Here is a 57,671-nt window from a genome sequence, read left to right as displayed (position 1 = left end):
AAAAGGGTTTCTCGCTGGTGGTCTTCAAGGCCGGTTTCATCGCCCAGCGGATGATGAACAAGGGCCACCAGCGTCAGTCGGTGCGCATGCACTTCCAGCACCTCGGGCATGGCATTGGCGGCCAAGCCGTCGACCACGACCAGACTGCGATCGGTACAGCCGCCCAGTGCACGCTGCAGCGACTCGCGAGCGATGTCATCCGGCCAGGGAAAGCGCCCGTCCAGCCCGATGACCTCGACGGCCATGCCGAGCTCGCGCAGTGCCTCGACGATACGCCTGTCGTAGATATAGCCGCCGGTCAGCTGATCCGGGCGGCCGGCCACAATCAGGGTCAGGCGGCGAAGGGGGCTCTCAACGGTCATAGCGTCCCTTCGTAGCTGGCCCAGGCGATATGGGATTCGTGCAGGGTGACATTCAGCGCCGTCAGCCCCTTGCCGGTCTCGCCGAGCTGGTCGGCTTCAATCGAGGCCGCCATGCGGTCAAAGATGACTCTGGCCATGAATTCGGTGGTGGTATTGCGCCCCTTGAACTCTTCGATCTCATCGAGATTTTGCATGTTGATATCGCTCAGCACGTCCGAGAGCGTCTGGCTTGCCAGGCCGATATCGACGATCAGGTCATCCTGATCCAGATCCGGACGCTTGAAGGTGACATCCACAATGTAGGTGGCGCCGTGAAGCTTCTGGGCCGGGCCAAAGATCTGGCCGTTAAAGCTGTGGGCGATCATGACGTGATCGCGAACGGTAAGGCTGTACATGGCAATACTCCGGAAAGGGGATGCGACTTTAAAAACTGTAGCGAATGCGGTGACACAGGGCGCCGGGCCGAGTGGTGATGCGTGCCATGGTGTCGGGCAGGTCTTCAAAGGCGCTTTCTGCATCGATAAGGACGTCGAGCCGGTCATCGTCAAGCAATGACAGCGCCTGCATCATGCGCTCGCCATGGGTACGCCGTGCTGAACGTGCAGGAGAAACGGTGCCGACCTGGCTTGCGCGCAGCGTCAGCCGTCGGGAGTGAAAGGCCTCGCCCAGCGGCAGACTGACCGCCTGCGCACCAAACCAGCTCATTTCCACAATGGTCGCTTCCTGACCGGCCAGAGACAGGGCCTGCTGCAGCCCACTCTGACTGCCACTGGCATGAATGACGAGATCGCATTCCCCCTGTGCCCGTTCAGGTGTCGAAAAATCGATATCCAGTGCCCGGGCCAGCGTCTCACGCGAATCGTCGATATCGATCAGCTCGACCCGGGTGCCGGGGATATTACGACACAGCCAGGCCACCAGAGTGCCCACCACGCCGGCACCGATGACGGCGATGCGATCACCGATGCGGGGTGCTGCGTCCCAGAGGCCATTGAGCGCCGTCTCCATGTTGGCAGCCAGCACGGCACGCTCGGGCGGCAGGGCATCCGGCAGAGGCATGGCCATGGAGACCGGAACAACGTAGTGATCCTGATGGGGGTGCAGGCAAAATACGTAGCGGCCCTTGAGATCATTCGGGCCTTCTTCAACCATGCCCACGCTTGAATAGCCATATTGAACCGGCGCCGGAAAGTCCCCCTGCTGGAAAGGGGCGCGCATGCGCGCATATTCGCTTTCGGGCACCCTGCCATGAAAGACCAGTGTTTCGGTGCCTCGGCTGATGGCACTGTAACAGGCTCGAATTCTGACCTCATCCGGTCCGGGCGTTGCCAGCGACTGTGTTCGAATGGCGCCCTGACCGGGTGCTTCGACCCAGAAGGCGCGGGCTGTGTTTTCCGAGCTCATTCATGACCTTGTGCGTTGTGAAAAAGACACCGCGTCGCCAAAAGCGCGTCGGGTAGTATAGACCCTGTCCGTCAATTCGCCGTGTCCTGCAAAGCTTAAGCCGCACCGTTCTTGTCGCCCCTGATCCGTTACAACCAAAGATCAGGCGCTATTGTGATAACACGGTTTATCATAACGGTACGTTGTTTTCCTGCTGTATGATGACTTCCTGATGAAGTTTTAATGCTTTTTTGGGATCGTATGAGACGTGATTCACCAGAGATGCCGGCGCACGGGGAGGGCTCTGACATGAGTGAGCAACGGATTGTCATGCGCCAGCCTGAATGGCCTGCCTCCAGCGTGCTCAGGGAGCTTCTGATCGCAGGTGCTGGTCTGATGCTGCTGGTGGGCGTGCTGCATCTGACATATATGGCCCCCGCGTTACTGTATCCCGTTGCCGGTGGCGTGTATCTGGTCCTGGCGACAATCATGATGTGGGGCTGGCCTGCAGGTCAGCAGGGGCTGGGCTGGGCCAATCGCGTCACGTTGATGAGAGCGCTTCCCATCGTGTTGCTCACGGCCATGCTGCCGCTGCCGGGGTTTATCAATGAACACCATCTGCTGGTGTTCGGCATGGCGCTGACAGCACTGGCGCTTGACGGCGTGGATGGCTGGGTCGCACGGCACGCACACTGTGAAAGCCGTTTCGGTGCGCGTCTGGATATGGAACTTGATGCCTTTTTTATCCTGATGCTGTGTTTGATGATGGTCATCCAGGACAAGGCGGGCTTCTGGATCATGGCCATTGGTGCCATGCGCTATCTGTTTGTGGCCGCCGCCTGGGGGTGGCCCTGGCTTGGGGAGGAGCTCCCGGTCAGCTATCGGCGCAAGACGATCTGCGTCTGGCAGGTCAGTACCCTGATGACGTGTCTAACGCCCTGGGTGACGCCCCCCTGGTCGAATCTGGCGCTGGCACTGGCGCTGCTGCTTTTGGTGATCTCCTTTGCCATGGATATCGCTTACCTTTACAGGGGCGCGATTGCTCGCCAGAACTGTACTTCTAATCGTGGCCGCCGATAACGACCTGGCTTGCCATGACTTTTCTGAAACGCTTTCATGAGTATTCGTATGGCCCGTGATGCCTTTGTACTGGCGGGAGAGAAGGTGCTTCCCGGCCAGCGCCGCCAGATTGATGTACCGGTTGCTCGCCTTTATACCCATACGCCGCTCAACATCCCGGTCGAGGTGGTTCACGGCCGACGTGAGGGCCCGGTCATGCTGGTATGCGGCGCCATTCATGGTGACGAGATCAACGGCGTTGAGATCGTTCGGCGGGTGCTCAAGACGCGTTCGCTGTCGCGTCTGCGCGGCACGTTGATTGCCGTACCGATCGTGAATGTCTTCGGCTTTGTGCAGCACAGTCGTTATCTGCCGGATCGCCGGGACCTGAATCGCTGCTTTCCCGGCAGTGAATCCGGGTCTCTGGGCTCGCGTATCGCGGCGCTCTTTCGCGAACAGGTCGTGGATCTGGCCACACACATTCTGGATCTGCATACCGGTGCCATTCATCGCACCAACCTGCCGCAGATTCGCGCTCAGCTGGAGCGCAATGAACAGACCCGCGACATGGCCGATGCCTTCGGTGCGCCGGTGATTCTCAATGCCGAGCTGCGTGGCGGCAGTCTGCGTGAATACGCCGAGCGTCGCGGGATTCCGGTGCTGACCTATGAGGCCGGGGAGGCGCTGCGCTTTGATGACTGGGCCATCAGTGCCGGGGTGCGCGGCGTACTGCGCGTCATGCGGTTGCTGGACATGCTGCCGGCCGGTCGTGGCAGCAAGGTGCCGGCCTCTGAAGTGGCCCGCAGTTCAAGCTGGGCCCGCGCACCTATTGATGGCGTGCTGCGTCCACGTGTTCGACTTGGCGCGCGCGTGGTCAAGGGCGAGCGGCTGGGGATCGTGGCCGGGCCATTTGGTAACGAAGAGGGGGATGTGCTGGCATCAAGTGACGGCATTGTCATCGGCATGAGCAACCTGCCCCTGGTCAATGAAGGCGAGGCGGTCTTTCATATTGCCCGTTTTCACGAAATCGAGGACGCAGAGCAGGCCGTTGAAGCCTGGCAGGCGCGCGTCGAGTAATCGCAACAATCCTGACGCCGAAGCGTCAGGACAGGCTGTCAATACGGTCTCAGGCCGCGCCGGGAATGGGCGCATCCATTGACACCAGCCCTTCATTCCAGAGGGTTTGCCACAGGGCATTGGGGATGGCAGTGGTCATCAGCGCCTGATTTTCGGCAATGCGTTCGGGTCGGGTGGTGCCTGGAATCACGGCAGCCACGGCACGCGGCGCCGCACTGAACTGCAGCGCCACGGCGCGAATATCGACCCCGAAGCGGTCGCAGATGTCGCGAAGACGCCGGGTGCGCTCACGTATGTCGCTGGAGGCCGGCTTGTAGTCATAGTGATCTCCGCCGGCAAGAATGCCCGAATTATAGGCTCCACCGATGACCAGACGCGCGCCGCGACGGTCGCATTCCGGCAACAGGGTATCCAGTGCGCCTTCATGGTCGAGCAGCGAATAGCGCCCGGCGAGCAAAAAGCCGTCGGGGTCGGCCTTTTCAAGGGCGCGCGTACAGGCCTCCACTCGGTTGACCCCCAGTCCCCAGGCACGAATCACGCCTTCCTCACGCAGTCGCGTCAATGCACGCGCGGCACCGTTCATGGCCTGATCATGCACGTCTTCCCAGTGCTCACCGTGGGCATCAGCCGCGCAGTCATGGATCCAGGCAATATCGATGCGATCCATGTTCAGGCGTTCAAGGCTTTCTTCGATGGAGCGCAGGGTCCCGGATTCTGAATAGTCATACGCCACCCTGTTGGTGCGCCCGTGAGCAAAGATGCCCTGTTTGGGCTCCTGCTCATCAAGAATCAGTCGCCCCACCTTGGTAGACACCACATACGTGCCACGGGGTTCGTCGGCCAGAGCTTCCCCCAGACGCATCTCCGAAAGTCCGGCGCCGTACTGTGGCGCGGTATCGAAATAGCGAATACCGGCGTCCCATGCCGTGCGCAGCGTCTCGATGGCACGTGTATCCGGCACTTCCTCAAACATGTTACCCAGAGGTGCTGTGCCCAGCCCCATCTTGCCTGGCAGTTCAAAACGCATAGCGCCTCCTTGACGATCATGATGTGCCCGGGACTGCCCCGGGCGGTGGGTCAAGTATGGCCAGGGTGACTGAAAGGACAAATCGGAAAGGCAGGAAGGCGCTCGCTGCCGGGCCGAAAAGAGGCAGGGCCGCGTGCTTGAGACGCTGTATGTCAATCCGGCATATGTGCCGGCAGTTCGCGTTCGGCGTCAATATCGTCCACCAGAGCGAGTGCCTGATCGAAAACGTCGATGCCGGCATCCGGACGGTGAGCGGTTTCTGACAAATAGCGCCGAAAGCGGCGACCGCCGCGGCAGCCGGTAAAGAGACCTAGCAGATGGCGCGTGATGTGATTGAGTCTTACGCCCGATTCAAGACGCGAGATCAGGTAAGGACGAAAGGCCTGCATGGCGTCGTGTCTGGTCGGTGGCGTAGTGTCTTCACCGAAGATGTCGCGGTCGACATGGGCCAGTAAAAACGGATTCTGATAGGCCTCGCGACCGACCATGACACTGTCGACATGCTCAAGCTCACGCTGACAGTCGCTGATGGTCTTGAGTCCACCGTTGATCCCGATATGCAGTTCGGGATGAGTCGTCTTGAGACGATGCACGCGTGGATAGTTCAACGGCGGCACGTCACGGTTCTGTTTGGGGGAGAGTCCCTCGAGCCAGGCCTTGCGGGCATGCACGGTAAAGGTCGTACAGCCGGCGGCAGCGACAGTATCAATAAAGCGCGCCAGATCCTCATCCTCGTCCTGATCGTCGATGCCGATGCGACACTTGACCGTGACCGGAATCGATACCGCCGCCTGCATCGCCGCCACGCAGCGTGCCACCAGCTCGGGATGGCCCATCAGGCAGGCACCGATCATGTTGTTTTGCACGCGATCACTCGGGCAACCGACATTCAGGTTGACCTCCTGATACCCCCAGCTTTCGGCAATGGCGGCGCATTCGGCCAGCGCTGTCGGATCACTGCCCCCCAGTTGCAGGGCCAGCGGATATTCCAGCGCATCGTGGCCGAGAAAGCGCTCGCGCGGCGTGCCATGCAAAATGGCACCGGTGGTGACCATCTCGGTATAGAGCAGGGCGCGTTTGGTCAGGGTGCGTGCAAATGCCCGCTGATCACGGGGCGTCCAGTCCATCATCGGGGCAATGGAAAAACGGCGCGCGGCGTCAGCGGCGTGAAACGAAGTGGTGGCGGGCATGACAGATGTTTTCCGGCGTTACGGGTCGGTCTGGAGACAGGGCGTTATTTTCTCACAGCCCCGGCCATTCGCCCAATCGGGACGATGGGGTCTCACTGGCAATGGCGTCCTGGATCTGGCGACACCACGTGACACCCTGTTGTCTCAGATGTGCCTGATTGCGTTCGGGAATGCGTTCGGGATGCGGGAAACGCGCCAGTGCGGCTTCAAGACTGGTTTCGCGCAACAGATGAAACAGCGGAAAGGGAGAGCGGTTGGTGTAGTCGGCGGCGTCCTCGTGACCGGGCGTGGCCTGGCTGTCGCCAAATAGATAATCAGGGTGGAAGCTGGCCAGCTGATAGACCCCTTCGTAGCCTTCACTGATCATGAGCCGCTCGGCCATGTCGAGCTTGTCCAGAAAGGTGAAGAAATCCTCGGCCCCGGGCGTAAGCACCAGTAGCGTGGTTTCCGTGTCCTGATGCTGTTCAAGGTGCTCGCACTCTTCGATCACGGCCATGAGCAGGGTGGCGTCGTCAGCGGCGTCGAGCTGGCGGTAGCGAATGCGCTCTCGTTCGAATTCGGCTGCGGCAAACGGGCACAGATCCTGCGCCATGACCCAGTCCCTGACCCAGCGTCGGGTGGTCTCCAGAGGATGTGTTGTCACGATAGGCTCTTTTTAAAAAGGAAAAGGGCCGACAATGCGTCGACCCTGAAAACACTATATCAGCCTCGATCAGCATTGGCCTCCATGAGCGTCATGTTTGATGCTACGCTCGAAGAATCAATGGATCAGGTTGTTGAGGGTCAGCCTATTGGGGCTGACCTTCCAGCGTGATAGGCATGCGATCATCAGCGGTTTCGGCTTCAGAGCCCATCATCTCATCATGTGTGACACTGTGCTTGAAGTAGATCGGGACGTCTTTCATGCCGCCGATATCACGCAGCATGGTCTTGGCAGCGTTGAGAGATTGCGGCGTCAGGATCGTGCCATCTTCGTTGAGCAGGGTATCGACTTCTCCCTGAGTGGTGATGTGCAGGGTAAAGATATCGCCTTCCATCGACTCGATGACAATTTCATCAAGCTGGCCGGCGTGCGCCCTTTCAGTCAGTTCGTTGAGTTTCATCTGCCTCTCCATGACCTCCATCATCAATAAGCCTTTTCAATGTAGCCTGTCTGCCCGGAAAGCCACGTTGATGCAGGGTTAAAAATTGTCATTGGGTGCTAAAGGGCGATACCCCACGATAGTCTCAGGCGCTATGATCGACGTCATCTGCCTGATGGCCAGGAGACATTTAAATGAGTGACAAGAGTCCACCGCTGGAAGATTTAAAGGGCAAGGTCAAGGAGGCGTGGGGAACGCTCAGCGATGATGAGGCGCTAAGCGATGAGGGCGAGGTCCAGCAGCTGGCCGCCCGACTCGAGAAGGAACAGGGGCTCTCTGCAAAAGAGGCCCAGCGTCAGGCCGAAAATACCCTGCGCGGCCGACGCTGAGATGTCAGGATATCTTCTGGTGACTCAAGGCCTGTTCACATATCAGAGCCTGTGAAGCTCGTCATTGTGTGACGTCTCCAGCGGCTTGAAATGCTCATCCACCAGCTGCAGCGTGGCGTTGCTTTCCATCAGTAGATAGATGGGGGCATGCGCTTCGTCGCCGCGAGCCGGGTGTAGCACATAGACCGTACCGCCACCGGGCACGGCATTGCCACTGATGACTTTCCAATTCCCCTTGCGCTTTTGTGTCTGGCCGTCTGCGGGACCACCGTGAGGGGTCTCGGTCAGGGTGTAGACACCGCCGGCGCTGTCGGTGCTGAAGTTCAGTGCCACCTCGGTATCAATGCCGTCACAATGATCACATGGCAGCGAGCCGCCATAGATCTGGTTGGTGCCGGAGCTGCGCTGTGACGAGCTGGTCGCCGGGTTTTCATCGCCCGTATCACAGCCTGTCATCAAAAATCCCAGAAGCGTTGCTGTCAGCGCCAGTGCGCTAAAACGTGTCAATGTCATGCCCTCGCTGTCCTGAAAAGCCTTGTCCCGAGCAGACGACCATAACCCCATGCGCTGCCACTGTCGTGCAGCCTAAACGATCCGCCCGGCCCTGTCTCTGATGACGGATTCGTTAGCGGATTCAGTCATTCCGATGAATGTTGACTATCGACTATGGTCCAGGAACTATTGTTGTTCGTAACGTTCAAGGTGAAAATCCCTTTGCTTTAACTTAATTTGAATATGACATTGTAAAGGGATCGAGCATGAAGAAGGGATTGTGTTGCACGTTGGCGCTTATGGGCATGAGCCTGTCATCACAGGGCTGGGCCACAGGTGCCTTCGATCCCGATGGCGATTTCATGTTCGGTGACTGGGGGGGGGCGCGTACTGATCTGGCCGATCAGGGCGTGAATTTTCGTTTTGAATACATCTCCGAGATGGCCTATTCCGTCGATGGCGGCTTTCGCGACAAGCACACCGGCCGCTACGCCGACCAGTGGACCGCTGGTGCCAATTTTGACCTTGATCGACTGTTTGGCGTGCCCAATGCCCAGTTTCAGCTCACCCTGACCGATCGTAATGGTGAGAGCCTGACCAACGACGTCATCAACAATCCCAATAGTGGCGGTGGTTCTTCCAGCCAGGAAGTCTATGGACGCGGCAGCGTGACGCGTATTACCCAGCTTTGGTACGGCCAGTCCTATATGGACGACACGTTTGAACTCAAGGCGGGACGAGTGCCGGTAGGGGATGATTTTGCGGTCATCGACAGCAACTTCCAGAACCTCTATCTGGGCAGCGGCGAACCCGGTAACCAGAACGGCGGCATCTGGTACAACTGGCCGATCTCCCAGTGGGCATTGGTCGGCAAGTGGAACATCACCCGTGAGCAGTATGCGCAGATCGGTTTTTTCAATCTCAATGAAGCCAACCTTGATCGCGACCACGGGCTGGATCTGAAGCACAGCGGCACCAGCGGCACGCTTATCCCGGTTGAATATGGCTTTGAGCCGGAGCACGGGCTCAACGACCTGCCGGGGCATTATCGGTTGGGGTATTACTACAGCAGTGCCGATGCCGACGATTACTCATCGCGTGACAAGAACTCGGATGCCGAAAAGGGGCATCGCTACGGGCTTTACTACGTCATCGACCAGCAGGTCACCAGCCATGAAAACGATCGCAACCGCGGTCTTGGCGTGTTCAGCATGGGGACATGGAACGATGGCGATACGGCCACCTTTGATCGCTACCTGTCGGCCGGTGTGACCTATACCGGGCCCTTCGATGGTCGCGAGCAGGATGAGATCGGCCTTGGTCTGGCCTATGTCCATGTCAACGATGACTACAATGACTGGTCACGTTCAGACAACGCGTCGCTCGTGGGCGGGTCCTCTGCGCTCAATTATGTGCCGCGTCAGGGAGAGGAGTACAACGCTGAACTTTATTACTCTCTTCAGGCGACGCCGTGGATGGCCTTTCGTCCCAATCTGCAGTACGTGCGTCATCCCGGCACGAATAACGATGTCGACAATGCCTGGATAGCAGGTCTTTCGGTACTGGCCACGTTCTAGGCCTCATGCGGGGCGCTGCTATTGCGGCGCCCTGCGTGTCCTCGGCGGTTGAGGAGGCCATTCCTCAACCCATTCGCCTTGCTCAATCAGTGGCACGACCTCGTGAAGCTGCTCGAGCATATGACGAAGCCCGCACTCCCATATAACGACTGCTCGCCACCCCAGAGCGTTAAGCTGCTCCAGCTGGCGTCGGTCACGTGTGACATTTCCCGCCAGTTTTTCCTGCCAGAAGGTTTTTCGCGTCGCCGGTGAGGTGGCATAGAAGCAGTGCTCGTGACGGTGCCAGAAACAGCCATGCACAAACACCACGCAATGATGTCGTGGCAGGGTGAGATCGGGCGTGCCCGGCAGGTCACGTCGATGCAGTCGAAATCGATACCCACAGGCATGTAGATAGCGCCTGACCAGAAGCTCGGGTTTTGTGTTCTTGCCCTGAATACCCGCCATCATGCGAGAGCGTGTCTCAGCGTCGACCACATCGACCAATGTCATGACCTCCCGATTCTTGAATGAACGCATTCAGTGTAGGAGATCATGGTCTGGCGTGACGTCAGAAGTTCATGATTTTCATCGGCCAGAGGGCAGGGATGGTGGCATGAAAGACAAGCGTATTGCCCAGTGTTCTCTCTTCGGGATGACGTGTGCCGGTGTCACCGAAAATGTTCAGGGTCATGTTGAAATCCTGCTCGATTCTCTTGACCATCAGACGGGCGTTTTTTTCAACAAGATAGAGACCATTGCCATCAAATCGAGCGCATTTTCTTGCCAGTATCAGGGTGCCTGGCGGGCAGAAATCAAAGCGTTCGGGGCGTTGAGGCGTCAGCAAATAGTCGTCTTTTTTGATCAGGTCATTATCGATAAACCCCATGGGAAAATGCGAGATCGGCAGGGCATCGATGCCGATCGCCTCGGGTGATGGTGTCAGTGGATAAAGGGGCAGTGACGACATTGGGGTATGGCTGCTGCCATGAGCATCCTGATCATTGCCCAGCAAATGCCCGATGCTGCAGCGCAGTGCTCTGGCCAAAGGCTCAAGGCGCGAGTGTCCGACGCGTTTGATGGTGCCATTTTCCCAGTAGGAAATGGTGACATCTGAAACACCTACGCGACGGGCCAGCTCCGCCTTGCTTAATCCACCCTGTTCTCGCAATTTGCGAATGCGCTCGCCCAACTCGTTCATGCGTGGCCTCACATGTCTCATAAGCGAGCCAGCATAGCGATCCAGGTGTTAAGTATGTTTAGTAGTTTGTCACTAATTGAACACAAGGGCGATCGGTTGATTTAATTTTTTAGTGTTAGCCGGTTTATTCGTAAAAGTGAAAAAGGTGGAAGTCTTTTTCAAAAAAAGACATCAGTTAAACCTGATGCATTGTCATCGATTCAGCCAGCCGGCCAGAAGCGGAAGGACGATGGCGCTAAGGGCCCCGTTAAGTCCCATGGCAAGGCTGGCAAAGGCCCCGGTCTGGGGATCGATGCCAAACCCGCGTGCGGTGCCCAGGCCATGCCCGTTGAGTCCGAGCGCCAGGCCGATGACGCGGGGGTCCTGACAGCGCAGGATGGCCGCCAGCGGCGGAATGGTAGAGGCGGCCAGAATTCCGGTCACGGTCACAATGCCTGCTGTCAGGCCGGGATAACCTCCCAGCCCTTCCGAGACGCCGATGGCGATGGGGGTTGTGATCGATTTGGGCGCCAGTGAGGCCAGAATGGCAGGCGAAAGCCCCAGCGCCCAGGCAATGGTAAGGGTCGCGGCGCAGGCAGTGATCGACCCGATGACAAGACTCACCGTGACGGGAATCAGCAGCCGCTTGATGTGTTGAAACTGCTCATAAAGGGGAATCGCCAGTCCAACCGTCGCCGGCCCCAGCAACAGCGTCAGCCAGTGGGCATCGAGATAATAGGTATCGTAATTGATCGGCAGGATCACAATGAAAAACGCCAGCATCAGGCTGCCGGTCAGCATGGGGGGTGCCCAGCTGGGGTAGCGCATCCATTGGTGCAGCGACAGGGCCAGCATATAGGCGGCCAGGGTAATGACCACGGCCAGGGCCGGCGTCGCCATCATCTCATGGGCCAGTGCCTGGAGATTCATGAAGTGCCTGCTGCATCGTCCCGGCGCTGTTGCCAGCGCACCATGGCCTGCATGGTCAAAAGCGTGACCACGCTGCTGATCAGTGTGCCCAGCACGATGGCAATCAGGAGCTTGAGCCAGTTATCGGTCAGGGTGGTGCCCAGAAAGAACAGCCCTGCCGCGCTGGGCAGAATCAGAAGGGTGAAATAATGAATAAGATGGCTGGCGGCGACGGCCATCGAGCGGGAGGAGCGCTGGCGTGCAATCAGCACCATAAAAAGTATCAGCATGCCCAGTACGCTCCCGACCACGGGTAGCGAAAACATGGTCTGTAAAAGATTACCGATGACCAGAAAGATCATCAGCCACATGAACCCCTTTAACATCACGGCCTCTGGAATAAGCGAATCAATATCTCTCCCACTGGCAGCCCTTGTCGGTCTGGCAGGCTTGGGGTTGGGCTAATGATAAGCTAATGATATAAGGGAATGCAGTGATAAATCGTGAATGCTCTCTGGCATCAGCTCGCCTGCCTGACGGATATTGACGACGCTTTATACATACCTTCGATTGAGGCAATGGTTCATGGCAAAACGCATTGAATTTGCAGAAACCGGCGGGCCGGAAGTGCTCAGAATGCAGGAGTTCGAGCCTGAAGCGCTCGGGCCGCGAGACGTTCGTGTTACCAACTGGGCCATTGGCCTCAATTTTATCGATATTTATGTACGTACCGGCCTTTATCCGGTCAGTGAGCTGCCCTCTGGTCTGGGTACCGAAGGGGCCGGCGTTATCGAGGCCGTGGGGGAGGAGGTAAAGGAGTTCAGGGAAGGCGACCGCGTGGCCTACGCCACGGGACCGCTGGGCGCCTATGCCACCCATCACACCCTGCCGGCCGACAAGGTCGTGATGCTGCCGGACAGCATCGGTTTTGATCAGGCGGCGGCGGCCATGCTTAAAGGACTGACGGTGCAGTATCTGCTGCGCCAGGTCTATCCGATCAAAAGCGGCGATACCTTTCTCTTTCACGCCGCCGCCGGTGGTGTGGGGCTGATCGCCTGTCAGTGGGCGAGAAGTCTGGGCGCACGTCTGATCGGCACCGTATCCACGCCGGAAAAGGCAGAGTTTGCCCGCAAAAACGGCGCCTGGGCGACCATCAACTACAGCGAAGAGAACGTGGTAGAGCGCGTGCGTGAGCTGACCGACGGGGAAATGTGCCCGGTGGTTTATGATTCGGTGGGCCGGGACACCTGGGAAACCTCACTGGACTGCCTGGCGCCGCGCGGTCTGATGGTGAGCTTTGGAAATGCCTCCGGCCCGGTAGAAGGGGTTAACCTGGCCACGCTGAACAAGAAGGGGTCGCTATTTGTGACGCGCCCCAGTCTTGCCGGCTACGCCGATACCCGTGAACGACTGGAAGCGATGAGTCAGGAGCTTTTCCAGGTCATTGCCAATGACAGCGTGCACGTCAATATTGGCTGTCGCTTCCGCCTTGATGAGGCAGGCGAGGCGCAGCAAAACCTGGCCTCACGCCGCACCTCCGGTTCGACCATTCTGATTCCCTGAGCAGGCATTTCGGGGACAAGGCGGGACAGGACCTGCGCTGGCCGCCTTCGAGAGAAGAAGGCGGCCAACGTGTGCCTGCCTACCACTCAATGGGCGTATCGTTCCAGTCGTAAAACGCACCACTGTCTTCCGGGGTGCGTCGATTGATCACCTCCAGCAGCTGCTCGGCGACAAATTCCGGGGTGAACAGCTTCTCCTGCGGCACTCTGGTCTGAAAGGGGCGTGACAGTTCGGTATCTGTCGTACCCGGGTGCAGGCAGAGCACAATGGCCTGCGGATTACGCCGTTTAAACTCGACCGATGCCGTTTTCATCAGCATGTTGAGCGCTGCCTTGCTGGCGCGATAGGCGTACCAGCCCCCCAGTTCATTATCTCCAATTGACCCTACCCGTGCCGATAGCGTGGCCATAATGGCCGGATGACGTGTCATGCGATCAATCAACGTGCTGATCAGCATGGCGGCTGACGCTGCATTGACGTGAAAAGCGTGATGCAGAGCTTCAAAGGAGAGTCTTTCAATCCTTTTTTCAGGCGCAATGGCCACGGACTGATCATTTTGCCCATCGTGCAGGACACCAATGGTATTGAGCAGCAGGTGGATCGGTGTCTGGTCGAGGTAATCGCTGAGCGTTTGAAGCCCCGGCTCGGTGGTAACGTCCGCCTCAACGATCTCGAGGCGTTCGATCTCGAGCTGCGTATCCTGCTCCAGGCGTGCACGATGGCGGGTGACGGCAATCAGCCGGCCGGCACGCGGGTCACGGCAAAGCCTTGCCAGCAGGGCGCGGCCAATGCCACCGCCGCCGGTGATGACGGCGGTGTACTGATCAGGAAGATGGTCAGGCATATCGTGGCTCACTTGATCAATGAGAAATGATCATCAGATGATGAAGCTTTCTCACAAGCGTAGCGGGTTCAGAGATATCAGGCGGGGCGCATGAGACCGGCAAGCTCGGGATCAATGCGCTGACACAGGACGGCCAGCCGGCTATCGGGATCTGCCAGAAGGCGGTGGGGGGTGTCGTATTCGACCAGATGTCCTTCATCGAGCATGGCGATCCGATCAAAATCCTCAAGCTGGGTCAGACGATGCGTGATCACGATCAGTGTACGTCCCTGGCAATGGTTGCGAATCGCATGCCATACCTGCTGCTCGGTGGCTTCATCAAGCCCTTCGGTAGGCTCATCCAGCAGGACGATGGGGGCCTTGCGAAGCAGGGCGCGAGCAATGCCAAAGCGTCTGAGCTGTCCGCCGGACAGCGAGCTGCCGCGCTCATCTGGAAAGCCCGATAGCCCGTCAGGTTGTTGTTCCAGCCAGTCGCGCAACGCCAGAGTATCGAGCACTGCCATGATGGTCTCATCATCGATGGGCTGGCCCATGGTCAGATTATCGCGGTAGCTGGCCGTAAAAAGATGCGTCTCCTGCTGGGCCACGGCAAATTGAGCGCGCAGCGTCGCCTCGCTCAGCTGATTCAGGGGCGCGTCTCCCAGCATAATGGTGCCTTCACTGGGAGAAACGAATCGCACCAGGCTGTTGAAAAGGGTTGTCTTGCCACTTCCGGAAGGCCCGAGAATCAGCAGGTGCTCGCCTTCTTCGACCTCCAGACTGACCGAGGAGAGGGCGGCGATACTTGCATCAAGGCGCACGCTGAGCTGATCGATGGACAGATGATGACCTTCCGGCAGGCACTGCTCGCTCTCTGCCGGAAAATCGGTTTCCGATACGCGCTGGCGGACATCATCAAGACGCGTTGCGGCACGCTGAATGCGACCCAGGTTTTGCCAGGCCTGTGGAAGCAGGGCGATGGCCTCGAAAGCGCCCATGATGGCAAGGCCCATGAGGGCCACCAGGGTGGCATCCAGCTCGTGCCGGGTGACCGCCCAGCCGGCCATGCCCAGTACCCCGGTCAGCGTCAGACCCAGCAGCGTCTGGGACAACAGCTGCGAGCTGCCCCACTGGCGGGCAAGCTGGTATTCATGGGCATCCCGGGTCTGCTGTTTTTCGATGAGACTGTCGACCTCGCCATGCCAGCGGTTATAAATCATCAGTTCCGAAAGGCCATTCAAACGCTCCAGCAGGCGTGCCCTCAGCCGGGTGTTGTCCTGATGCCAGGCATCGGAATGGGCCTGACCGGCGCGCCAGGCAAGCCATGGCCCCAAAAGGCCCGACAGCAGCAGGGCCAGTGCGGCAAAAAGCCCAATGGCTGGCGCAAAGACGCCGATGACCACGCCACAGATCACAATGCCTAGAAGCGCCACAATGGAGGGCGCCAGTACCCGCAGGTAAAGACCGTCGAGGGCATCCACGTCGGCGGTTAGACGCGTCATGAGCTCGCTTTCCCCGTGGCGCTGCAGTTGGGCGGGTGAGAGCGGCTCAAGGCTTTCATAGACATGCTTGCGCAGTCGCGACAGTAAACGAAAGGTCGCATCATGGGTGACGAGTCGCTCGCCATAGCGGGCACCGGTACGTGACAGGGCAAAAAAGCGTACGCCGGCTGATGGCAGCAGATAGTTGAAGGTATGTGCCGTGGCAATGCTCAATCCTGCCAGTGCCGAGGCGGATAAAAACCAGCCGGAAAGCGCCATCAAACCGATGCTGGAGGCCAGCGCCATCAGCTGCAGGGCAATGCCCATGCCCAGCAGCCAGGTCCAGGGCGTCATGAGGCGCACATAGGGCAACAGCTGTCTAAACATCGCGCGTCTCCGAAGGGTGGGCTGATACCGAGCGTGCCAACGGTCCGCCCGGCGCGCGCAGGTTATCCAGTGTCTCCAGCGCCTGAACGCGCCCCTGATCCAGCATCAGGACCCGATCCGCCAGTGCCAGAAGCTCCATGCGGTGCGTCAGCAGGACCACCGTGCGCCCCTTGCAAAGGCGTGCCAGTGCTTCCATGACGAGCCGCTCACTGGCCTGGTCAAGGCTGGCGGTCGGCTCATCAAGCAGCACCAGGCGCGCATCGCGCAGAAAGGCGCGTGCCAGGGCGATACGTCGTGCCTGACCACCGGAGACGGCTCGCCCGCCTTCTCCCAGTCTTGTGTCAAGCCCATCGGGCAGGCCGGCCAGCCAGTGCTGGAGCGCGGCCTGTTCAAGCGCGTCAAGCAGGTCCTGACCACTGGCCTCGGCGTTGGCCAGTCGCAGGTTCTCGGCCAGCGTTCCGGAGACAATCACTGCCGTCTGGCCGACCCAGGCGATCTGTTGCTGCCAGTCATCGGCGCGGATATCGATCAGCGCGCGCGGCGGCTGGTCACTCTCCAAAACGCTCAGCGAGCCGGCTTCGGGATGCATAAACCCCATCAGCACGTTGAGCAGCGTCGATTTCCCCGCACCGCTTGGCCCGATAACGGCCAGTATTTCCTGAGCACGAATCTCGATGGAGACGTCATCAAGCGCTGCAGAGGAGCGTCCGGCATAGCGCGCTGTCAGCCCTTCAAGCGACAGGGCAATGCTGCCTTTCGGCTCCCATGCAGGCAGATCGGTATCGCGCTCGAACACGCGCCGGTTGAGGATGGGCATCAGATCTTCGGCGGCGGCTTCGGCTTCGGCTTTGGCGTGATAGTGAACGCCCAGGTCGCGCAGGGGCTGATAGAACTCGGGGGCCAGAATCAGAATAAACAGGCCCATGAACAGATTGATGCCGTGGTCATACATGCCGAAATGAAACTGGCCCAGATAGACAAAGCCCAGATAGAGCGCCAGAAGGGCAATGGAGACCGAGGCAAAAAACTCCAGCACGGCCGAGGACAAAAAGGCCAGGCGCAGAACGCGCATGGTGCGACGTCGGAAGCTCTCGGAGGTGGTATGGACTTCATCGGCCTGACGCTTGCTGACCCCGAAAAGCTTGAGCGTGGAAAGCCCCTGTAGCGTATCCAGAAAGTGCCGGCTCATGCGGCCCATCTCCAGAAACTGATCCTCCTGACGCTTTTTGGCGCCGATCCCTACCATGGCCATGTTGATGGGAATCAACGGGCCGGTGGCGATCAGAATCAGGGCGGCCGCCCAGCTCAGGGGGGCAACAGCGATTAAAATAATGATCGGGATAATTCCGCACAGCAGCATCTGGGGGCGGTAGTCGGCGTAAAAGCCCTGCAGGGCATCAACCTGATCCCAGATGCGGTTGCTCAGCGTGGCGCTGTGTTGGCGTCGCGCCCACAGGGGGCCAAGAACGGCGATACGCTCAAGCAGCTCTCGACGTACTGACTGACGTATTTCGATACCGCCGCGGGCGCCACAGATGGTGCGGGCTCGCACCAATAGTCCTCGAGCGATAAATGCCGGCGGCAGCAACAGCAGTGGCGTGACAAGTGCGGAAAAGTCGGTGTTGTCGATCACCATGCGCTGGGCAATGGTGGCAATGCACCATGCCTGTACCAGCAAAACCAGCGTTGAAAGAGTGCCTGCAAGAACTGAAAGTCGGCTCCAGCGAGCGCCTCGACTGGCAGTGCGCTGTAGCCACTGGCGCGGTGTTTCATTCGAGGCCATGACGGCTCCATCGAGAGCGGGCATACAATATCAACAAAAATGCGCCGACACGCACAGCGGTACTTCGTCGCAGCCGTGCCCGAACAGCGCCATGTGCCACCTTAAGTGCGGGGCTCAGTTGGCGTATAATAGTGGCACGTTTTCCAGCCAATGGCCGTTTTCATGACTGTACGCACGCGTATTGCCCCTTCGCCGACCGGGGACCCCCATGTCGGTACTGCCTATGTGGCGCTTTTCAATCTTTGCTTTGCAAAACAGCACGGCGGCGAATTCATCCTTCGTATCGAGGATACCGACCGGGTGCGGTCCACGTCCGAATCCGAGCAGATGATTCTGGATTCGCTGCGCTGGCTGGGTATTGAGTGGTCCGAGGGGCCTGACGTGGGTGGGCCGCACGGCCCCTATCGTCAGAGCGAGCGCGGTGACATTTACGCCCTGCATGCTCAAAGGCTTCTGGACAGTGGTCATGCCTTCAAGTGCTATCGCACCAGTGAAGAGCTTGATGAGATGCGTGAGGCACGCAAGGCACAGGGGCTGTTTGTCGCGCTCAAGCCCGAAGACCTTTACCTTGATGAGGCCGAGCACGCCAGGCGTGAGCAGGAAGGCTGGCCGCATGTCGTGCGCATGAAGGTGCCCGGAGAGGGCAGCTGCCGCTTCAACGATCTGTTGCGCGGTGAGATCGAGGTGGAGTGGGCCCAGGTAGATGCCCAGATCCTGATGAAGTCGGATGGCATGCCGACCTATCACCTGGCCAACGTGGTCGATGACCATCTGATGGGTATTACCCATGTGCTGCGTGGTGAGGAGTGGATCAATTCTGCGCCCAAGCACATCCTGCTTTATGAGTATTTTGGCTGGGAAATGCCGGTACTGTGCCACCTGCCGCTGCTGCGTAATCCGGACAAGTCCAAGCTTTCCAAGCGCAAGAACCCGACGTCGATCAACTACTACAAGCGCATGGGCTATCTGCCTCAGGCCGTGACCAACTATCTGGGGCGCATGGGCTGGTCGATGCCCGATGAACGCGAAAAATTCACCCTCGATGAGATGATGACAAGCTTTGACATTCATCGCATCTCGCTGGGCGGGCCGGTGTTTGATCTCGAGAAGCTGACCTGGCTCAACGGGGTCTATATCCGTGAAGACCTCGACGATGAAGCCCTGATGCGCAAACTGATGCAGTGGGCCTTTAACGAAGAGTACGTCAGCCAGATTCTGCCCCAGGTCAGGCCTCGCGTGCAGACGCTTTCCGAAGTCATGCCGCTGGCCGGCCATTTCTTTGCAGGGCTGCCGAACCTGCAGGCTGTTCAGTTTGATGATACCGGCATGGCGCGCGAGCAGACAGTTCGACTCCTGCAGTTTCTGGTCTGGCGACTGGAAGGCGTGCCCAGCTGGGACAAGGAAGCGCTTCTTTCAGAGGTCAAGCTGCTGTCAGGGTATCTCGAGCTCAAGATGAAGGCATTTTTGGCTCCGGTATTCATTGCGGTCACTGGCAGCCAGACCTCGACCTCGGTCATGGACGCCATGGTGATTCTGGGCTCGGACATGACCCGAGCGCGGCTTCGTCATGCCATTGCCATTCTCGGTGGCGTTTCCAAAAAACAGACCAAATCGCTGGAAAAGGAATATCGGGACTTGCCTGCCACTGATGCATAAGGGGCTTGACGCTTTCCAGTACAATCAGTAAGATGCGCCCCGTTCCTGACCGCAGTCAACCTGCACAGGTCGGGGCAGTGGGGCCTTAGCTCAGCTGGGAGAGCGCGACACTGGCAGTGTCGAGGTCAGCGGTTCGATCCCGCTAGGCTCCACCACCTTTTGCGTCCCATTCGTCTAGTGGTCCAGGACACCGCCCTTTCACGGCGGTAACAGGGGTTCGAACCCCCTATGGGACGCCACTTCCTCCCTGATCCATTTCAGTCATTGCACCGCGCAAGCATTGCGCTTGATCACCTCCCGAAGCGTCCAGAATTTTCTGCGTCAGGGTCTTGACACCCTCTCTAATTGTCCACCGATTCAGGCTTTCGCCAATCTGTCTTCAAGACAGGTTCAAATGCGGTGGCTATCTCATTGTTTTTATAAAAAACTCTTTATATTCAGTTACTTGAAGCTGATCAAAAAATACCCAATCTGTCTGAAGCGCCCTGAATATGGCGATTTTGAGACCTTCTTCATACGTTATAAACAGGCTTATCCACAGATTGTGTGGACAATAAAAATCCTGTCTCGAGATGGAGAGATGCCATCCATTGTCAAGCAATAAAAAGCATAATGGAGAGTAGGGCAGGAGTGTCGTAAGGGAGTTCTATGGATACAAAAAAGGCCGTTGTTGACGGCCTTTTCGAGGTTTGTGCCATTGCTTATGACTGCTCGGGATAGTCCCTTTGTGTATATCCCTTGTAAAGCTGCCTTGGGCGTCCAATGCGACTGCCGTTGGTAATCATCTCGTTCCAGTGAGAAATCCAGCCTGTAGTACGTGCCACCGCAAAAATGACCGTAAACATGTTCTTCGGAATGCCCAGAGCGCGCAGGATGATGCCGGAGTAGAAGTCGACGTTGGGATACAGCTTGCGCTCGATGAAGTAGTCATCCTCGAGTGCGATCTGTTCAAGCCGCTTGGCGATCTTGAGCTGTGGGTCATCGCCCATGCCAAGCTCTTCGAGTACTTCGTCACAGGTTTCCTTCATGACCTTGGCGCGCGGGTCGAAGTTTCGGTACACGCGGTGGCCAAAGCCCATGAGGCGGAAGGCATCCTGCTTGTCCTTGGCGCGATCGACAAAGCGCTGAATATTTTCCTCGGAGTCGTCGCCGATTTCGGCAAGCATGTTGAGGACTGCCTCATTGGCGCCGCCGTGGGCCGGTCCCCAGAGTGCAGCGATACCGGCACTGATACAGGCAAACGGATTGGCGCCCGTAGAGCCTGCCAGTCGTACCGTTGAGGTCGAGGCATTCTGCTCATGGTCGGCATGGAGCATGAAGATTCGGTCCATCGCCTTGGCGGCCACCGGGTTGATCTCGTAAGGCTCACACGGATTGCTGAACATCATGTAGAGGAAGTTTTCAGCGTAATCGAGATCGTTGCGCGGGTAGACGAAGGGCTGTCCGATGTTGTACTTGTAGCACATGGCCGCAAGCGTCGGCATCTTGGCAATCAAGCGTATGGCAGAGACCTGACGGTCATGTTCCTGAGTGATGTCCAGGTTGTCGTGATAAAAGGCCGACAGGGCGCCTGCGACGCCGCACAGCACGGCCATCGGGTGAGCGTCGCGGCGAAAACCCTTGAAGAAATTGACAATCTGCTCGTGCACCATGGTGTGGCGCGAGACACTTTCCTTGAATGCCTCGTAGGCATCCTTGTCGGGAATCTCGCCGTTGAGCAGCAGATAGCTCATTTCCGTGTGATTGGAGTGGGTGGCGAGCTGCTCGATGGGGTAGCCGCGGTGCAGCAAAACGCTATTGGCGCCATCGATGTAGGTGATTTCGGATTCACATGATGCGGTAGAAACAAAGCCGGGATCATAGGTGAAATAACCGTGATCTATCAGGCCGCGGACATCAATCACATCGGGGCCAGTGGTGCCCGAATAGATAGGCAGCTCGACGGGAGTATCCAGGCCGTCGATTGTCAGTTGTGCCTTTCTGTCAGCCATGAGGCCTCCTCGAATTATATAAAATACTGTTATATCAGGTATGTCCGCCAAATCGTTGGGGCCCACTATTGAGCGGGTGCGACAGTTTGTCAATTCCATGCATGCCCGGGCCCGGGCGCAATGCATTCATTTCATCAGCGCGTAACAAAAAGCTTTTTTTAATGTCTATAGGCCATGACTGTAGCCTGTTTTCCCTCGTTTTTTGAACTTTCCAAACGTTTACAAAAATGTGCGTCAATTTGTCATCCGAACGTCGGGGACATATAATCAATGGCCGCGCGACGGGCGATTCATCGCCTGTCCAGGCGACCTGACCTGATGATAATCGAATCCTACCAAAAACTGCCCGTGGTCTATTCATGCGGGCCGGGAGAGAAAAGCGCCGTGAAGAGTCAACGACCCTTGTCGACTGCCAAGCGTCCGGTGAATCTGGACCTTTCAAGTATCCAGTTTCCCTTGCCTGCTCTTGTATCCATCTCGCACAGAGTGTCAGGCATCATGCTGTTTATCGGTCTGATCTTTCTGATGTGGGCCTTTCAGGTTTCCCTGTCATCGCCTGCCGGGTTCGACACTGTTCGTGAGGCGATGGCCCACGGCTTTTTCGCCAGGCTGGTTCTGTGGGGGCTTTTGTCTGCTCTGGGCTTTCACTTCGTGGCAGGCGTGCGTCACCTCATCATGGACATGGGACATGGCGAAACACTGGAGGGCGGTCAGCGCGGAGCACAGCTGACCATCATCATCAGTGCATTACTGGTTGTTATGGCAGGAGTCTGGGTATGGTAATCAATATTTTGAATCCGGGGCGCAATGGGGTAGCCGACTGGATGATCCAGCGTGCTTCGGCCGTGATCCTGGGCCTTTATACCATCTTTATGGTGGCGTATTTGCTGTTTAACCCCGATCTGGATTATGCCGCCTGGTCAGGGCTTTTCAGCCACATCTGGATGAAAGTGTTCACGCTGCTGGCGCTGCTTTCCGTGGCAGCCCACGCCTGGGTTGGTCTCTGGATCGTGGCCACCGACTACATCAAGCCCGCCGCCATTCGCTTTGGCGCGCTGCTATTCGTCATCCTGGCCCTGTTCGTGTTTGTGGTCTGGGGTGTGCAGGTTATCTGGGGAGTTTGACATGACACAGTTACGTACCCTGACCTTTGACGCCATCATCATCGGTGGTGGTGGTGCTGGTCTGCGCGCTGCGCTGCAGCTGGCGCAGTCCGGCAAACAGACAGCGGTGCTGTCGAAGGTCTTTCCCACGCGCTCCCACACCGTTTCCGCTCAGGGCGGTATCACCTGTGCCATCGGCAGTGCCGACCCGAATGACGACTGGCGCTGGCACATGTATGACACCGTCAAGGGTTCCGATTATATCGGTGATCAGGACGCGATCGAATACATGTGTAACGAAGGGCCCAAGGCTGTCTTCGAGCTTGAGCACATGGGCCTGCCGTTTTCGCGTTTTGACAATGGACGCATCTATCAGCGTCCGTTCGGTGGTCAGTCCAAGGACTACGGCAAGGGCGGTCAGGCGGCCAGAACCTGTGCAGCCGCTGACCGTACAGGGCATGCGCTGTTGCATACCCTTTATCAGAACAACCTGAAAAATAATACGGTCTTTCTCAACGAGTGGTATGCCGTTGATCTGGTGCGTAACGCCAATAACGATGTGGTCGGCGTCATTGCCATCTGCATGGAAACCGGCGAGACGGTCATGATCAAGGCCAAGGCCACCGTACTGGCCACAGGCGGTGCCGGCCGTATCTATGCCTCCACAACCAATGCCCTGATTAATACAGGTGATGGCATTGGCATGGCGTTGCGCGCAGGCTTTCCGGTGCAGGACATCGAGATGTGGCAGTTCCATCCGACCGGCATCTATGGCGCCGGGACGCTGGTCACAGAAGGCTGTCGTGGTGAAGGCGGCTATCTGATCAACAAGGATGGCGAGCGTTTCATGGAGCGCTATGCGCCCAACGCCAAGGATCTGGCTGGCCGTGACGTTGTTGCCCGCTCGATGGTCCTTGAGGTGCTGGAAGGCCGTGGCTGCGGTGAACATGGCGATCACGTCATGCTCAAGCTGGATCATCTGGGCGAAGATGTTCTCATGAAGCGTCTGCCTGGCATCGTGGAGCTTTCTCGTACCTTTGCGCATGTGGATCCGGTCAAGGAGCCGATTCCGGTCGTGCCGACCTGTCACTACATGATGGGCGGTATTCCTACCAATGTGCACGGCCAGGCACTGACGGTTGACGCCGATGGCAACGACCAGGTCATCAATGGTCTGTTTGCATGTGGTGAAGTGGCCTGTGTGTCGGTTCACGGCAGTAACCGCCTGGGCGGTAACTCACTGCTGGATCTGGTGGTCTTTGGTCGCGCTGCCGGCATGCATATTGAAGAGACCCTGAATCAGGGTATCGAATACATGGAAGCCTCGCAGTCGGACATCGATGGCGCCATGGCACGTCTGAACCGCTGGAACGAGTCGGGTAACGGGGAAACCGTTCCCGAACTCAAGCGGGACCTGCAGACCATCATGCAGAACAACTTTGGTGTTTTCCGCAAGGAAGACAACATGCAGGAAGGCGTGAAAAAGCTCGAAGAGCTGCGCGAGCGTATTGCCAATGCCTGGCTGCCTGACAAGTCGGACATGTTCAATACCGCCCGTATCGAGGCACTCGAGCTGGATAACCTGATGGAAGTTGCCGAGGCGACCGCCATCGCGGCCCTTGAGCGACGCGAAAGTCGTGGTGCTCACTCACGTGAGGACTACCCCGATCGTGACGATGAAAACTGGCTGAAACACTCGATCTATCATCCGGCGGAAAAAACGCTAAGCAAGCGTGATGTCAACTTCTCTCCGAAGACCGTCGATACGTTCCAGCCTAAAATTCGTACTTATTGATGAGGGGATGACCCATATGTCGACATTACAGGTCTCCGTTTACCGCTATAACCCTGAAAGCGACGATGCACCCTGGATGCAGGATTTCCAGATTGATACGCAGGGCCGCGATCTGATGGTGCTCAACGTGCTTCAGATGATCAAGGAACAGGACAGTTCGCTGGTGTATCGCGCCAGCTGCCGCGAAGGTGTCTGCGGCTCCGATGGCATGAACATGAATGGCAAGAACGGTCTGTCATGCGTGACGCCGCTGTCGGAAGTCGTCAAGAATAACCGGCTGGTGCTGCGCCCGCTTCCGGGTCTGCCCGTCATTCGCGACCTGATCATCGACATGTCGCTCTTCTACAAGCAGTACGAGCGCATTCAGCCCTATCTGCAAAATGACGAGCGCCCGCCGTCCATCGAGCGTCTGCAATCGCCGGAAGATCGCGACAAGCTCGACGGTCTGTATGAGTGCATTTTGTGCGCCTGTTGCTCGACGTCGTGCCCATCGTTCTGGTGGAATCCGGACAAGTTCGTGGGTCCTGCCGGTCTGCTGCAGGCCTATCGCTTTCTGGCGGACTCGCGCGACACGCATACGCAGGAACGTTTGTCAGAACTTGATGATCCATTCAGTGTGTTCAGGTGTCGCGGAATCATGAACTGTGTCAACGTTTGTCCGAAAGGGCTCAACCCGACTCGAGCCATTGGCAAGATCCGTGAGATGCTGGTGCGCAATACCGCCTGATGCACGGTTTTTGCTTAATATGACAGGCCTTGCTTGTTATCATTGACAGCCTGCCGTCGCCTCGCGGGGCGGCGGCAGTCTTTCGAGTCCGAGCTTCGACAGTGGCCCGGTAGATCGGGTCAATGGTGATACGGCGAGACTCGTGACTTACATCAAGGTGGTCGCACCGACTGCGATCACTGACCCCACCCCAGACCCAGGGTGATCGAGCGATGCAAGAAGGCATAATGGAGTTGATGTGGCGTACCTCGCACATGAGCGGGAGCAATGCCCATTACGTAGAAGAGCTTTACGAACAGTACCTTTCCGATCCTCAGTCTGTCCCCGATGAGTGGCGACAGTACTTCGACAGCCTCCCCGGCTATGATGGTGGCCCCTCCCGGGACGTTCCCCTTGCCCCGATTCGCGATCAGTTCTATCACCTCGCCCGTGAGCGTCGTTCATTGGCGCCGGTGGTGTCAGGTACCGCTGAAAACGAAGAAACCAACCGTAAGCAGGTTCGCGTTCTTCAGTTGATCAACGCCTACCGGTTCAGAGGTCATCAGAAGGCCAGCATTGATCCGTTGGGACTGCGGGTTGCAGACACCGTTCCCGACCTTGAACTCTCCTTTCATCAGCTCTCTGATGCCGACATGGATACCGAGTTTCAGACCGGTTCCCTGTTTATTGGCAAGGACAGCGCGCCGCTGAAGGAAATTATTCAGGCGCTTGAGCAGACCTATTGTCGCTCGATCGGCTGCGAGTTCATGCACATCGTCAACACTGAAGAAAAGCGCTGGCTCGAGCAGCGGTTTGAATCAGTGCGCTCCAAACCCGATTATTCGGCAGAGGTGCGCAAGCACGTACTGGAGCGTCTGACGGCGGCTGAAGGTCTGGAAAACTATCTGGCCAGCCGGTACCCGGGCACCAAGCGCTTTGGTCTGGAAGGCGGTGAGAGCTTTATCCCCATGGTGGATGAGCTGATTCAGCGCTCTGGCAATTACGGCGTGCGCGAAGTCGTTATCGGCATGGCACACCGCGGTCGTCTCAATCTTCTGGTCAACATTCTGGGCAAGAGCCCGAGTGAGCTCATTGACGAGTTCGATGGCAAGAAGATGATCGAGCATGGTTCCGGTGACGTGAAATATCACCAGGGCTTCAGCTCGAATGTCATGACGCCAGGTGGCGAAGTGCATCTGGCGCTGGCCTTCAACCCGTCACATCTCGAAATCGTCATGCCGGTGGTTGAAGGCTCGGTGCGGGCGCGTCAGGACCGTCGTGACGACAGCGAAGGTGATCAGGTATTACCGCTGGTGGTACATGGTGATGCGGCAGTGGCCGGTCAGGGCGTCGTCATGGAAACCTTCCAGATGTCGCAGCTGCGTGGTTACAAGACAGGTGGCACGGTCCACATTGTCATCAACAACCAGGTCGGGTTTACGACATCCCGTCAGGATGATGCCCGTTCTACCGAGTACTGCACCGATATTGCCAAGATGGTTCAGTCGCCGATCTTCCATGTCAACGGTGATGATCCCGACGCCGTGCTGCATGCCACGCAGGTAGCCATCGACTATCGTCAGCAATTCAAGAAGGATGTGGTCATCGACCTCATCTGCTACCGACGTCGTGGTCACAACGAAGCGGATGAGCCTTCCGGTACTCAGCCGCTCATGTATCAAAAGATCAAGAGCCATGACAGCTCGCGCACGATCTATGCCCGTCGTCTGGTTGAAGAAGGCGTGCTGGATGAGGACGAGGTAAAAGGCCTGATCGACGGCTATCGAGAAGATCTCGATAACGGCAATCATGTTGCCAATGCGCTGGTTCAGGAGCCCAACAGCAATCTCTTTGTTGACTGGACACCTTATCTGGGGCATCGCTGGACCGGTGAATCCGATACCTCCTTTGACCTCAAGCGCATGCAGGAGCTGGCGACCAAGATGTGTGACATCCCCGATGATGTCGACACACAGCGCCAGGTCGCCAAGGTCTATGAAGATCGTCGCAAGATGGTGGCCGGCAGCCTGGGCATTAACTGGGGGTTTGCCGAAACTCTGGCCTATGCAACCCTGATTGATCAGGGGCATCCCGTGCGTCTGACGGGGCAGGATACCGGGCGTGGCACCTTCTCTCACCGTCACGCGGTCGTGCATAACCAGAAAGACGGTTCGATCTGGACGCCGCTTTGTCATCTCAAGCCCAATCAGCCGGACTTCACGATCTATGATTCCTTCCTGTCCGAGGAAGGGGCGATGGCCTTTGAATACGGTTACGCCACAACCACACCCAATGCCCTGATTGCCTGGGAAGCGCAGTTTGGTGATTTTGCCAACGGCGCTCAGGTGGTCATCGATCAGTTCATTTCCTCGGGTGAAACCAAGTGGGGTCGCCTCTGCGGCCTGACTCTGCTGTTGCCCCATGGCTATGAAGGTCAGGGTCCGGAGCACTCCTCGGCGCGTCTGGAGCGTTTCCTGCAACTGTGTGCTGAAGAGAACATGCAGGTCTGTGTTCCGACCACGCCGGCGCAAATCTTCCATTTGCTGCGTCGTCAGGTCATTCGTGGGCTGCGCAAGCCTCTGATCATCCTGTCACCCAAGAGTCTTTTGCGTCACAAGGATGCGACCTCCTCGCTGGAAGACCTGTCTGATGGTCGCTTCCAGATGGTCATTCCCGACCAGGGCAAGCTTGAAGCCGAGCAGGTCAAGCGTGTGATCTTCTGCTCCGGCAAGGTTTACTATGATCTTGCCTCATGGCGTGCAGAAAATGAGCGTTCCGATACGGCCATTATTCGTATCGAACAGCTCTATCCGTTCCCGGAAGAGTCACTTTTGGCTGCCATCGAAAGCTATACCAACCTCGAGCGTGTGGTCTGGTGTCAGGAAGAGCCCAAAAATCAGGGCGCCTGGTATCAAAGTCAGCATCACATGCGCAAGGTGGCTGATCAGGTGAATCCCGGACTGGGCGGTGAGCTCGACTTTGCTGGTCGTGCCGAGTCAGCGGCGCCGGCGGCTGGATACATGGCAGTACATAGTGAGCAGCAGCGATCGCTGGTAGACAAGGCGTTCAACGGTTGAGCGCCTGAAAGCTCAGGAACATGAGTGCCGCGATTGCCGGCTACCGAGAAGAGGATATTAAGGAATAATCATGGCAACAGACATCAAGGCGCCAAGCTTTCCCGAATCCGTCGCAGAAGGGACCGTCGCGACCTGGCACAAGAAGCCGGGGGACAGTGTCTCGCGTGACGAACTGATCGTTGAAATCGAAACCGACAAGGTGGTGCTCGAGGTTGTAGCACCGGCCGATGGCACGGTAGAAGAAATTACCGTTCAGGAAGGTGAGACCTGTGAGTCCGAGCAGGTGCTGGGCCGTCTGGGCGAGGGTGGCCAGTCCGCGAAGCAGGAAGATAAAAAGGCCGACCAGGGCCAGCAGGAAAAGGCTGCTGAAAGCACCTCTTCTTCCGACAAGCCTGCCGAAGCCTGTGAAAGTGGCGGTAAAAAGCCCTCGACGTCAGGCGCTTCTGTCGACGTCAAGGCGCCTTCCTTCCCCGAGTCTGTTCAGGAAGGCACCGTTGCCAGCTGGAACAAGAAGGTAGGCGATCCGGTCAAGCGTGATGAAGTGCTGGCAGAGATCGAAACCGACAAGGTTGTACTGGAAGTCGTGGCGCCTTCGGATGGTGCCCTGACCGAGATTCTTGCTGATGAAGGCAGTCAGGTCACCTCCGAGCAGGTACTGGCGCGCTTTGGTGAAGGCAGCGGCGATGCGGCAGGTGCTTCTGCTGAATCCCGCGGTGATGACAGTCAGGCCGAATCGGGCGATGCCAACGCCGAGCAGGACGAGAAGGTCGGTGACAAGGTGCTGGCCCCGGCGGCCCGCAAGCTGGTGGCCGAACATGATCTTGACGTCAACAGGATCGAGGGCACCGGCAAGGGTGGCCGCATTCTGAAGGAAGACGTACAAAAGGCCATTAACGCCGGCAGTGCCAAAAAGGGCGGTGGCAACAAGCAGAGCACGTCCGGCAGCAGCGGCGTCAGCCAGAAGGCCGCCGCGCCTGCCACCGCTGCGATTCAGGGCGAACGTCCCGAAAAGCGTGTGCCGATGAGCCGCCTGCGTCAGACCATTGCCAAGCGTCTGGTACAGGCCCAGCAGACTGCCGCGATGCTAACCACCTATAACGAGGTGGACATGAGCGCTGTGATGGCGCTGCGCAGCCAGTACAAGGATGACTTCCAGAAGGCACATGACGTGAAGCTCGGCTTCATGGGCTTTTTCGTCAAGGCGGCCACCGAGGCGCTCAAGCGCTTCCCGGACGTCAATGCCTCCATCGATGGTACTGATATTGTCTACCACGGCTATCAGGACATCGGCGTTGCCGTTTCCACGCCGCGTGGTCTGGTTGTGCCGGTTCTGCGTGACACGGACTCGATGAAGCTGGCCGATGTCGAAAAGAATATCGGTGACTTCGGCAAGCGTGGCCGTGACGGCAAGCTTGGCATCGAAGACATGCAGGGCGGTACCTTTACCATTACCAATGGCGGTACCTTTGGCTCGCTGCTCTCGACGCCCATTATCAATCCGCCGCAAACGGCAATTCTGGGTATGCACAAGATCCAGGAACGTCCGATGGCGATCAACGGCAAGGTCGAGATTCGCCCGATGATGTATCTGGCGCTGTCCTACGATCACCGCATGATCGATGGCAAGGACGCCGTCCAGTTCCTCGTGGCCATCAAGAGCCTGCTTGAGGATCCTGCGCGCTTCCTGCTTGACGTTTGAGCTTGTTAACCCCGCCCGGTCTCGTACCGGGCGGGTTGTTTTATAACGATCACCGACTGCGTGTCGGGTGATCGACAATGAACCGAACAGGGATACACATGGCTGACAAATTTGATGTCATCGTGATCGGCGCTGGCCCCGGAGGCTATGTTGCCGCAATTCGTGCTGCCCAGCTGGGCATGAAAGTGGCCTGCGTTGAAAAGTGGGTCAACAAGAGTGGCAAGACCGTACACGGTGGCACCTGTCTGAACGTGGGCTGCATTCCCTCCAAGGCGCTGCTGGAAACGTCCCACAAGTATGTCGAAGCTCGCGACGAGTACAGCGAACTGGGCATCGAGGTCAGTGACGTTCAGATGGACGTCAAGAAGATGATGGCCCGCAAGGAAAAGACCGTTGCCAATCTGACCGGCGGCATCAGTGCCCTGTTCAAGGCCAACGGCGTTACCGCGCTTGAAGGTACCGGCAAGCTGCTGCCCGGCAAGAAGGTCGAAGTGACCGACCATGAGGGCAACAGCGAGACGTATGAAGCCGAAAATGTGGTCATCGCCTCGGGTAGTGTTCCGGTTGAAATTCCGCCGGCGCCGCTGACCGAGGGCCTGATCGTTGACTCATCCGGCGCGCTGGAGTTTCAGGAAGTGCCCAAGCGTCTTGGCGTGATTGGCGCCGGCGTAATCGGCCTTGAACTCGGCAGTGTATGGAACCGTCTGGGCAGTGACGTCACTGTTCTTGAAGCCATGGACAGCTTCCTGCCGGTGGTTGATGACCAGATCGCCAAGGAAACCAAAAAGATTCTGGGCAAGCAGGGCCTTGATATTCGCCTGGGCGCACGCGTCACCGGTACCGATATCAAGGACAACGAAGTTGTCGTGAAATATACCGACAGCAACGGTGAACAGGAACAGACGTTCGACAAGCTGATTGTCTGCGTCGGTCGTCGTCCCTATACCCAGAGCCTGCTGGCTGACGGTACCGGCGTTGAGCTGGACGAGCGTGGCTTTATCCAGGTCGATGACACCTGCCAGACCAACGCGCCGGGTGTTTTTGCCATCGGTGACGTGGTTCGCGGCCCGATGCTGGCGCACAAGGGTTCGGAAGAGGGCATGATGGTCGCCGATATCATCCACGGCGAAAAGGCCCAGATGAATTACGATGCCATCCCCAGCGTCATCTATACCGCCCCCGAAGTGGCCTGGGTAGGTATGAGCGAGCAGCAGGCGAAGAAGGAAGGCTTTGAGGTCAAGTCCGGCGTCTTCCCGTTCTCGGCCAGCGGCCGCGCCATGGCCAACAATGCCACCGAAGGCATGGCCAAGGTCGTCACTGACGCCAGCACTGACCGCATTCTGGGTGTCCATATTATCGGCCAGCATGCCGGTGAGCTGATTGCACAGGGTGTGATTGCCATGGAATTTGGCTCAAGTGCCGAAGATCTGGCGCTGACCTGCTTTGCCCACCCGACACTGTCCGAAGCTGTTCACGAAGCAGCGCTGGCAGTGGATGGTCACGCCATCCATATGGCAAACCGCAAAAAGCGTTAATGCATCGACATTGACGTAGAACCTCACCTCGGCTGTGGTCGAGGTGAATCGGGATGGGGTGGCCTGCCAATGGCGACCGCTCCATCGATCGAGTCCAATGCAACCAATGGCATGAGACGATGAATCTTCACGAGTATCAGTCAAAACAGTTATTTGCTGATTATGGCCTGCCGGTCTCCAAGGGGTACGCGGTAGATACCCCCGAAGAAGCAGCCAAGGCATGCCAGAAAATTGGCGGGGACCGCTGGGTCGTCAAGGCACAGGTGCATGCCGGTGGTCGCGGCAAGGCAGGCGGTGTCAAGCTGGTAGAAAGCCCGGAGGCCGCCAGTGCCTTCGCCGAGCAGTGGCTGGGCAAGAATCTGGTCACCTATCAGACAGATGAAAAGGGCCAGCCGGTCACGAAGATTCTGGTCGAAAACTGCACCGATATCGCCACCGAGCTGTATCTGGGTGCGGTTGTGGATCGTGGTTCACGTCGTATCGTGTTCATGGCATCTACTGAAGGTGGCGTCGAGATCGAGAAGGTGGCTGAAGAGACACCGGAAAAGATTCTCAAGGCCGAAATCGATCCGCTGGTCGGCGCGCAGCCCTACCAGGCGCGTGAGCTGGCGTTCAAGCTGGGCCTGAACAAGGACCAGATCAAGCAGTTCACCAGGATCTTTTTGGGTCTGGCCAAGATGTTTGCCGACAAGGATTTTGCGCTGCTGGAGATCAACCCGCTGGTCATTACTGAAAGCGGCGATCTGCACTGCCTGGATGCCAAGATCAACCTGGACAGCAACGCGCTGTATCGTCATCCCGATCTTGAAGAGATGCGCGATCCCAGCCAGGAAGACGAGCGTGAAGCCAATGCCCAGAAGTGGGAGCTCAACTATGTCGCGCTGGATGGCAACATCGGCTGCATGGTGAACGGCGCAGGCCTTGCCATGGGCACGATGGATATCATCAAGCTCTCTGGCGGTCAGCCGGCCAACTTCCTTGATGTCGGCGGCGGTGCTACCAAGGAGCGCGTGGCGGAAGCGTTCAAGATCATCCTGTCCGATACCTCGGTGAAGGCCGTTCTGGTCAACATCTTCGGTGGTATCGTGCGCTGCGACATGATTGCTGAAGGCATCATGGGCGCAGTAGAGCAGGTTGGCGTCAACGTGCCCGTGGTGGTTCGCCTTGAAGGCAACAATGCCGAGCTGGGCACGCAAAAGCTTGCCGAAAGCGGCCTCAACATCATTGCAGCAACCAGCCTGACCGATGCGGCGCAACAGGTGGTTAAAGCAGCGGAGGGCAAATAATGAGTATCCTGATTGACAAGAACACCAAGGTAATCTGCCAGGGATTTACCGGTGGTCAGGGCACGTTCCACTCGGAACAGGCCATCGAATACGGCACCAACATGGTCGGCGGTGTCACGCCGGGCAAGGGTGGCCAGACGCATCTTGGCCTGCCGGTATTCAACACGGTCAGTGAAGCGGTAGAGCAGACCGGTGCTGAAGCCACGGTCATCTATGTACCGGCAGCCTTTTGCAAGGATTCCATCCTTGAAGCGGCCAATGCGGGCATCAAGCTGATCATCTGCATCACTGAAGGCATCCCGACGCTGGACATGCTGGATGTGAAGGTCAAGTGCGACCAGCTGGGCGTTCGTCTGATCGGTCCCAACTGCCCGGGCGTGATCACGCCCGGCCAGTCGAAGATCGGCATCATGCCCGGCCACATTCACAAGCCCGGCCGTGTGGGTATCGTCTCGCGCTCCGGTACGCTGACCTATGAAGCGGTCAAGCAGACCACCGATCACGGCTTTGGTCAGTCCACCTGTGTTGGCATCGGCGGTGACCCGATCCCGGGCTCCAACTTCATCGACATCCTCGAGATGTTCGAGAAGGACCCGTCGACTGAAGCCATCGTCATGATCGGTGAGATCGGCGGTACGGCCGAAGAGGAAGCGGCTGAGTACATCAAGGAGCACGTGACCAAGCCTGTGGTTGCCTACATTGCAGGCGTGACTGCACCTCCGGGCAAGCGCATGGGCCATGCCGGTGCCATCATTGCCGGCGGCAAGGGTACTGCGGACGACAAGTTCCAGGCCCTTGAAGCGGCAGGTGTTCGCACGGTGCGTTCGCTGGCAGAAATCGGTGACAAGCTCAAGGAAGCGACCGGCTGGTAAAACAGTGCTGGCTTGTGAGCAAAAAAGGGGGCCATATGGCCCCCTTTTTTTGTGCGCGGCTAAAACCTGAAAGATTAGATATTGGAGGGTTTTTCGGCCTTGCGCCCTTCGAAGACCTTTTTCAGCAGAGGGCGGCCGGCCATCAGCATGAAGACCGGAGCGCCTGCGATCAGATAAAAATAGTAGGTGACCGCGCGCCAGATCAGAATGGCCGCTGCCGCAGTGCTTTGTCCCACCATGGGGGCCAGTAGCGCCGATGAAGACAGTTCGGCTCCACCGGCGCCGCCTGGCAGCAGCGTCAATTGACCAGCAGCCATGGACAGCATCTGCACCAGGAAGGTCCATGCCCAGTCCAGATGCTGATTCAGGCCATAAAGCGTGACGAACAAGATACTATAGCGCACGATCCAGTGTACGATCCCCAGCCCGAACGCCAGTGCCAGGGCCGAGCGAGGCAGTTGCAGGGTTTCGGTAAAGGCCTTCTTGAAGATCAGAATGCGCCGAACCATGGTCTGCTGAAATCGCGGACTGACCTTCATTTTGCTGAGCAGCCTGCCGGACACCACCAGAAAGCGTCGGTGATAGCGGCTCATCAACACCACTCCCAGCAGCGCCAGGCACAGCAGGGTCATTGGCAAAACCAGCATCCATCCCAGACGGGCATCAATGGAGCGGGTAATGACATAGATCATCATCGCGATCATCGAGCACAAAAAAAACAGCAGATCGATGATCTGATCCACGGCAAAGATCGCCGTGGTCTGTGCCGGACGAACCCCGCGTCGTGTCAACAGGGCGATCAGTGTCAACGGGCCGCCGCTGCCACCGGGGGTGGCACAGATGGCAAATTCCGTGGCAACGACCGTGCCGGTAGCCCGCATAAGGCCCATTTCACCGGCGCGTCCTGCCAGCAGGACCCTCAGCTTGGCGCCGTTGAGCAGCCAGCACAGAAGCACCATGCCCAGCATCAGAGCAAAAATGCCGGGCGGAAAGCCGGGAAGCAGGTGCAGCAGATCGCGACCGCCGAGCATGACAGGAATGGCCATGACGGCAAAAAGGCCTGCGACCAGCAGCCAGAGTGTTCTTTTCATGACGTTAACTGATCAGGAGGTGATTCATGTCCGAACAGGGCTGTCGCGTAATGCGCCACACCGTTCAGGATGATGACATCGCCATGGATTCTGGCGTCGAGTTGGATTGACGATGCAGCCAGCTGATCTTGGTGGTGGGCCGATAGCCTTCCTCAAGCAAACGGCGGATCGTATCAATCCAGTAGCGGCGTGAAATGTCATGGCGCATATCGACCGGATGCAGACCCAGTCGAATCAGCGGTTCATGGCGATGGCGTCGCCGAGCGCGCTCATTGACCACCCACGACATGCCGCGTCGCCAGCGACTGCGGGCGCTCCAGACCAGCGAGGGCGCCTTGATGGCCGTATAGTCCGGTAGCCGGTAAAGATGCTCCGGATCACTGGTATAGGTAAACCCTTGCGTTTTAAGCGCACGGCGCGCGCCATCGCCCAGAAGCCAGGCAGGCGCCACAAACCCGTCAAGGGGCCAGTCCTCGCGACGAAAGAGTTCGGCGCCACGCTCCAGGCGTTGAAGTGCCTCATCGTACTCGATGGGGTAGAACTCACCTTCATAGGTATAGAGCCTGCGCATGAAGTAGTCGCGTGGCGTACGGGGCGGCGGCGCATCATCACAGTGATAGAAGCCGTGCAGCGCCAGCTCGTCACCTCGTGCCATGCGCTGATGCAAAAGGCGCAGCATGCCGGCATCTTCAAAGGTGTTGCTGCGATGATGAAAGTCCGGCACGACCAGCCAGGTCATGGGAATCTGTCCCATGCCATCAATCTGCTCGACAAAGGAGCGATAATCGGGCCAGGTGGCCGGTGCAATATCATGCAGTACCAGTGCAAATTCCCGGTCAGCCATGTTGTACGCTTACCCCTGCCGTCGTGCTGATCCCCAGCAGTTCCTGATAATGATGCGTGACGCCCTGCACCACGATGTTCCAGTCATGATGGCGCTCGACGTGTGCGCGCGCCTTCTGACCCATTGCTCTTGCGTCGTTTTCAAACAGCGCAAGAATGCTTTGTACCATGTCATCGCTGTCCAGCGGCTGACACAGCATGCCACAGCCCTCCGGTACGTTTTCCGCCAGCGCACCGGCGCGCGTGGCGACAACCGGTATACCGCACGCCATGGCTTCAAGCACGACCAGGCCGAAGGTTTCCTGCGTGCCCGCATGCAGCAGAGCATCGCTGCTGGCGAAATAGCGCGCGATCTCGGCGGTCGGACAGAAGTGATTGATCACCGTGACGTTGTCCGGCACCTGAGTGGGCATGGAGGAGCCGACCAGCAGCAGATGGAAGGGCTGAACGCCCCGGTCGGCAAGCTTTTGCATCGTCTCCAGCAGGATATGAAGGTTCTTTTCCTGTGAGCCACGTCCGGCAAATACCAGTAGGCGGGTATCTTCGGAAAGCCCCAGCTCGGTCTTGACGCTGTCATCGCGCAGTGAGGGGTGAAAGGTTGTCAGATCCACCCCCAGTGGCTGTACGCGAACGTGCTGAATGCCGAGACCTTCAAGGCGCTGCGCCATGACGTTACTGGGTGCCAGTACCCGATCATAGTGCGCGTAAAGCCTTTTGATATAGGTATTGATCAGCGGCCGGGACCAGTTGCCCAGTCGGTTGCTGATCATGGTGGGCAGGTCCGAGTGATAAAACGCCACCAGCGGAATATCAAGCTCGCGAGCACCGGCAATGGCCGCCCAGCCTACCGTATAGGGATCGCCGGCCTCGATCAGATCCGGCCTGACATCGCGCAGGGCGCGACACCACGGACCGCGGGTCAGGGGAAAGCGATAGCCATTGCTGAACGGCAGGGGCGCGGCAGGGACGTTGACACGGTGGTCATCTGCCTGATGCGTATAGGCCTCCCCCGGCACCAGCAACGTATGTCGAATATCGGCGGTAGCGTTCAAGCGACGGCGTTTGGCATCGAGATAGGTGCGCACACCCCCGCTGGATGGCGCATAAAACATGGTCATGTCGGCAATATGCACTACGCCGAACCCTCCTCGAACCGCACGTATTGAATCGGACAACTCATTGCAAGGCACAGGTCGCCGGCAAACGCCCCAGTATAATGTGTCAATCGGATGACTGCTGCTGTAACGGGTAACAGACTGTAGCCTGCATGCCCGCGAGCAGCTCGCCCTGATGATCAGGGCGAGCATGCGGTTCAGGCAGGGCGTGCTACCAGCGAACGCGTCTCTTCTCGCGCCTCAATCAGCACGACGTTCAGAACGTCACCCAACCGATAGCGCAGTTCGTCGCCAATGTTGATCAGACCTTCCTTGTCATCAATGGCCACGGCGTCACGATCGGTATGCAGCATGGAGGCGGGCACGAAGGCCGAGGCGCCATTGGCCGGCAGACGAACGCGAAGACCACCCCGGCGGATATCGACGATTTCGCCTTCAAAGACGGTCTCGCTGGTGACGGCATCGGTCAGATAGCGAACGTAGAGCCAGTCCTTGACGTCGCGTTCTGCCATGCGGTTCAGGCGTCGACGCTCGCTCAGGTGATCGGTCACCGACACATCGGTTGCCTTGTCATGCTCGGCGTCGCCGCGCAGTACCTGCTTGATCAGGCGGTGGTTGATCATGTCGCCGTATTTACGGATCGGAGATGTCCAGGTGGCATAGGCCGGCAGACCCATGCCGAAATGCGGTCCCGGCTCACTCTGCATGACGCTGTAGCCCTGGAAGCGGCGAAGGCGGGCATCAAGCCAGGCATCCTTGCGCTCATCGAGCTGGTGACGCAGTGCGCGCCAGGCCGCAATGTCGTTGAACTGCTCTGGCGTGGCCTCGACCGACTGGCTGGCCAGAAAGGTCTGAGCCTGTTCGGCCTTTTCAGTGGCAATGCCCTGATGCACATTGAAGATGCCATGGCCGACGTGCTTGCTCAGCAGGTTGGCGCAGCAGACGTTGGCGGCAATCATGGCTTCTTCCACCATGCGATGACCGACACGGCGCTCTTCCGTGACGATATCCAGCACGTTGCCGGTCTCATCAAGCTTGAAGACATAATCGGGACGGTCACCAAAGACCAGCGCGTGCTGTTGACGCCAGGTCTGGCGTGCTTTGGTCAATCCGGCCAAAGCCTTGATCTGCGCTTCGCCCTGTTCAAAGTCCGGCGTCCATGACGGCGTCGTACCGGCTTCGAGCGCCTCGATGTAATCAGAGACCTGCTCGTAGTTCAGACGGGCCTTTGAGCGCACGGTGGCGGCCTCAAAGTGGTACTCACCGATCACGCCGTCGGCACCGACTTCAAGCGTGCAGACCAGCGCAGGGCGGTCTTCATCCTGCTTGAGCGAGCACAGATCATCGGCCAGCGGCTCGGGCAGCATGGTCACGTTCTGGCCCGGCAGATAGACGGTGAAGGCACGCTGGCGCGCTTCCTGGTCGACCCTGTCACCCTGCTCGACATAGGCCGTGGGGTCGGCAATGGCGACCTTCATGCGGAAGCGGCCGTCATCCAGTGCCTCAACGCTGAGCGCATCGTCCATGTCGGTGGTGGTGGCATTGTCGATGGTAAAGAAGGCCACATCGGTCAGGTCGGTGCGTTCAAGGCCTTCTTCGTGCAGGGGCCAGTCACTACCGGCTTCCGGTGAGGCCTGCTCCAGCGCATGACGCGCCAGGGTCACACGCCAGGGCACCGAAGGATGTGCGCCTTCCGCGATGACGTCATCGACCTGGACAAAAAAGCCGCGATCATTTTCACGCAGCGGGTGACGCAACAGGTGCGCCACCACCCAGTCGCCTTCATTGAGCGTGTTCTCCTCGATATTGCGATGGGTGCGGGCACGCAGCGCGATATTGATGGAGGGATGATCAGGAACGACAGAAAGACGCCCGTCACGCTTTTTGACGCGACCGATGAAGCGGCCGAGGCCGGCTTCAATCAGGCTTTCCGGCTCGACACTCTTGCGTTCTTTCTCCTCGTTGAGCACGGCTTCGACACGATCACCGTGTACAACCTGCTTCATGGCGGGGGGCGGCACGAAAAAGGACTGGCCGTCGTCGGTTTCCAAAAAACCGTAACCCTTGTCGGTGCCCTTGATCACACCGGTTACACGGGGCGTTTTTTCACGGATATTTTGCTTGAGCTGGGCGAGCTGGCTGTTGTTCGAGAGCATCTCGTTAATCGGTTGGGGAATCGGGGGCCCACTATAAGGCCTCATACGACCCGGTGAAAGAGGCACCCTGCCCACCGGGGGGTGGCAGGGTAGACACGTGTTATCCCAGCACCTGCTCGATGGGCCTGTTGCCATCGAGCAAAACAATCTCGGTGGGGAGAGGCGCATGGCGCTCCAGAAGGGTCAAAAGCGCCGTGGCGACGTTGTCTCTCGAGACGTCTGCGGTGGTGGCCTGCTCTGTATCGGTTTCGATGTGACCGCTGCCGGCGTCGTCGCTGAGTCGACCCGGACGCAAAATGACCTGCTCAAGGCCTGAAGACTGTAGATAGGCATCGGCAGCGCGTTTGGCGACCAGATAGGGCCTCAGCTTTTCCGGGCCTTCAAGCGGATCGACATGCAACGTACTGACCATGAAAAAGCGCCGGATACCGTTTGCCTTTGCAAGGTCGATGGCACGCATCGCGCCATTGAGATCCACCATCAGCGTCTGGTCCAGCCCGGTCGAGGCGCCGGAGCCGGCCGTAAAGACCACCTGATCGCAACCTTCAAGGGCATGCGCCATCTCACCGGTCAAATCGCCCATGATGGTGTCAATGCCGAGTGACTCAAAAAACGCCTTTTGCTGCTCATTGCGCACCATGGCGCGCACCGGGTGACCGCGGCGCGCGGCCTGCTCGCAAAGACGGCGGCCAATCTTGCCGTTGGCGCCGATGATCAATGTCGTCATTACCGAGACCTCTTGTCTGAAGACCTTGAGTGAAGACCTTGAGTGATGACAGGACAGCGCCGCTTGATTGAAGACAATGCAGCGCTGAAGATATGACGGTATTGAATTGGGGTGTCGTGACGGGATATCAATCAGGGCACTTCCACTCGGGTAGACCACGCATGGGCAGACAGGGAAACGGGTGATGACACTGGAAGGCAACATACTGACGCCGGAAGGGTGGTTCAAGGGCGAGCTGACGCTTCGACAGGGCCGAATCGCCGGGATCAGCGGGACGCCGGTGGACCCCAAAGACAATGATGCGCCAAGAATCATCCCCGGCTTTATCGATCTGCACGTTCATGGCGGCGGGGGGGCGGACCTCATGGAAGGTGGCGACGCGCTGGCCGTGCTGGCCCGCACGCATGCGCGCTTTGGCACCACCAGCCTTCTGGGGACCAGCATGACGGCCTCCCGTGAGGCACTGCTGAAGGCCTTTCGTGATGCCGGAAGTGTCATGGCCACGCCGCCTGATCGGGCAGCCGACATTCTGGGTATTCACCTTGAAGGGCCCTTTATCAGCCCTGACATGCTGGGTGCCCAGCCGCCTTATGCCCGCCCGGGAACGCTTGAAGCGTTTGATGAGCTTGATGCGCTGGCGCCCATTCGCGTGATTACCATGGCACCGGAAATCGAGGGACACATGGCCTTGATCGAGGCGCTGGCCGCCCGCGGCGTCAGGGTGCAGCTGGGGCACACGGCCGCCACGCATGATCAGTGTGTTGAAGCGCTTCAGCTCGGCGCCAGGGGCTTTACCCATCTTTATAACGCCATGGGCGGCTTGCATCACCGCGCGCCCGGTGTTGTGGGCGCGGCACTGGCACACGCCGACTACGCCGAACTGATCGGGGATCTGGTTCATGTTGAGCCGGGCGCCGTGCTGGCCGCACGCCGCGCCATACCGCATCTTTATGTGGTCACCGATGCCACCGCCGCGGCAGGCATGCCCGATGGCGAATATCGCCTGGGCGAGCACCGGGTCTTCAAGCACGGTGACAGCGTACGTCTGGCCGATGGCGGGCTGGCCGGCAGCGCCCTGACCATGGATGTGGCACTGCGCAATCTGACCGGGCTGGGGCTTACGCTTTCGGAAGCATCCCAGCGCCTGTCGCTGTGGCCGGCGCAGTATCTGGGGTTAAATGATCGCGGGATGCTCGCACCGGGCTGTCGCGCCGATATCGTGACGCTCTCCTCAACCCTTGATGTCGAACAGGTATGGGTTGCCGGGTGCCCGGTAATCGAATGACCTGCACGGCGGCCTATCCTTTTTACGATGCTGACGCTGGAGAGTGATCATGTCCCTGATGCGCGACGAGGCGCTGAGTGCCCCACAACGTATTGCCGAGCAGTGGCGTGTCAATCGCGACACCATGGCGCAGCTGGGCGAGGTGCTGCGTCATCGACCCCTGCATGATGCCATGACCGTGGCGCGCGGCAGCTCCGATCACGCGGCCGGTTATTTTGCCCGGCTGATGATGCAGATGACCGGTCGGCCCTGTGCGTCACTGCCGCTGTCGCTGTGCACGCTGGATGATACCGCCTGGCAGGTCGAACATACCCTGGCGCTGGCCGTGTCGCAGTCCGGGCGCAGCCCTGATCTGATCGAGGCGCAAAAGGCCCTGAAAGGCGGCGGGGCCCTGAGCCTGGCCATGGTCAATGCCGTGGATTCGCCGCTGGCCCACGGCGCCGATCACGTCATCGATCTGCAGGCCGGGGAAGAAAAAAGTGTGGCCGCCACCAAAAGCTTTCTGACCACGCTGTCAGCCAGTGCCTCGGTGATGGCGCACTGGCAGCAGGACCGCACTTTGCTGGAAGGGTTGGCCGCGCTGCCCGAATCACTGGCACAGGCCTGTCGCCATGAGTGGCACATCGGCGTAGACGCGTTGCGCGATGTGGACAGGCTTCTGGTGATCGGCCGCGGCGCCGGCCTGCCGATCGCTCAGGAAGCAGCGCTCAAGTTCAAGGAAACCTGCGTGATTCAGGCCGAAGCCTTCAGCGGCGCCGAGGTGCAGCATGGGCCGATGGCGCTGGTGGGGCGCGACTATCCCGTACTGGTTCTGGCACCGAAGGGGAATGCACAGAAGGGACTTGTCGAGCTGGCCGACACCTTTCGTGCGCGCGGAGCGCGAGTGCTATTGGCGGCCGATGCCGCGGTGGCCTCGCGAGATCTCACCATTGCCGAGGCGCCACACGACGCCCTGGCGCCCCTTTGTGCCATTCAGAGCTTTTATTTGATGATTGAAGCACTGTCGCGCGTTACAGGGCATGATCCCGACCGCCCCGAATTTCTTAACAAGGTCACGCAGACGCGCTAAAGGCGTGTCGGTGTGAACCAACTGACAGAACGGCCATGACGCCATGACAATGACAACAGGACCCTCTCATGTCCGAGACTGCTGATCCGACGCCTGTGCAGACGCTGCTGCATGCCCCTCTTAAAGCGGTGCTGGTGCCGCTTGATCAGGTTCCCGATCCCGTTTTTGCCCAGCAGACCATGGGGCCGGGCATTGCACTGGAGCCGCTGGAGTCACAGCTGTTCGCCCCCTGTGACGGCGAGGTGGTGCATCTGGCACGCACGCGCCATGCCCTGACGATCAAGACCGATCAGGGCTGCGATATTTTGATTCACCTTGGGCTGGATACCGTGGATCTGGAAGGTGAGGGCATCACCGTTCATGTGGCGCCGGGCGATCGCGTCCAGCAGGGCGATCTGTTGTGGGATTTCGATGCCGACCTTCTGGCCTGCCGGGCATTGAGCCTGATCACGCCACTGGTCGTGACCAGCAATGATCAATGGCGCTGTGAGTTCGAGAAGGCAACACCCGGCAGTGTGATCGAGCGCGGTGCGGCGCTGATGACACTTGTGGCGCTGTCTGCAGATGCGTCCTCCGGTATGACAGAGGGCGCCAACAACGAATACCGCGAGCAGGTCACGTTGGCACTGGCCGCCGGGCTGCACGCACGTCCGGCTGCGCGTCTTCGCGGCATTGCCCGCCAGCATGAGTGTACCCTCGTGCTTGAGCGCGGCGAGCATCAGGCCGACGCCGCCAGTCTGACAGCGTTGATGGGGCTTTCCCTGCGTCATGGCGATACGCTGGCCATCATTGCGCGTGGCTCCAATGCTGCCGCCGCTCTGGGTGAGGCCGCCGCGCTTTTGACCACGCCGGAAGCCGCCGAGCATGATCCCATGCAGGGCGAGCAGACCGATGAGGCGCCAGCGCCGGTGCCCATCGGCAATGACACCACCGGCTACGGACTGATGGCCAGCCCGGGCCTCGCCGTGGGTCCGCTGGTGCGCCTTGAACGTTCCCGTATTGAGATCAATGCTGACCGTGAAGAGAGTGCCGAGGTCGCCGAGCGGCAGCTGGCCGACGCCATCAATACGCTCAACGACACGCTGCTCACTGACATCGAGCAGGCGCGGGGCAACGGGCGTCAGGAAGAAGCCGATATTCTGGAAGCGCATCAGGCCTGGCTGGATGACCCGGCCCTGCGTGAGGAGAGCCTTGCGCATATCCAGGCCGGGCGCAGTGCTGCCTTTGCCTGGCGAGAGGTGCTGGAAAGCCGCGTCATGACACTTCGTCAGAGTGAGAGCCGCCTGCTGGCGGCGCGTGCCGATGACCTGCGGGATTTACAGGAGCGACTGGTCGCGCTGCTGGTGCCACACGCCGCGGCAGACAGTCATGTCGAGATGGCACCAGGCGCCATCGTGGTGGCCGAGGAGATCACACCGTCGCAGCTGCTGGCGCTGGATCGCGTGGCACCTGCCGGCCTTTGCCTGGCCGGTGGTGGCACGACCTCGCACGTGGCACTGCTGGCCCGGGCCCGCGGCCTGCCCTGTCTGGCCGCCATGGGCGCCGGACTCATGGAGGCCCTGGGCCACCATGAAGGCGCCACTGCCATTCTGGATGCGCAAAAGGGGGCCTTGACCTTCAGGCCAACGCCGGATCAGCTGGATGACGCGCGCCAGCAGATCGAGCAGGCGCAGGCGCGCGCCATGGCCGAGCGCGAGGTCGCCCATGAAGCGGCCCGCACGCAGGACGATGTGCTGATCGAGGTGTGTGCCAACGTTGCAGATCCGGAGGACGCCCGTCTGGCCCATGAGGCCGGTGCCGATGGGATCGGGTTGATGCGCAGCGAGTTCCTGTTCATGGCACGCAAGCAGGCGCCGGATCAGGAAACACAGCGTGAAATCTACCAGCAGGCGCTGGACAGTATGGGCGCCCATTCGGTCATTATCCGTACGCTGGATATCGGCGCCGACAAGCAGCTTGATTATCTCTCACTGCCTCGTGTGCCCAATCCGGCGCTGGGTACGCGCGGCGTACGTTTGATGGCGCGCCATCAGGCGCTGCTGGACGTTCAGCTGCGTGCGCTGCTTTCCGTCAGACCGCTGGACCGCCTTCGTATCATGGTACCCATGGTGACCGAGGCCGCTGAACTCGTGGCCGTGCGCGAGCGCATCGAGGTTCTGGCCGGTGAAATGAATCTTGAGGGTCGGCCCGAGCTGGGGGCGATGATCGAGGTCCCTGCCGCCGCCCTGTGTGCCGACCGGATCGCGCGCGTGGCGGATTTTCTCTCCATTGGCACCAATGACCTCACCCAGTACACCCTGGCCATGGACCGCGAGGACCCTGACCTGGCCGGTCGCGCCGATGTGCTGCATCCCGCGGTACTGCGATTGATCGACATGACCGTGAAGGGCGCCTCCGGTCACCGTTGTCCGGTGGGGGTGTGCGGTGCCGCCGCGGGCGACCCGCAGGCCTGGGCGGCGCTGGTCGCACTCGGGGTGGATGAGCTTTCAGTGGAGCCGGCGCGCGTGGCTCCCGTCAAGGCTGGTATTCGACGGCTGGACCGCGCGGCTCTGGCGCGCCGGTTGCGCGAATGGCTTGATGAGTCTATCGACAGTGCCACCCTGCGACAGCGTCTGGAGCAGTGGTTGAACGATCAGGTGGCGACCTCTACAACAACCCATCAGGGAGCACCACGCAATGCGATTTGATTTCATGGGGGCGCTTCAGCAGCTCGGGCGCTCCCTGATGTTGCCGATTGCGGTACTGCCCATTGCCGGCCTTCTGTTGCGCATGGGCCAGCCCGATCTGCTGGACATTGCTTTCATTGCCCAGGCCGGCAATGCCATCTTTGAACATCTACCGTTGATCTTTGCCATTGGTGTGGCGGTGGGCATTGCCAATGACAGCAATGGGGCTGCGGGCCTGGCGGGGGCGATCGGCTATCTGGTCATTACCGCGGTGCTTGAAGCGCTCAATCCCGACATCAACATGGGGGTGCTGGCCGGCATTATCGCAGGGGTGGTGGCCGGGCTCTGGTACAACCGCTGCAAGAACATTGTGCTGCCCGATTACCTGGCGTTTTTTGCCGGGCGGCGCTTTATTCCGATCGTGACCGGTTTAACGGCGCTGGCGCTGGGGTGGGGGCTTGGCTGGGTCTGGCCGCCGGTTCAACACGCCATCGATCAGAGCGGACAGTGGATGATCGACTCCGGCGAGCTGGGGCTTTTTGTCTATGGCGCGCTCAATCGGCTTTTGATTATTACCGGGCTGCACCACGTGCTCAACTCGCTGGTGTGGTTCGTCTTTGGCAACTATGAAGGCGCCACCGGTGATCTTCACCGCTTCTTTGCCGGCGACCCGAACGCCGGCAGCTTCATGACCGGGTTTTTTCCGGTAATGATGTTCGGCCTGCCGGCGGCGGCACTCGCGATGTATCACACCGCTGCAAGGGATCAGCGCACTCGGGTGGGGGGCATGCTCTTTTCGCTGGCCCTGACCGCCTTTCTGACCGGTATCACCGAGCCGCTGGAATTTACCTTTATCTTTCTGGCACCCGCGCTCTATGCCGTGCATGCCGTGCTGACCGGCGTGTCGATGGCGTTGATGAGCGGGCTGGGAGTAAAGCTCGGTTTCACTTTCTCCGCTGGCTTGTTTGACTACCTGCTCTCCTATGGCCTTTCCAGTCGCGGCTGGCTGCTGATCCCGGTCGGGCTTTTGTACGCGGCGCTCTATTACATGATCTTTCGCTGGGCCATCGTGCGCTTTGATCTCAAAACGCCGGGGCGTGAACCCGTCACCCAGACGGCCGCGCCTGAAGAAGGGGAGGTGCAGGCACGCGGCCCGGCCTTTGTTACGGCACTGGGCGGCGGGGACAACCTGACCTCGGTCGGGGCCTGTACCACGCGACTGAGGCTGGTGGTTCAGGACGTTGAGCAGATCGATGAGGCCGCGCTCAAGGGGCTGGGTGCCAGAGGCGTGCTCAGGCTCAAGGGGGGCCACCTGCAGGTGGTCATGGGGCCGATTGCCGATGGGGTGGCCGAAGATATTCGTACGGCACTGAGGGCACGCGGCAAGCCGGTGGAGGCGCCGGATATCGCCCGAACCATGGCGCCGTCGGCCGAGCAGGAGAGGTCCGGACAGAGTGCTCTGAAGGATGCAGACCTGTCCCGCTGGCTCGAAGCGCTGGGGGGCGTTGACAATCTTCGCCGCAGCGAGCTGGTGGCGCTGTCGCGCGTGCGTCTTGAGATCAGTGAACTGTCACGTCTTGACCACGACACCCTGTCATTGCTGGGCGCCGCGGGCGTGCAGCGCATCGGTGACCATTGCCTGCATTTGATTCTGGGCGAGCAGGCCTGGATTGTGGCGCAGCAGCTGCAGGCGGAGATTCAGCGCGATGGCCGCTGACAAGGCGCTGGTAGTGGGCGTGGACGGCGGCGGCAGCGGCACTCGACTGATGGCGCAGTGGCAGGGCCACTGCGTTGAGGTTTCGGGCGGCCCGTCGGGGCTGGCCCTGGGCGTCACGCAGGCCTGGCATACCATCCTTGCACTGCTGGATGAGGCTCGGCAGGCGCTGGGCGCCACGTTACCCCTTGAGCAGTGCCATATGGCGCTGGGACTGGCCGGTGCCAATCAGCGGTCGTGGCGCGACGCCTTTTGCCAGGCGGCGCCAGCCCTTGCAGGTCTGAGACTTGAAAGCGATGCCTTCACCACGCTGGTGGGGGCGCATCAGGGGCAGCCCGGAGCGATCGTGGCGCTGGGGACCGGCAGTGTCGGTGAGGCGCTGCATGGCGATGGCCGGCGTGTCAGCGTGGGCGGCTACGGCTTTCCCTCGGGCGATGAGGCAAGCGGTGCCTGGCTGGGGCTTCGAGCCAGTCGCCATGCACAGCACGCGCTTGATGGGCGCGTCGCGCCGGATGACTTTTCCCGCGCGCTGTGCGAGATGATGTCAACGCTGGCAAACGCTCCTGTCACCTGTGCGGCCACGCTGACGCACTGGCTTTCCAGTGCCGATCAGACCCGGTTTGCCGCGCTGGCGCCAGTGGTTATCGAACACGGTGATCATCCGGCTGCCCAGGTACTGCTGCATCAGGCCGGTGAGGATATCGCGCTGATGTATCAGGCGCTGGATCAGGGAGAGCAGCTGCCGCTGGCCCTTTGTGGCGGGCTGGCCCCGACACTGGCCTCCCGAGTGCCGCAGACACTCGGCCACGTGCTGGTTCATCCCAGAGGCAGCAGCGTCGAAGGGGCGTTACGACTGGCGGGTGAGCTGTGCACATCATTACAGGGCAGGCAGACGTTACAATGAAGGTCTGCCATGCCGGCTTTTACCATGTACAGGAGATTGCATGACGCCTCATCTGATCGTGACCGATCTGGATCGAACGCTGCTCAACGCCGACCATGGCCTTGATGACATCACCATTGAGACCTTTCAGGCGCTCGAGCGACAGGGTCACTCGCTGGCCATCGCCTCGGGGCGCCATTATCAGGACATCCGCGAGGTCCGGCGCCAGCTCGGGGTCAATGCGCATATCATTTCGGCCAACGGGGCACATCTTCACGGCCCTGACGATCAACTGATCCATGAAATTCTGGTGCCCCGCGACATCGTGCGTGCGGTGCTGGACATGGATGTGCCCAAAGAGGTGCGCATCAATCTTTACACCAGCGATCGCTGGCTGATCGATGCCCCCGAGCCGAAGCTGCTGGCCTTTCACGAAAGTACCGGGTTTACCTATGACGTGGTCGACATGGCCGGCGTTGATGGGCAGCAGGTGGGCAAGGTGCTCTTTATCGGCGATCCCGGGTTGCTCAAGGCAATCGAAACGCGCATTCGTGCCCATTTCGAGGATCGCACCCACATCACCTATTCACTGGAAAATTCACTGGAAGTGATGGAACGCGAGGCTTCCAAGGGAAAGATGCTTAACCGTCTGGCCGCCCAGCTTGATATTCCGGTATCCCGTACCGTCGCCTTCGGGGACAACCTCAACGATACCGACATGCTGCAAAATGCCGGCCGTGCCTTTGCGATGGGCAACGCCCATCCGGAGCTTTTGACCCGAGCGCCCGATGCCGAACTGATCAGGGCGCACACCGAAGCCGGTGTGGCCGTGAAGCTGCGCGAGCTGTTTGCTCTCTAGGCGCCACGCTTTGTGTTTTAGCGCTGCTGCGTCAGGATCTGCCGACCTGACGCCCTGGCCTTGCGATCATCGAGGACGCCGAATGGGGCATATCAGATGTCCTCGCCCTTTTTCCGATCGGCCTTGCCGTCATCGACACGCTTCATCTGCTGCCAGAGCTGGCGGCGCAGGTCGGCAAGCTTCGGCGCGCGGTCATCCTCAAACGGCAGCGGTCGCAGCATTTTCAGGGTGCGAATGCCCAGGCGTGCGGTCAGAAGGCCGCTGGCCATGCCCTGTCCGGCGCGACCGGACAGGCGGCTGGCCAGATTCATCGAGAGAAGGTCCATGCTGACTTCGGTGGCCAGTTCGCTGGCACCGGCGAAAGCCATGTTGGCCAGCACCGCCCGGAACAGGCGCAGACGACTGGCATAGCCCAGCTCCAGCCCGTAGAGCGCCGCCAGACGATCGATCATGCGCAGATTGCGCCAGGCCATCAGGCCCATGTCGATTAGCGTGACCGGGCTGATGGCCACCAGCAGGGCCGTTTCGCTCGACATGCGAGTGATCAGTCTGCGCGCGCTGGCATCCCGCGGGGCCAGCACATAATGGCTGAAAAGGTCGCGGGTTTCGCGGGCATTATGATGGGCCTGGCGAGCGCGCAGAAAGTCCTGCCAGTGTGGGTCACGGTGGCCCAGCCCCATCTGAAGGCGCAGGCGGTTGCACAGGCTCTGCATCCGGTCGCCGTCCATCTGCGTGTCCGTGATGTGGGCATCGATGTCCTCGCGCAGGCGGGCATGTCGGCGCAGTCGCTTGAGACGCACCAGTTCACGCGCCAGCGAGGTGCCGGCCAGCGTCACGACGCCCAGACCCAGCACACTCCAGGCCCCACTGACCCAGTCACCGCCAAACCAGGCGTTCTGAAAGGTGTCGACGGCCTGAACGCCGCCCATGACGAGCGTGCCCGCCAGTACGCTCAAAAGCCCCCAGCGCCGCTTTTTGGGTCTGGCCAGGGCGTGGTCCAGCGCACTGTCGATCTGCTCGGGCGGCGCTTCCTCTTCCAGCGCATGGTGCACGCTGTCCAGCTGATAGCGTGCGCCGGGGGCCGGGTCCACCGGCACAAAGTGCTGTTCGAACGCCGGTGCTTCTGCGGCGGTGGCCGCTTTGGCGTCGTTTTGGACATCAAAGCGCCTGCCCGGACGTGGATCACTCATCGCAGTTTATCTCCCAGTAACCAGTCCAGCGCGCTGTCCATACGGATGTGGGGCAGGGCTTCTCCCGAGCCTTGAGGCGCCGGCCTGAACGCCGTGAAATCAAACCCCTGGCGCTGCCAGAAATCGGCGTCCGGCAGTTTTGAGGGCACCTCGCCCGGGAACATCAGCACCTCTTCGCCTGATTCGGTGGTGCCCTTGAGGGCCGGGTGACGCTTGCCGTCATGTTCGACCGTGCGGGCCTGAGTGGCACGAATGGCGGCCAGCGACAGCGACCTGACCGGGACATCGGCATAGCGCAGATCCCGCAGCGGTTCTGCCATCAGCGCCTGTACCAAGGACAGCAGATTGTCATGCTGCTCGGGGGTGACGTGATCGGCCTTGGTGGCCGCGATCGCCAGCCGATCTATGCGCGGATTGAAAAGCCGGGATAGAAGGCTGCGGCTGCCGTAGTCAAAGCTTTGCATCAGGGTGGCGATGGCGTGGCGCAGGTCATCGAAGACATCGGGACCGGCATTGAGGGCTGACAGCACGTCCACCAGCACAATCTGGCGGTCAAAGCGGCGAAAGTGCTGGCGGTAAAAGGGGCCGATAACGGTGCGTTTGTAGTGTTCAAAGCGCCGTCCAAGCGTTTGATAATTGCTGTCGGCCGGTAGCTCTGCCAGGGCCGCCGGGTCGCCAAGCTGTGCCATGGGCAGCGGGAAGAACTGCAACACCGGCGCGCCATCAAGCTCGCCGGGCAATAGAAAGCGTCCCGGTTGCACCCAGGTATAGCCGCCTTCATTTCGCGCGCTGTTAAGCGAACGCGCGTATTCGGCACTGATATCGGCCAGCTGTTGTTCGTCGGCCGTGGCCGCCGGGTCAAGGCGACTGACCCGGTCCAGAAAGCCTTCAGCAAAACGGCGTCTGCGGCCGGTGAGCTGGGCGCTCAGAGCTTCACACCACTGCTGATAGCTCTGGCGCAGCATGGGCAGATCCAGTAACCACTCCCCGGGATAATCGATCAGATCCAGCGTCAGCGTGCGCTGCTCGCCCAGAAAATGGCGGCTGCTGGTACGGCTCTTGTAGCGGATGAGCAGTCGAAGTTCGCTGATGCCTCGGGTCGGTGAGGGCCAGTCGGGGGGCGTGGCCTCAAGGGCTGCCAGCGCCTGATCATAGGGAAAACGGGGGACGGAAAGGTCCGGCTGGGTCTGGCGCTGTGCTCCCAGCAGCCTGCCTTCACGGGCGCAGCTCATCATGTCCAGACGGGCATCAAGACCTGCATGGCGCAGCTGGTTGACCAGCGAGGTCAGAAAGGCGGTCTTGCCGGCGCGCGACAGCCCGGTAACCGCCAGGCGCACCTGCCGGTCAAGGCTGCGTTCAAGCCAGTCACCGGCATAACCGGGCAGCGATAGCGGCATGGTCGTCCTTGTTCACGGTCGTTGTCGAATGAGTGGTCTCGATTGTAGCGAATTGCATGTCACGCCGCCTGAAAGCAATGTGATTGGTAACATGGCGCATAGCGTCTATAGTCTAGGCAGTACTGCAGGTTAACTGCAGGCTCCCCGGCCAGGGTAATGGCAAAACATTCAAGCAGGGTGGTTATCAGGGAGAAGACCATGAGCATTATTCTTTGGCTGATCATTGGCGGTCTGGCTGGCTGGATTGCCGGCAAGATCATGCGTGGTGGCGGCTTCGGTATCCTTGGCAACATTGTCGTGGGTATCGTGGGGGCAGTACTGGGTGGTGCCATCTTCAGCATGCTGGGCATTGGCTCCAACAACATCATTGGATCACTGGTGGTCGCCATTATTGGTTCAGTGATTCTTTTGTGGCTGGTCTCTCTGATCAAGGGCAAGGGGAACGGCAAGGTCTGACCCTGCCGAACGCTTTCTCCCTTCGACGCCCGGCAATGCCGGGCGTCGTTGTGTCAGGCCCTGCTGCTCAGCTTTTACAGCCAGTGTCCATACAGTATTGGCAATCGCTCAAATTGGGAAAGCCGATTAAAACCCTGTCATTCGATTGTGTAAATTTATCACCTGTTGAAGCCTCATACAGGAAAGCAATCAATGACCGACTCAGCTCCCATTCGCTACACCACGGCCAACGGTGCGCCCGTCCCCAATGATGATGCCAGCATCACCGCCGGCCGTAATGGGCCGCTGACCTTTGACAACTGGCGTCTGTTTGAAAAGCTGGCCCACTTCAATCGTGAACAGATCCCAGAGCGGGTCGTGCATGCGCGCGGCAGCGCTGCCTTTGGTACCTTTCGCCTTACCCGTGATCTGTCCGACCTGACCATTGCTGATTTTCTGCGTGGTATGGACACCGAAACTCCGGTCGCCCTGCGCTTTTCAACCGTGGCCGGCGGTCAGGACTCGGCGGATAACATTCGTGACGTGCGCGGATTTGCCGTCAAGTTCTATACCCGTGAAGGCAATTTTGATCTGGTCGGCAACAATACGCCGGTCTTTTTCATTCGCGAGCCGAGCAAGTTCCCCGATTTCATTCATACCCAGAAGAAGGATCCACGCACCAATCTGCCCAGCCAGCAGAATCAGTGGGAGTTCTGGGCCAACCATCCGCAGTCCTTCCATCAGGTGACGATCCTCAAGTCCGACCGCGGTATGCCTTACAGCTATCGCACCATGCATGGTTTCGGTTCTCATACACTGAGCCTCTATAACGATGCCGGGCAGCGGGTGTGGGTGAAGTGGCACTTCAAAACCAATCAGGGCATTCGCAACATGACCCCTGCAGAGGCGCAGGCGCTGCCGGTCAATCATCATCAGGCTGATCTTTTCAGCCATATCGAGCAGGGCGACTTTCCGGCCTGGACGGTGAAGCTGCAGGTCATGACAGAAGAGCAGGCGCGCGGTTATCACATCAACCCGTTTGATCTGACCAAGGTCTGGCCGCATACCGATTTCCCGCTCATGGAAATTGGCCAGCTCGAACTCAATCGCAATCCGGACAACTACTTTGCCGAGGTCGAGCAGCTGGCGTTCAGCCCATCGAACTTCGTGCCGGGGGTCAGTGCCTCACCGGACCGTGTGCTGCAGTCACGACTGTGGTCATATGCCGATGCGCATCGCTATCGCCTGACGGTCAACTATCAGCAGATTCCGGTCAATCAGCCGCGCTGCCCGGTCAACAATTACCAGCGCGATGGTTTCATGGCGGGCACCCTGCGGGACAACGGTCACGGAGGGCAGTATTCCAGCACCAACTTCTATCCCAATGATCGAGTCATGCAGGGCGCCCCGGCCCCGGATGCCCGAGTGAGCGAGCCGCCCATGCCGCTGGAAGAGAACGCCTGGGTGGGGTATTACGATAATACCGAGGAAGACAACTTCTCCCAGCCCGGTCATCTTTATCGCCTCTTTGATGACGGTGAGCGCGATCGTCTGACCAACACGATTGCCCAGGACCTGACCGAGGTCGATGAGAGCGTACGGGCGCGCATCATCGCGCAGTGTCACGCTGCTGACCGCGATTACGGCGAGCGCGTCGAGCGACATCTCAAGGCGCTGCTCGATCGATAGTCGTTGTCTCCCAAAATCGTTGCCGTTCAACAACAATCAAAGGCTGCCGGGCATTGCCCGGCAGCCTTTTTTCATGTGTACACCACGCCAGCCTGACAGAACGCCAGAGCATATGGGGTACCAGCAACAGGTTCCGGGGCCAAAAACCGTCACAGGATAAGTTTTCACCACATACTCGGGGATCGGCTTTTTTTAAACCGAAAAATTTATCTACGCTTAAGAGCCGCAAGGCGCCATGAATTGATGGGCCAGTGCTTTTGGGCGCTGGCCGGATGGTAATCGAGCGCAGTTTTGATGCGCCGCCAATGGACAGGCAGACGGCAATGTTTCATTGCCGAATTCGATGAGGAGCATGGACCGTGGCAAATAATCCTTATAGCGCATCCAATACGGATGGCCCGCACGATACTGATTTCAAAACCAGTGATCAGAGCAAGAACGAGAACCTCGAGCAGTTTCGCAATGATGCCGAAGGTCATGATCTGCGTACCAACAATGGCGTACGCATTGCCGATAACCACAACTCCCTGAAGGCCGGTGAGCGTGGTCCGACGCTGATGGAAGACTTCATCTTCCGCGAGAAGATGAATCACTTTGACCATGAGCGTATTCCCGAGCGCATCGTGCATGCTCGCGGTGCTGCTGCACACGGTGTTTTCGAGGCCTATCCGGAGGCCGAGAAGTATTCAAAGGCGGCGGTTTTCAAGGCCGGTCAGCAAACCCCGACCTTTGTACGCTTTTCCACCGTTCAGGGTTCGCGCGGTTCCAACGACACCGTTCGTGACGTGCGCGGCTTTGCGACCAAGTTTTACACCGAAGAAGGCAACTGGGATCTGGTTGGCAATGACATGCCAATCTTCTTTATTCAGGATGCGATCAAGTTTCCCGACTTTGTGCACGCCGTTAAACCCGAGCCGCACAACGAGATTCCGCAGGGTCAGTCGGCACACGATACCTTCTGGGATTTCGTGTCCTTGATGCCGGAATCCGCTGCCATGGTGTTGTGGACCATGTCGGATCGCGCCTTTCCGCGCAGCTATCGTTCCATGGAAGGTTTCGGCATTCATACCTTCCGGCTGGTCGACAAGCAGGGCAAGTCGCGCTTTGTGAAGTTTCACTGGAAGCCGCTGGCCGGCACTTATTCCTTTATCTGGGATGAGGCTCAGCTGCTGTGGGGGCGTGACCCGGACTTCAACCGCCGCGAGATGGCCACCGATATCAGCAATGGCGACTATCTGGAATGGGAGCTGGGGGTCCAGATCATCGAGGAAGAAGACGAGCACAAGTTCGATTTCGATATCCTGGATGCCACCAAGCTGATTCCCGAAGAGCAGGTGCCGGTCACGCCGCTGGGCAAGATGACGCTCAACCGCAACCCGGACAACTATTTCGCCGAAACCGAGCAGGTCGCCTTTAACCCGGGCCATATCGTACCGGGCATCGACTTCACCAACGACCCGCTGCTGCAGGGGCGTCTGTTCTCCTATCTGGACACCCAGATGCTGCGTCTGGGCGGACCGAACTTCAAGGAAATCCCGATCAACCGTCCGGTCACACCGGTGCACAACAACCAGCGTGACAGTTTTCACCGCATGACGATCAACAAGGGGCAGGCGTCCTACGAGCCCAACTCGATCGATGACGGCTGGCCGCGTGAAACGCCGCCGGCAGCGGAAAATGGCGGGTTTGAATCGATCAACGAACGCGTCGATGCCCACAAGATTCGCGGGCGCAGTGCCTCCTTTGCCGATCATTATTCGCAGGCCACCCTGTTCTGGAACAGCCAGACAGATGTGGAAAAGGAACACATCGTTCAGGCCTACGGTTTTGAACTCTCCAAGGTCGAGCGTCCCTGGATCCGTGAACGCGTGATCCAGCAGATTCTGCCCAACATCGATCTGGATCTGGCCCGTCGCGTTGGCGAGATTCATGGCATTGATGCGCCCACGGAGAAGCCGGCCTCGGCAGAAGAGCTGGGCAAGAGCACGCTGACCGAGTCGCCGGCACTGAGTCTGATGGCGCGTCTGCCCGGCAACATCAAATACCGCAAGGTGGCCATTCTGGTGGCGGACGGTGTTGATCTTGATCAGGTCACGGCGCTGCAGTCGAAGCTCAAGGCGGAAGGGGCAAAGGGCATGATCATTGCGCCGACCATGGCACCGGTGAAGGCCAGCAATGGCAATACCCTTACCCCTGATGCCATGCTCAATGGTCTGCCGTCAGTCACCATGGATGCGGTACTGATTGCCGGTGGTGCCCGGAGCATTGAAACGCTCAAGGCCAGCGGTCAGGGTCGCTACTATCCGCAGGAAGCCTGGAAGCACCTGAAGGTGATCGCTGCGGTAGGTGAGGGCAAGGCGCTGCTGGAAGCGGCCAACATCAAGATGGATGAGGGTGTCCTGACCGGTGACAGCGTTGATGCCATCTTTGATGACTTCAAAAAGGCGCTGGGTCAGCACCGTGTCTGGAGCCGTAATCCGGAAGCCAATACTCAGCCGGCCTGAGACAATTGACGGATCGTATTGGTTCTACAACGAAAAACCCCGGCCTGGCCGGGGTTTTTTATAGGCCTGCGGATTAACATATTATGACCCTACGGAGTGGACGTTGGCACGAGAGCTGCGTATGTTGCTTGCCAAACCGGCATCTGTCAGTCATCTGCCAAAAGGCATGGCGGATTTGCCCCGCTTACGTCAGTGCTTTGAGTGGATATCATGGCCTCTTCCAAAGAGCGTTTTATTGGACTTGAGTGGCTGAGATTCTTTCTCGGTCTCTACATCGTCATCTTTCATACCCTGCATAACTATCCGTCCATCAGAAGCTGGTCGGGCTATGTCACGGATCTGGGATTTTTCTCGACCAGTACCTTTTTTATCCTGTCAGGCTTTCTGCTGGCGCATGTGTATCTCAATGACAAACAAGAGATGCGCGAGCCGGCCAAAAGCTTCATGACCAAGCGATTTGCCAATCTCTATCCGATTCATATCGGGTCGTGTCTTCTGGCCATGGCGGTCTCGGCAGGCGTTGGCTATCTGGCTCTGACGGCGCAGGATGCCGGCACGTCACTGCGCTTTGTGCTTTATGACGTCAACAATGATACCGGTATCGTCAATCCCGAGGCCCTGCGCCACACCATGGGCGATTTTGAGCTCTGGTTTAACGTCGTGCTCAACGTGTTCATGCTGCACGCCTGGAACCCGTATTACCTGACGTTCAACCCGCCGTCCTGGTCCATTTCGGCGCTGTTTTTCTTTTATCTGACCTTTCCCTTCGTCGCGCCCAGGCTCATGAAGATCAAAAGGACCCGGCTGGCGATTTTGCTCACCAACCTGATTTATCTGGTCCCGCCATTGCTGGTCGTGGCCTTTACGCCCTATGACATGCCGGAAACGGGGATCCTGCACCGTAACCCGATTATCCGACTGCCCGAGTTTATTGCCGGCATTTTGCTGTGCGCCTTTTACATGCAGCAGAAAAACGCCGGCAGGCTGCTGCAGTTGCGCGGCAAGCTAACGCTGATGCTGTATATCGCGGCGTGCTGTCTGGTGGCGATCTGGCTGCTGGAACATGGGCGCGCCTGGTATTATCTCCTGCACAACGGGCTGTTGCTCACGGCTGAAATGGCGCTGATCTATCTGTGCGTGCACATTCCTACCCCTGACAGCGCGCGGCTGACCAAATTTGCCGGACGTCTGGGCGGTGCATCGCTGCCCATGTTTGCCCTGCATGTGCCGCTTTATGTCATCTTCACTCGAAGCGAGCAGATCCTGAAGGGAGAGCCCTCCCTGTGCGCTGATAACCTGCGCCTGTGTCTGGCAGCGGCCGGCACCAGTTCCATCTGGCTCTATCCGGTCTACCTGCTGATCACCATCATCCTGTGCATTCTCTTTCAGGAGCAGTTTGTCGTGCGCATACGTCGCTGGATCCTGAGCTGGATGCTGCCAAAGGTCCCGGTGCGTACCAAAACGCATGCCGAGCGAATGGCCGATCCGCAGGAACCTCGCTGAGGGAAAGGGGGCCGTCCAGGTTACAATGAGGGCTGCCCCCGCAACGGCGTGACCGAATATTTGTTTCATGAGGTATTTTTTGAAAGAGAGCCTGCAGATCTGGTGTGCCCAGCGTCTGGCCAGCCATGGCTGGCATCGTGAGGTGCCACCCGAGCGTGGCATCAGTGTGCCCCGTGCCCTTGCTCGTCTGCGCAGCATGGAGATTGAGGAGCCCGGTGCACTGGGGTGGCAAATGATAGGGCGCCTTGATCAGGCGCAGCGTGATGAAGCTGTCACCATGCTGGTGCTGGCCTTCAACGCGCAGTGGCTGGATGAGCAGGCGCTCTCTCAGTGGCTGACCTGGCTCAAGGAAGGTGGTGGTGCACAGGCGCCATGGCCCGATGACGGCGACAGCGCCATATGGCGCGCCCGTGCGCCCTTTGCGCCCATCATGGTCGACAGCATGGCGGCGGCCGGGCTGGAGCGCGAGCGTACCGGACATTTCCTGAGCCAGGTCTGGTCGATTCATGAGCGCGATGAGCTCATCCGCATGTTGCTCTGGCTGGCAGGACAGGGGCATCGCCATGGCTGGGAGCTGGATCATCAGCGGTTCGAGGCCATGAGCACGGCCGAGCGTCTGCAGTGGCACGCACGCATGGCCTCACAGGCGACCTACGCTGCCACACTGGAGGCCTTTGTCGTGCACGGGCAGCCATGTGATGTGGCCGCATGGGACTGGTTGCGTCTGGTGGATCTGGCCTGGGCCGGGATGGCCATGGGGTGGCTGGATCAGGAGGAGGCCAGAAACTTTGCCGCACATGGGGTAGACCTGCTGACCCGCCGTTATGACAACTGGCATGCTGTGGCACTGGCCTGGCAGCGCGGCCGCAGTCTGCATGAAGGGCTCGATTTGATGGAGAACTTCGTTGAAGACTGGCAGTTGCTTTTGGACGCGAGCGACAGCCCATGGCAAAGGCCGTTGCATCAGCTGCTGGATGATGACCTGCGAGATCGCTCGCGCGCCATGATCCGCGGACTGCGCAGCAGTGCTCGTCACTGGGCACTGGCGGTAGCCTCGGTCAGGGAATCGGATCTGCTGTATC

General features: G+C 59.1%; 49 protein-coding genes and 2 tRNA genes (2 of these 51 only partly in view). 28 read left to right on the top strand and 23 right to left on the bottom strand.

Annotated elements, in window-relative coordinates:
* The 3 genes in view from ACUN8C_RS09975 to ACUN8C_RS09965 are tightly spaced (at most 28 nt apart) and all read right to left on the bottom strand, a layout consistent with a single transcriptional unit that may run on beyond the window.
* Nucleotides 1–362: the beginning of a glycosyltransferase family 4 protein gene (locus tag ACUN8C_RS09975; protein WP_445619074.1), read on the bottom strand. The gene continues 730 nt to the left of window position 1, outside the view; only the first 362 of its 1,092 coding nucleotides appear in the window; it begins with the start codon at nt 360–362; its stop codon lies off the left edge, out of view.
* The gene (locus ACUN8C_RS09970; protein WP_108842319.1) at nt 359–757 is read right to left on the bottom strand and encodes a 6-pyruvoyl trahydropterin synthase family protein; all 399 of its coding nucleotides are present in this window, start codon (nt 755–757) and stop codon (nt 359–361) included. The genes ACUN8C_RS09975 and ACUN8C_RS09970 overlap by 4 nt, the downstream gene beginning before the upstream one ends.
* Nucleotides 758–785: 28 nt before the next feature.
* Nucleotides 786–1,766, bottom strand: a complete 981-nt coding sequence (locus ACUN8C_RS09965; protein ID WP_445619073.1) for a zinc-dependent alcohol dehydrogenase — start codon at nt 1,764–1,766, stop codon at nt 786–788.
* 288 nt (nt 1,767–2,054) lie between these two features.
* On the opposite strand from ACUN8C_RS09965, the gene ACUN8C_RS09960 reads away from it, so the two are divergent.
* Nucleotides 2,055–2,825 carry a CDP-alcohol phosphatidyltransferase family protein gene (locus ACUN8C_RS09960; RefSeq protein ID WP_445619072.1) on the top strand — a complete coding sequence of 257 codons (771 nt, stop codon included), beginning with the start codon at nt 2,055–2,057 and terminating at the stop codon, nt 2,823–2,825.
* 48 nt (nt 2,826–2,873) lie between these two features.
* Complete coding sequence (locus tag ACUN8C_RS09955; RefSeq protein WP_108842316.1) at nt 2,874–3,881, top strand: succinylglutamate desuccinylase/aspartoacylase family protein; 1,008 nt, start codon at nt 2,874–2,876, stop codon at nt 3,879–3,881.
* 49 nt (nt 3,882–3,930) lie between these two features.
* Here the strand turns inward: ACUN8C_RS09955 and ACUN8C_RS09950 are convergent, their stop codons facing one another.
* The 4 genes from ACUN8C_RS09950 to ACUN8C_RS09935 all read right to left on the bottom strand — a co-directional run bounded on the left by ACUN8C_RS09950 (nt 3,931) and on the right by ACUN8C_RS09935 (nt 7,201).
* Entirely contained in the window at nt 3,931–4,908 is a 978-nt protein-coding gene (locus ACUN8C_RS09950) for an aldo/keto reductase (RefSeq protein WP_445619071.1), read from the bottom strand.
* 152 nt (nt 4,909–5,060) lie between these two features.
* Nucleotides 5,061–6,098 (bottom strand): tRNA dihydrouridine(20/20a) synthase DusA, encoded by a 1,038-nt coding sequence (gene dusA / locus ACUN8C_RS09945; RefSeq protein ID WP_445619070.1) that lies wholly within the window; start codon nt 6,096–6,098, stop codon nt 5,061–5,063.
* Between the two features lie 52 nt (nt 6,099–6,150).
* Nucleotides 6,151–6,741, bottom strand: a complete 591-nt coding sequence (locus tag ACUN8C_RS09940; protein ID WP_445619069.1) for a DUF1415 domain-containing protein — start codon at nt 6,739–6,741, stop codon at nt 6,151–6,153.
* Nucleotides 6,742–6,886: 145 nt separating this feature from the next.
* Nucleotides 6,887–7,201: a DUF6482 family protein gene (locus ACUN8C_RS09935; protein WP_445619068.1), complete on the bottom strand. Its 315-nt coding sequence runs from the start codon at nt 7,199–7,201 to the stop codon at nt 6,887–6,889.
* A 173-nt stretch (nt 7,202–7,374) separates the two neighbouring features.
* Here ACUN8C_RS09935 and ACUN8C_RS09930 point away from each other — a divergent pair, with 173 nt between their 5' ends.
* Nucleotides 7,375–7,569 (top strand): CsbD family protein, encoded by a 195-nt coding sequence (locus ACUN8C_RS09930; protein WP_445619067.1) that lies wholly within the window; start codon nt 7,375–7,377, stop codon nt 7,567–7,569.
* A 42-nt stretch (nt 7,570–7,611) separates the two neighbouring features.
* On the opposite strand, the gene ACUN8C_RS09925 is transcribed toward ACUN8C_RS09930, so the two are convergent.
* Nucleotides 7,612–8,082 carry a copper resistance protein NlpE N-terminal domain-containing protein gene (locus ACUN8C_RS09925; protein WP_445619066.1) on the bottom strand — a complete coding sequence of 157 codons (471 nt, stop codon included), beginning with the start codon at nt 8,080–8,082 and terminating at the stop codon, nt 7,612–7,614.
* 245 nt (nt 8,083–8,327) lie between these two features.
* On the opposite strand from ACUN8C_RS09925, the gene ACUN8C_RS09920 reads away from it, so the two are divergent.
* Nucleotides 8,328–9,638 carry a carbohydrate porin gene (locus tag ACUN8C_RS09920; RefSeq protein WP_445619065.1) on the top strand — a complete coding sequence of 437 codons (1,311 nt, stop codon included), beginning with the start codon at nt 8,328–8,330 and terminating at the stop codon, nt 9,636–9,638.
* 18 nt (nt 9,639–9,656) lie between these two features.
* On the opposite strand, the gene ACUN8C_RS09915 is transcribed toward ACUN8C_RS09920, so the two are convergent.
* From ACUN8C_RS09915 to ACUN8C_RS09900, 4 genes are all read right to left on the bottom strand, one after another.
* Nucleotides 9,657–10,130, bottom strand: a complete 474-nt coding sequence (locus ACUN8C_RS09915) for a very short patch repair endonuclease (protein WP_445619064.1) — start codon at nt 10,128–10,130, stop codon at nt 9,657–9,659.
* A 58-nt stretch (nt 10,131–10,188) separates the two neighbouring features.
* A complete protein-coding gene (locus ACUN8C_RS09910) occupies nt 10,189–10,818 on the bottom strand; it encodes a helix-turn-helix domain-containing protein (protein WP_445619063.1) in 630 nt (209 codons plus the stop codon).
* A 192-nt stretch (nt 10,819–11,010) separates the two neighbouring features.
* Entirely contained in the window at nt 11,011–11,727 is a 717-nt protein-coding gene (locus tag ACUN8C_RS09905) for an LrgB family protein (protein WP_445619062.1), read from the bottom strand.
* Nucleotides 11,724–12,077, bottom strand: a complete 354-nt coding sequence (locus ACUN8C_RS09900; RefSeq protein ID WP_165814189.1) for a CidA/LrgA family protein — start codon at nt 12,075–12,077, stop codon at nt 11,724–11,726. The genes ACUN8C_RS09905 and ACUN8C_RS09900 overlap by 4 nt, the downstream gene beginning before the upstream one ends.
* 214 nt (nt 12,078–12,291) lie before the next feature.
* Here ACUN8C_RS09900 and ACUN8C_RS09895 point away from each other — a divergent pair, with 214 nt between their 5' ends.
* On the top strand, nt 12,292–13,269 hold the full coding sequence (locus tag ACUN8C_RS09895) for an NADPH:quinone reductase (protein ID WP_445619061.1): 978 nt from the start codon (nt 12,292–12,294) through the stop codon (nt 13,267–13,269).
* A gap of 79 nt (nt 13,270–13,348) precedes the next feature.
* Here the strand turns inward: ACUN8C_RS09895 and ACUN8C_RS09890 are convergent, their stop codons facing one another.
* The 3 genes from ACUN8C_RS09890 to cydD all read right to left on the bottom strand — a co-directional run bounded on the left by ACUN8C_RS09890 (nt 13,349) and on the right by cydD (nt 17,743).
* Nucleotides 13,349–14,113: an SDR family NAD(P)-dependent oxidoreductase gene (locus ACUN8C_RS09890; protein WP_445619060.1), complete on the bottom strand. Its 765-nt coding sequence runs from the start codon at nt 14,111–14,113 to the stop codon at nt 13,349–13,351.
* A gap of 77 nt (nt 14,114–14,190) precedes the next feature.
* Nucleotides 14,191–15,960, bottom strand: coding sequence for a thiol reductant ABC exporter subunit CydC (gene cydC / locus ACUN8C_RS09885; RefSeq protein ID WP_445619059.1), 1,770 nt, complete (start codon nt 15,958–15,960; stop codon nt 14,191–14,193).
* Complete coding sequence (gene cydD / locus ACUN8C_RS09880) at nt 15,953–17,743, bottom strand: thiol reductant ABC exporter subunit CydD (protein ID WP_445619058.1); 1,791 nt, start codon at nt 17,741–17,743, stop codon at nt 15,953–15,955. The genes cydC and cydD overlap by 8 nt, the downstream gene beginning before the upstream one ends.
* Nucleotides 17,744–17,905: 162 nt before the next feature.
* Between cydD and gltX the strand changes: the two genes are divergently transcribed.
* The 3 genes from gltX to ACUN8C_RS09865 all read left to right on the top strand — a co-directional run bounded on the left by gltX (nt 17,906) and on the right by ACUN8C_RS09865 (nt 19,638).
* Entirely contained in the window at nt 17,906–19,399 is a 1,494-nt protein-coding gene (gene gltX / locus ACUN8C_RS09875; protein WP_445619057.1) for a glutamate--tRNA ligase, read from the top strand.
* Nucleotides 19,400–19,478: 79 nt separating this feature from the next.
* Nucleotides 19,479–19,554, top strand: a tRNA-Ala gene (locus tag ACUN8C_RS09870).
* 8 nt (nt 19,555–19,562) lie between these two features.
* Nucleotides 19,563–19,638 (top strand) — tRNA-Glu (locus tag ACUN8C_RS09865).
* A 462-nt stretch (nt 19,639–20,100) separates the two neighbouring features.
* On the opposite strand, the gene ACUN8C_RS09860 is transcribed toward ACUN8C_RS09865, so the two are convergent.
* Complete coding sequence (locus tag ACUN8C_RS09860) at nt 20,101–21,390, bottom strand: citrate synthase (protein ID WP_445619056.1); 1,290 nt, start codon at nt 21,388–21,390, stop codon at nt 20,101–20,103.
* Between the two features lie 270 nt (nt 21,391–21,660).
* On the opposite strand from ACUN8C_RS09860, the gene sdhC reads away from it, so the two are divergent.
* From sdhC to sucD, 9 genes are all read left to right on the top strand, one after another.
* Nucleotides 21,661–22,173 (top strand): succinate dehydrogenase, cytochrome b556 subunit, encoded by a 513-nt coding sequence (gene sdhC / locus ACUN8C_RS09855; RefSeq protein WP_445619055.1) that lies wholly within the window; start codon nt 21,661–21,663, stop codon nt 22,171–22,173.
* The gene (gene sdhD / locus ACUN8C_RS09850; protein WP_299258408.1) at nt 22,167–22,514 is read left to right on the top strand and encodes a succinate dehydrogenase, hydrophobic membrane anchor protein; all 348 of its coding nucleotides are present in this window, start codon (nt 22,167–22,169) and stop codon (nt 22,512–22,514) included. Before sdhC ends, sdhD begins: the two co-directional genes overlap by 7 nt.
* Nucleotide 22,515: 1 nt before the next feature.
* A complete protein-coding gene (gene sdhA / locus ACUN8C_RS09845) occupies nt 22,516–24,288 on the top strand; it encodes a succinate dehydrogenase flavoprotein subunit (RefSeq protein WP_445619054.1) in 1,773 nt (590 codons plus the stop codon).
* Nucleotides 24,289–24,304: 16 nt separating this feature from the next.
* Complete coding sequence (locus ACUN8C_RS09840) at nt 24,305–25,015, top strand: succinate dehydrogenase iron-sulfur subunit (RefSeq protein ID WP_445619053.1); 711 nt, start codon at nt 24,305–24,307, stop codon at nt 25,013–25,015.
* Nucleotides 25,016–25,227: 212 nt separating this feature from the next.
* Nucleotides 25,228–28,071: a 2-oxoglutarate dehydrogenase E1 component gene (locus ACUN8C_RS09835; RefSeq protein ID WP_445619052.1), complete on the top strand. Its 2,844-nt coding sequence runs from the start codon at nt 25,228–25,230 to the stop codon at nt 28,069–28,071.
* Nucleotides 28,072–28,141: 70 nt separating this feature from the next.
* Nucleotides 28,142–29,770, top strand: a complete 1,629-nt coding sequence (gene odhB, locus ACUN8C_RS09830; protein ID WP_445619051.1) for a 2-oxoglutarate dehydrogenase complex dihydrolipoyllysine-residue succinyltransferase — start codon at nt 28,142–28,144, stop codon at nt 29,768–29,770.
* Nucleotides 29,771–29,868: 98 nt separating this feature from the next.
* Nucleotides 29,869–31,305 (top strand): dihydrolipoyl dehydrogenase, encoded by a 1,437-nt coding sequence (gene lpdA, locus ACUN8C_RS09825; RefSeq protein ID WP_445619050.1) that lies wholly within the window; start codon nt 29,869–29,871, stop codon nt 31,303–31,305.
* Between the two features lie 119 nt (nt 31,306–31,424).
* Nucleotides 31,425–32,591 carry an ADP-forming succinate--CoA ligase subunit beta gene (gene sucC / locus ACUN8C_RS09820; RefSeq protein WP_445619049.1) on the top strand — a complete coding sequence of 389 codons (1,167 nt, stop codon included), beginning with the start codon at nt 31,425–31,427 and terminating at the stop codon, nt 32,589–32,591.
* Nucleotides 32,591–33,463, top strand: a complete 873-nt coding sequence (sucD, locus tag ACUN8C_RS09815) for a succinate--CoA ligase subunit alpha (RefSeq protein WP_445619048.1) — start codon at nt 32,591–32,593, stop codon at nt 33,461–33,463. Before sucC ends, sucD begins: the two co-directional genes overlap by 1 nt.
* 74 nt (nt 33,464–33,537) lie before the next feature.
* Here the strand turns inward: sucD and ACUN8C_RS09810 are convergent, their stop codons facing one another.
* From ACUN8C_RS09810 to ACUN8C_RS09790, 5 genes are all read right to left on the bottom strand, one after another.
* On the bottom strand, nt 33,538–34,554 hold the full coding sequence (locus ACUN8C_RS09810) for a lysylphosphatidylglycerol synthase transmembrane domain-containing protein (RefSeq protein ID WP_445619047.1): 1,017 nt from the start codon (nt 34,552–34,554) through the stop codon (nt 33,538–33,540).
* Nucleotides 34,555–34,618: 64 nt separating this feature from the next.
* Complete coding sequence (locus ACUN8C_RS09805; protein ID WP_445619046.1) at nt 34,619–35,398, bottom strand: DUF2334 domain-containing protein; 780 nt, start codon at nt 35,396–35,398, stop codon at nt 34,619–34,621.
* Entirely contained in the window at nt 35,391–36,530 is a 1,140-nt protein-coding gene (locus ACUN8C_RS09800; protein ID WP_445619045.1) for a glycosyltransferase family 4 protein, read from the bottom strand. The genes ACUN8C_RS09805 and ACUN8C_RS09800 overlap by 8 nt, the downstream gene beginning before the upstream one ends.
* 179 nt (nt 36,531–36,709) lie before the next feature.
* On the bottom strand, nt 36,710–38,668 hold the full coding sequence (locus ACUN8C_RS09795; protein ID WP_445619044.1) for an exoribonuclease II: 1,959 nt from the start codon (nt 38,666–38,668) through the stop codon (nt 36,710–36,712).
* Between the two features lie 100 nt (nt 38,669–38,768).
* A complete protein-coding gene (locus tag ACUN8C_RS09790; RefSeq protein WP_445619043.1) occupies nt 38,769–39,395 on the bottom strand; it encodes an SDR family oxidoreductase in 627 nt (208 codons plus the stop codon).
* Between the two features lie 184 nt (nt 39,396–39,579).
* Between ACUN8C_RS09790 and nagA the strand changes: the two genes are divergently transcribed.
* The 6 genes from nagA to ACUN8C_RS09760 all read left to right on the top strand — a co-directional run bounded on the left by nagA (nt 39,580) and on the right by ACUN8C_RS09760 (nt 47,871).
* A complete protein-coding gene (gene nagA / locus ACUN8C_RS09785) occupies nt 39,580–40,680 on the top strand; it encodes an N-acetylglucosamine-6-phosphate deacetylase (protein WP_445619042.1) in 1,101 nt (366 codons plus the stop codon).
* A 49-nt stretch (nt 40,681–40,729) separates the two neighbouring features.
* Entirely contained in the window at nt 40,730–41,749 is a 1,020-nt protein-coding gene (locus ACUN8C_RS09780; RefSeq protein WP_445619041.1) for an SIS domain-containing protein, read from the top strand.
* Nucleotides 41,750–41,817: 68 nt separating this feature from the next.
* Nucleotides 41,818–44,436: a phosphoenolpyruvate--protein phosphotransferase gene (gene ptsP / locus ACUN8C_RS09775; RefSeq protein WP_445619040.1), complete on the top strand. Its 2,619-nt coding sequence runs from the start codon at nt 41,818–41,820 to the stop codon at nt 44,434–44,436.
* Nucleotides 44,426–46,132: an N-acetylglucosamine-specific PTS transporter subunit IIBC gene (nagE, locus tag ACUN8C_RS09770; protein ID WP_445619039.1), complete on the top strand. Its 1,707-nt coding sequence runs from the start codon at nt 44,426–44,428 to the stop codon at nt 46,130–46,132. Before ptsP ends, nagE begins: the two co-directional genes overlap by 11 nt.
* Nucleotides 46,122–47,033 (top strand): BadF/BadG/BcrA/BcrD ATPase family protein, encoded by a 912-nt coding sequence (locus tag ACUN8C_RS09765; protein WP_445619038.1) that lies wholly within the window; start codon nt 46,122–46,124, stop codon nt 47,031–47,033. Before nagE ends, ACUN8C_RS09765 begins: the two co-directional genes overlap by 11 nt.
* Nucleotides 47,034–47,073: 40 nt before the next feature.
* Nucleotides 47,074–47,871, top strand: coding sequence for an HAD family hydrolase (locus ACUN8C_RS09760; RefSeq protein ID WP_445619037.1), 798 nt, complete (start codon nt 47,074–47,076; stop codon nt 47,869–47,871).
* 92 nt (nt 47,872–47,963) lie between these two features.
* Here ACUN8C_RS09760 and ACUN8C_RS09755 read toward each other — a convergent pair whose 3' ends face one another.
* Together ACUN8C_RS09755 and ACUN8C_RS09750 are read right to left on the bottom strand one after the other, a co-directional pair.
* Complete coding sequence (locus tag ACUN8C_RS09755) at nt 47,964–49,061, bottom strand: YcjF family protein (RefSeq protein ID WP_445619036.1); 1,098 nt, start codon at nt 49,059–49,061, stop codon at nt 47,964–47,966.
* Entirely contained in the window at nt 49,058–50,458 is a 1,401-nt protein-coding gene (locus ACUN8C_RS09750) for a YcjX family protein (RefSeq protein WP_445619035.1), read from the bottom strand. The genes ACUN8C_RS09755 and ACUN8C_RS09750 overlap by 4 nt, the downstream gene beginning before the upstream one ends.
* A gap of 198 nt (nt 50,459–50,656) precedes the next feature.
* On the opposite strand from ACUN8C_RS09750, the gene ACUN8C_RS09745 reads away from it, so the two are divergent.
* The 5 genes from ACUN8C_RS09745 to ACUN8C_RS09725 all read left to right on the top strand — a co-directional run.
* Nucleotides 50,657–50,914 carry a GlsB/YeaQ/YmgE family stress response membrane protein gene (locus ACUN8C_RS09745; protein ID WP_090130525.1) on the top strand — a complete coding sequence of 86 codons (258 nt, stop codon included), beginning with the start codon at nt 50,657–50,659 and terminating at the stop codon, nt 50,912–50,914.
* A 192-nt stretch (nt 50,915–51,106) separates the two neighbouring features.
* The gene (locus ACUN8C_RS09740) at nt 51,107–52,582 is read left to right on the top strand and encodes a catalase (protein WP_445619034.1); all 1,476 of its coding nucleotides are present in this window, start codon (nt 51,107–51,109) and stop codon (nt 52,580–52,582) included.
* A gap of 359 nt (nt 52,583–52,941) precedes the next feature.
* Complete coding sequence (katE, locus tag ACUN8C_RS09735) at nt 52,942–55,086, top strand: catalase HPII (protein WP_445619033.1); 2,145 nt, start codon at nt 52,942–52,944, stop codon at nt 55,084–55,086.
* Between the two features lie 210 nt (nt 55,087–55,296).
* On the top strand, nt 55,297–56,589 hold the full coding sequence (locus ACUN8C_RS09730) for an acyltransferase family protein (RefSeq protein WP_445619032.1): 1,293 nt from the start codon (nt 55,297–55,299) through the stop codon (nt 56,587–56,589).
* A gap of 79 nt (nt 56,590–56,668) precedes the next feature.
* Nucleotides 56,669–57,671, top strand: the 5' portion of a protein-coding gene (locus ACUN8C_RS09725) for a DUF1266 domain-containing protein (RefSeq protein WP_445619031.1). Its footprint extends 1,271 nt past the window's final position; 1,003 of the gene's 2,274 nt are visible here — the first part of the coding sequence; it begins with the start codon at nt 56,669–56,671; its stop codon lies off the right edge, out of view.

Source organism: Kushneria sp. Sum13 (assembly GCF_052692355.1).
Note: the sequence above shows the minus strand (reverse complement) of the source record. Positions and strands in the feature narration are given on the sequence as shown.

Excerpts from the sequence above, each read along its gene's own strand:
- ACUN8C_RS09970 (WP_108842319.1), bottom strand. The coding sequence starts at position 757 with ATGTACAGCCTTACCGTTCGCGATCACGTCATGATCGCCCACAGCTTT.
- ACUN8C_RS09965 (WP_445619073.1), bottom strand. The coding sequence starts at position 1,766 with ATGAGCTCGGAAAACACAGCCCGCGCCTTCTGGGTCGAAGCACCCGGT.
- ACUN8C_RS09960 (WP_445619072.1), top strand. The coding sequence starts at position 2,055 with ATGAGTGAGCAACGGATTGTCATGCGCCAGCCTGAATGGCCTGCCTCC.
- ACUN8C_RS09955 (WP_108842316.1), top strand. The coding sequence starts at position 2,874 with ATGGCCCGTGATGCCTTTGTACTGGCGGGAGAGAAGGTGCTTCCCGGC.
- ACUN8C_RS09950 (WP_445619071.1), bottom strand. The coding sequence starts at position 4,908 with ATGCGTTTTGAACTGCCAGGCAAGATGGGGCTGGGCACAGCACCTCTG.
- dusA (WP_445619070.1), bottom strand. The coding sequence starts at position 6,098 with ATGCCCGCCACCACTTCGTTTCACGCCGCTGACGCCGCGCGCCGTTTT.
- ACUN8C_RS09935 (WP_445619068.1), bottom strand. The coding sequence starts at position 7,201 with ATGAAACTCAACGAACTGACTGAAAGGGCGCACGCCGGCCAGCTTGAT.
- ACUN8C_RS09930 (WP_445619067.1), top strand. The coding sequence starts at position 7,375 with ATGAGTGACAAGAGTCCACCGCTGGAAGATTTAAAGGGCAAGGTCAAG.
- ACUN8C_RS09925 (WP_445619066.1), bottom strand. The coding sequence starts at position 8,082 with ATGACATTGACACGTTTTAGCGCACTGGCGCTGACAGCAACGCTTCTG.
- ACUN8C_RS09920 (WP_445619065.1), top strand. The coding sequence starts at position 8,328 with ATGAAGAAGGGATTGTGTTGCACGTTGGCGCTTATGGGCATGAGCCTG.
- ACUN8C_RS09915 (WP_445619064.1), bottom strand. The coding sequence starts at position 10,130 with ATGACATTGGTCGATGTGGTCGACGCTGAGACACGCTCTCGCATGATG.
- ACUN8C_RS09910 (WP_445619063.1), bottom strand. The coding sequence starts at position 10,818 with ATGAACGAGTTGGGCGAGCGCATTCGCAAATTGCGAGAACAGGGTGGA.
- ACUN8C_RS09905 (WP_445619062.1), bottom strand. The coding sequence starts at position 11,727 with ATGAATCTCCAGGCACTGGCCCATGAGATGATGGCGACGCCGGCCCTG.
- ACUN8C_RS09900 (WP_165814189.1), bottom strand. The coding sequence starts at position 12,077 with ATGTGGCTGATGATCTTTCTGGTCATCGGTAATCTTTTACAGACCATG.
- ACUN8C_RS09895 (WP_445619061.1), top strand. The coding sequence starts at position 12,292 with ATGGCAAAACGCATTGAATTTGCAGAAACCGGCGGGCCGGAAGTGCTC.
- ACUN8C_RS09890 (WP_445619060.1), bottom strand. The coding sequence starts at position 14,113 with ATGCCTGACCATCTTCCTGATCAGTACACCGCCGTCATCACCGGCGGC.
- cydC (WP_445619059.1), bottom strand. The coding sequence starts at position 15,960 with ATGTTTAGACAGCTGTTGCCCTATGTGCGCCTCATGACGCCCTGGACC.
- cydD (WP_445619058.1), bottom strand. The coding sequence starts at position 17,743 with ATGGCCTCGAATGAAACACCGCGCCAGTGGCTACAGCGCACTGCCAGT.
- gltX (WP_445619057.1), top strand. The coding sequence starts at position 17,906 with ATGACTGTACGCACGCGTATTGCCCCTTCGCCGACCGGGGACCCCCAT.
- ACUN8C_RS09860 (WP_445619056.1), bottom strand. The coding sequence starts at position 21,390 with ATGGCTGACAGAAAGGCACAACTGACAATCGACGGCCTGGATACTCCC.
- sdhC (WP_445619055.1), top strand. The coding sequence starts at position 21,661 with ATGGCCGCGCGACGGGCGATTCATCGCCTGTCCAGGCGACCTGACCTG.
- sdhD (WP_299258408.1), top strand. The coding sequence starts at position 22,167 with ATGGTAATCAATATTTTGAATCCGGGGCGCAATGGGGTAGCCGACTGG.
- sdhA (WP_445619054.1), top strand. The coding sequence starts at position 22,516 with ATGACACAGTTACGTACCCTGACCTTTGACGCCATCATCATCGGTGGT.
- ACUN8C_RS09840 (WP_445619053.1), top strand. The coding sequence starts at position 24,305 with ATGTCGACATTACAGGTCTCCGTTTACCGCTATAACCCTGAAAGCGAC.
- ACUN8C_RS09835 (WP_445619052.1), top strand. The coding sequence starts at position 25,228 with ATGCAAGAAGGCATAATGGAGTTGATGTGGCGTACCTCGCACATGAGC.
- odhB (WP_445619051.1), top strand. The coding sequence starts at position 28,142 with ATGGCAACAGACATCAAGGCGCCAAGCTTTCCCGAATCCGTCGCAGAA.
- lpdA (WP_445619050.1), top strand. The coding sequence starts at position 29,869 with ATGGCTGACAAATTTGATGTCATCGTGATCGGCGCTGGCCCCGGAGGC.
- sucC (WP_445619049.1), top strand. The coding sequence starts at position 31,425 with ATGAATCTTCACGAGTATCAGTCAAAACAGTTATTTGCTGATTATGGC.
- sucD (WP_445619048.1), top strand. The coding sequence starts at position 32,591 with ATGAGTATCCTGATTGACAAGAACACCAAGGTAATCTGCCAGGGATTT.
- ACUN8C_RS09810 (WP_445619047.1), bottom strand. The coding sequence starts at position 34,554 with ATGAAAAGAACACTCTGGCTGCTGGTCGCAGGCCTTTTTGCCGTCATG.
- ACUN8C_RS09805 (WP_445619046.1), bottom strand. The coding sequence starts at position 35,398 with ATGGCTGACCGGGAATTTGCACTGGTACTGCATGATATTGCACCGGCC.
- ACUN8C_RS09795 (WP_445619044.1), bottom strand. The coding sequence starts at position 38,668 with ATGCTCTCGAACAACAGCCAGCTCGCCCAGCTCAAGCAAAATATCCGT.
- ACUN8C_RS09790 (WP_445619043.1), bottom strand. The coding sequence starts at position 39,395 with ATGACGACATTGATCATCGGCGCCAACGGCAAGATTGGCCGCCGTCTT.
- nagA (WP_445619042.1), top strand. The coding sequence starts at position 39,580 with ATGACACTGGAAGGCAACATACTGACGCCGGAAGGGTGGTTCAAGGGC.
- ACUN8C_RS09780 (WP_445619041.1), top strand. The coding sequence starts at position 40,730 with ATGTCCCTGATGCGCGACGAGGCGCTGAGTGCCCCACAACGTATTGCC.
- ptsP (WP_445619040.1), top strand. The coding sequence starts at position 41,818 with ATGTCCGAGACTGCTGATCCGACGCCTGTGCAGACGCTGCTGCATGCC.
- nagE (WP_445619039.1), top strand. The coding sequence starts at position 44,426 with ATGCGATTTGATTTCATGGGGGCGCTTCAGCAGCTCGGGCGCTCCCTG.
- ACUN8C_RS09765 (WP_445619038.1), top strand. The coding sequence starts at position 46,122 with ATGGCCGCTGACAAGGCGCTGGTAGTGGGCGTGGACGGCGGCGGCAGC.
- ACUN8C_RS09760 (WP_445619037.1), top strand. The coding sequence starts at position 47,074 with ATGACGCCTCATCTGATCGTGACCGATCTGGATCGAACGCTGCTCAAC.
- ACUN8C_RS09755 (WP_445619036.1), bottom strand. The coding sequence starts at position 49,061 with ATGAGTGATCCACGTCCGGGCAGGCGCTTTGATGTCCAAAACGACGCC.
- ACUN8C_RS09750 (WP_445619035.1), bottom strand. The coding sequence starts at position 50,458 with ATGCCGCTATCGCTGCCCGGTTATGCCGGTGACTGGCTTGAACGCAGC.
- ACUN8C_RS09745 (WP_090130525.1), top strand. The coding sequence starts at position 50,657 with ATGAGCATTATTCTTTGGCTGATCATTGGCGGTCTGGCTGGCTGGATT.
- ACUN8C_RS09740 (WP_445619034.1), top strand. The coding sequence starts at position 51,107 with ATGACCGACTCAGCTCCCATTCGCTACACCACGGCCAACGGTGCGCCC.
- ACUN8C_RS09730 (WP_445619032.1), top strand. The coding sequence starts at position 55,297 with ATGGCCTCTTCCAAAGAGCGTTTTATTGGACTTGAGTGGCTGAGATTC.